This is a genomic window from Achromobacter sp. 46006 (assembly GCF_059761975.1).
In genome coordinates this window covers 1-44,402 of sequence record NZ_JCBANN010000046.1, presented here as the reverse complement: position 1 = coordinate 44,402, position 44,402 = coordinate 1, and the positions used below count along the sequence as shown (strand labels likewise).

At 67.7% G+C, this 44,402-nt stretch carries 38 protein-coding genes; 15 read left to right on the top strand and 23 right to left on the bottom strand.

What is annotated here, in order from left to right:
* From AC6LKG_RS19535 to AC6LKG_RS19520, 4 genes are all read right to left on the bottom strand, one after another.
* On the bottom strand, nt 1–662 hold a 662-nt coding region (locus tag AC6LKG_RS19535), incomplete at its 3' end, for a DNA polymerase ligase N-terminal domain-containing protein (protein WP_498167087.1).
* Nucleotides 663–664: 2 nt separating this feature from the next.
* A complete protein-coding gene (gene ku, locus AC6LKG_RS19530; protein WP_498167085.1) occupies nt 665–1,657 on the bottom strand; it encodes a non-homologous end joining protein Ku in 993 nt (330 codons plus the stop codon).
* Nucleotides 1,658–1,813: 156 nt separating this feature from the next.
* A complete protein-coding gene (locus tag AC6LKG_RS19525) occupies nt 1,814–3,133 on the bottom strand; it encodes a sigma-54-dependent transcriptional regulator (protein ID WP_498167083.1) in 1,320 nt (439 codons plus the stop codon).
* Nucleotides 3,130–4,515: a sensor histidine kinase gene (locus tag AC6LKG_RS19520; RefSeq protein ID WP_498167080.1), complete on the bottom strand. Its 1,386-nt coding sequence runs from the start codon at nt 4,513–4,515 to the stop codon at nt 3,130–3,132. The genes AC6LKG_RS19525 and AC6LKG_RS19520 overlap by 4 nt, the downstream gene beginning before the upstream one ends.
* Nucleotides 4,516–4,859: 344 nt before the next feature.
* Here AC6LKG_RS19520 and AC6LKG_RS19515 point away from each other — a divergent pair, with 344 nt between their 5' ends.
* From AC6LKG_RS19515 to AC6LKG_RS19500, 4 genes are all read left to right on the top strand, one after another.
* A complete protein-coding gene (locus tag AC6LKG_RS19515; protein WP_498167078.1) occupies nt 4,860–5,345 on the top strand; it encodes a tripartite tricarboxylate transporter TctB family protein in 486 nt (161 codons plus the stop codon).
* 3 nt (nt 5,346–5,348) lie between these two features.
* Nucleotides 5,349–6,866 (top strand): tripartite tricarboxylate transporter permease, encoded by a 1,518-nt coding sequence (locus AC6LKG_RS19510; protein WP_498167075.1) that lies wholly within the window; start codon nt 5,349–5,351, stop codon nt 6,864–6,866.
* 68 nt (nt 6,867–6,934) lie between these two features.
* The gene (locus tag AC6LKG_RS19505) at nt 6,935–7,405 is read left to right on the top strand and encodes a hypothetical protein (protein ID WP_498167072.1); all 471 of its coding nucleotides are present in this window, start codon (nt 6,935–6,937) and stop codon (nt 7,403–7,405) included.
* A 27-nt stretch (nt 7,406–7,432) separates the two neighbouring features.
* Entirely contained in the window at nt 7,433–8,692 is a 1,260-nt protein-coding gene (locus AC6LKG_RS19500; RefSeq protein WP_498167070.1) for a putative Na+/H+ antiporter, read from the top strand.
* 10 nt (nt 8,693–8,702) lie between these two features.
* On the opposite strand, the gene AC6LKG_RS19495 is transcribed toward AC6LKG_RS19500, so the two are convergent.
* From AC6LKG_RS19495 to AC6LKG_RS19465, 7 genes are all read right to left on the bottom strand, one after another.
* Nucleotides 8,703–10,865 (bottom strand): TonB-dependent receptor, encoded by a 2,163-nt coding sequence (locus tag AC6LKG_RS19495; protein ID WP_498167067.1) that lies wholly within the window; start codon nt 10,863–10,865, stop codon nt 8,703–8,705.
* Between the two features lie 100 nt (nt 10,866–10,965).
* The gene (locus AC6LKG_RS19490; RefSeq protein ID WP_498167066.1) at nt 10,966–13,134 is read right to left on the bottom strand and encodes a TonB-dependent receptor; all 2,169 of its coding nucleotides are present in this window, start codon (nt 13,132–13,134) and stop codon (nt 10,966–10,968) included.
* Between the two features lie 42 nt (nt 13,135–13,176).
* The gene (locus AC6LKG_RS19485; protein WP_498167064.1) at nt 13,177–13,827 is read right to left on the bottom strand and encodes a hypothetical protein; all 651 of its coding nucleotides are present in this window, start codon (nt 13,825–13,827) and stop codon (nt 13,177–13,179) included.
* Entirely contained in the window at nt 13,824–14,426 is a 603-nt protein-coding gene (locus AC6LKG_RS19480) for a hypothetical protein (protein ID WP_498167062.1), read from the bottom strand. The genes AC6LKG_RS19485 and AC6LKG_RS19480 overlap by 4 nt, the downstream gene beginning before the upstream one ends.
* 5 nt (nt 14,427–14,431) lie before the next feature.
* A complete protein-coding gene (locus AC6LKG_RS19475) occupies nt 14,432–15,166 on the bottom strand; it encodes an ABC transporter ATP-binding protein (protein WP_498167060.1) in 735 nt (244 codons plus the stop codon).
* A complete protein-coding gene (locus AC6LKG_RS19470; RefSeq protein WP_230846638.1) occupies nt 15,159–16,229 on the bottom strand; it encodes a FecCD family ABC transporter permease in 1,071 nt (356 codons plus the stop codon). The genes AC6LKG_RS19475 and AC6LKG_RS19470 overlap by 8 nt, the downstream gene beginning before the upstream one ends.
* Nucleotides 16,213–17,241: an ABC transporter substrate-binding protein gene (locus AC6LKG_RS19465; protein WP_498167057.1), complete on the bottom strand. Its 1,029-nt coding sequence runs from the start codon at nt 17,239–17,241 to the stop codon at nt 16,213–16,215. The genes AC6LKG_RS19470 and AC6LKG_RS19465 overlap by 17 nt, the downstream gene beginning before the upstream one ends.
* 146 nt (nt 17,242–17,387) lie before the next feature.
* On the opposite strand from AC6LKG_RS19465, the gene AC6LKG_RS19460 reads away from it, so the two are divergent.
* On the top strand, nt 17,388–18,086 hold the full coding sequence (locus AC6LKG_RS19460) for a Crp/Fnr family transcriptional regulator (protein WP_498167055.1): 699 nt from the start codon (nt 17,388–17,390) through the stop codon (nt 18,084–18,086).
* Nucleotides 18,087–18,113: 27 nt separating this feature from the next.
* Here AC6LKG_RS19460 and AC6LKG_RS19455 read toward each other — a convergent pair whose 3' ends face one another.
* The 7 genes from AC6LKG_RS19455 to AC6LKG_RS19425 form a co-directional block, all read right to left on the bottom strand.
* The gene (locus AC6LKG_RS19455) at nt 18,114–18,962 is read right to left on the bottom strand and encodes an IclR family transcriptional regulator (RefSeq protein WP_498167052.1); all 849 of its coding nucleotides are present in this window, start codon (nt 18,960–18,962) and stop codon (nt 18,114–18,116) included.
* A gap of 28 nt (nt 18,963–18,990) precedes the next feature.
* The gene (locus AC6LKG_RS19450; protein ID WP_498167050.1) at nt 18,991–19,845 is read right to left on the bottom strand and encodes a fumarylacetoacetate hydrolase family protein; all 855 of its coding nucleotides are present in this window, start codon (nt 19,843–19,845) and stop codon (nt 18,991–18,993) included.
* 37 nt (nt 19,846–19,882) lie between these two features.
* A complete protein-coding gene (locus AC6LKG_RS19445) occupies nt 19,883–20,653 on the bottom strand; it encodes an SDR family oxidoreductase (protein ID WP_498167048.1) in 771 nt (256 codons plus the stop codon).
* Nucleotides 20,654–20,964: 311 nt separating this feature from the next.
* Complete coding sequence (locus AC6LKG_RS19440; protein ID WP_498167046.1) at nt 20,965–22,563, bottom strand: GMC family oxidoreductase; 1,599 nt, start codon at nt 22,561–22,563, stop codon at nt 20,965–20,967.
* Between the two features lie 18 nt (nt 22,564–22,581).
* Nucleotides 22,582–23,391 carry a shikimate dehydrogenase family protein gene (locus AC6LKG_RS19435; protein WP_498167043.1) on the bottom strand — a complete coding sequence of 270 codons (810 nt, stop codon included), beginning with the start codon at nt 23,389–23,391 and terminating at the stop codon, nt 22,582–22,584.
* Between the two features lie 56 nt (nt 23,392–23,447).
* The gene (locus AC6LKG_RS19430) at nt 23,448–24,434 is read right to left on the bottom strand and encodes a transketolase family protein (RefSeq protein WP_498167042.1); all 987 of its coding nucleotides are present in this window, start codon (nt 24,432–24,434) and stop codon (nt 23,448–23,450) included.
* Complete coding sequence (locus tag AC6LKG_RS19425; protein WP_498167040.1) at nt 24,435–25,292, bottom strand: transketolase; 858 nt, start codon at nt 25,290–25,292, stop codon at nt 24,435–24,437.
* Nucleotides 25,293–25,428: 136 nt separating this feature from the next.
* Here AC6LKG_RS19425 and AC6LKG_RS19420 point away from each other — a divergent pair, with 136 nt between their 5' ends.
* Nucleotides 25,429–26,133, top strand: a complete 705-nt coding sequence (locus tag AC6LKG_RS19420; RefSeq protein WP_498167038.1) for a GntR family transcriptional regulator — start codon at nt 25,429–25,431, stop codon at nt 26,131–26,133.
* Nucleotides 26,134–26,142: 9 nt separating this feature from the next.
* Complete coding sequence (locus AC6LKG_RS19415; RefSeq protein WP_498167036.1) at nt 26,143–27,210, top strand: iron-containing alcohol dehydrogenase; 1,068 nt, start codon at nt 26,143–26,145, stop codon at nt 27,208–27,210.
* A gap of 108 nt (nt 27,211–27,318) precedes the next feature.
* Here the strand turns inward: AC6LKG_RS19415 and kce are convergent, their stop codons facing one another.
* From kce to AC6LKG_RS19400, 3 genes are read right to left on the bottom strand one after another with little or no spacing between them, the layout of a single operon-like run.
* A complete protein-coding gene (gene kce, locus AC6LKG_RS19410) occupies nt 27,319–28,254 on the bottom strand; it encodes a 3,5-dioxohexanoate:acetyl-CoA acetone transferase (protein WP_498167034.1) in 936 nt (311 codons plus the stop codon).
* Nucleotides 28,247–29,209 (bottom strand): 3-hydroxyacyl-CoA dehydrogenase, encoded by a 963-nt coding sequence (locus AC6LKG_RS19405; RefSeq protein WP_498167032.1) that lies wholly within the window; start codon nt 29,207–29,209, stop codon nt 28,247–28,249. Before AC6LKG_RS19405 ends, kce begins: the two co-directional genes overlap by 8 nt.
* Entirely contained in the window at nt 29,209–29,991 is a 783-nt protein-coding gene (locus AC6LKG_RS19400; protein ID WP_498167030.1) for an SDR family oxidoreductase, read from the bottom strand. The genes AC6LKG_RS19405 and AC6LKG_RS19400 overlap by 1 nt, the downstream gene beginning before the upstream one ends.
* A gap of 331 nt (nt 29,992–30,322) precedes the next feature.
* Between AC6LKG_RS19400 and AC6LKG_RS19395 the strand changes: the two genes are divergently transcribed.
* From AC6LKG_RS19395 to AC6LKG_RS19370, 6 genes are all read left to right on the top strand, one after another.
* Entirely contained in the window at nt 30,323–31,522 is a 1,200-nt protein-coding gene (locus AC6LKG_RS19395; protein WP_498167028.1) for an ABC transporter substrate-binding protein, read from the top strand.
* 158 nt (nt 31,523–31,680) lie between these two features.
* On the top strand, nt 31,681–32,547 hold the full coding sequence (locus AC6LKG_RS19390; protein ID WP_006390231.1) for a branched-chain amino acid ABC transporter permease: 867 nt from the start codon (nt 31,681–31,683) through the stop codon (nt 32,545–32,547).
* Nucleotides 32,548–32,569: 22 nt separating this feature from the next.
* Nucleotides 32,570–34,351, top strand: coding sequence for a branched-chain amino acid ABC transporter ATP-binding protein/permease (locus AC6LKG_RS19385; protein WP_498167026.1), 1,782 nt, complete (start codon nt 32,570–32,572; stop codon nt 34,349–34,351).
* Nucleotides 34,344–35,048: an ABC transporter ATP-binding protein gene (locus AC6LKG_RS19380; protein ID WP_020928777.1), complete on the top strand. Its 705-nt coding sequence runs from the start codon at nt 34,344–34,346 to the stop codon at nt 35,046–35,048. Before AC6LKG_RS19385 ends, AC6LKG_RS19380 begins: the two co-directional genes overlap by 8 nt.
* 19 nt (nt 35,049–35,067) lie before the next feature.
* Nucleotides 35,068–36,063 carry an NAD(P)H-quinone oxidoreductase gene (locus AC6LKG_RS19375; protein WP_498167022.1) on the top strand — a complete coding sequence of 332 codons (996 nt, stop codon included), beginning with the start codon at nt 35,068–35,070 and terminating at the stop codon, nt 36,061–36,063.
* Nucleotides 36,060–36,827, top strand: coding sequence for an SDR family oxidoreductase (locus AC6LKG_RS19370; protein ID WP_498167019.1), 768 nt, complete (start codon nt 36,060–36,062; stop codon nt 36,825–36,827). The genes AC6LKG_RS19375 and AC6LKG_RS19370 overlap by 4 nt, the downstream gene beginning before the upstream one ends.
* 61 nt (nt 36,828–36,888) lie before the next feature.
* Here AC6LKG_RS19370 and AC6LKG_RS19365 read toward each other — a convergent pair whose 3' ends face one another.
* Nucleotides 36,889–39,084, bottom strand: coding sequence for a TonB-dependent receptor (locus AC6LKG_RS19365; protein WP_498167016.1), 2,196 nt, complete (start codon nt 39,082–39,084; stop codon nt 36,889–36,891).
* Between the two features lie 265 nt (nt 39,085–39,349).
* Entirely contained in the window at nt 39,350–40,321 is a 972-nt protein-coding gene (locus AC6LKG_RS19360; RefSeq protein ID WP_498167013.1) for a pirin family protein, read from the bottom strand.
* Between the two features lie 119 nt (nt 40,322–40,440).
* On the opposite strand from AC6LKG_RS19360, the gene AC6LKG_RS19355 reads away from it, so the two are divergent.
* Both AC6LKG_RS19355 and acnA read left to right on the top strand, forming a co-directional pair.
* The gene (locus AC6LKG_RS19355; RefSeq protein WP_498167012.1) at nt 40,441–41,349 is read left to right on the top strand and encodes a LysR substrate-binding domain-containing protein; all 909 of its coding nucleotides are present in this window, start codon (nt 40,441–40,443) and stop codon (nt 41,347–41,349) included.
* Between the two features lie 268 nt (nt 41,350–41,617).
* On the top strand, nt 41,618–44,323 hold the full coding sequence (acnA, locus tag AC6LKG_RS19350; protein WP_498167011.1) for an aconitate hydratase AcnA: 2,706 nt from the start codon (nt 41,618–41,620) through the stop codon (nt 44,321–44,323).
* Nucleotides 44,324–44,402: the final 79 nt, after the last annotated feature.

Here is a 44,402-nt window from a genome sequence, read left to right as displayed (position 1 = left end):
CAAGCACACGTGTGGCGATCCACAGAGCTGTCGGACGTATAGACGCGGCGGGGGGGGGAGCCGGCGCCCGGCCCTGCGCCGGGGGGGGCGGGGGGCGCCGCACCCCCGCCCGCCGGCGGCGAAACCACGCTGTCGGGTTGCTCGTCCACCACGCTGAATTCGCTTTCGGCGCGGGCGAAATCGTCGCGGTCCTTCACCAGCAGCCAGGGCGGTTGCTTTTCGGATTCGCGGCCCTTCATCCGGATCAACGCCCAGCGGCCCCGCAGCTTCTCGCCCTGCAGGTCGAACTTCAGGTGCCCGCGCCGGTAACCGTCGGCCGGATCGCCCACCGGCGTCCAGGTGCCGCGATCCCAGACGATCACCTTGCCGGCGCCATACTGCCCTTGCGGGATCTCGCCCTCGAAGCGGTTGTAGGCGATGGGATGATCCTCCACCTGCACCGCCATGCGCTTGACCGAGGGGTCGTAGCTGGGCCCCTTGGGCACGGCCCAGCTCTTCATCGCCCCATCCAGCTCCAGCCGGAAGTCATAGTGCAGCCGGCTGGCCCAGTGCTTCTGGATCACGAAGGCGCGCGCGGCCTCGTTGGGCTGGCCGCCGCCGGCCGGCTCCGGCGTGGCCTTGAAATCGCGCTTGGCTCGGTACTTCGCCAGGGCATCGGTCATGGTCACGCCGCCTTGCGGGTCTTGGCCGAGGCGCCGGCCTTGCCCGCCGCCCTGCCCGCCGCTTTCCCGGCGGCCTTGCCGCCAGCCGTCTTCGAGGTGGTCTTTGCCGCCGTCCTGGTCGCCGTCTTCCTGACCGCCTGCGGCCGGCCCTTCTTCGCAGCGGTGCGGCGCGCGGCCCCGTTCGGCGCCTTGCCCTGCGCCCGCCCCGTCAGGCTGCGTTGCAGCAATTCGGTCAGGTCGATGACGTTATCCGCATAAGCCGGCGATTCCTCCCGCGGTTCGATCACCGTCTCGGTCTTGCCGGCCTTGACCTTGCGCGCCACCAGGTCCATGACGGCGGCCTTGAACTCGTCCTTGTACTGTTCCGGGTCCCAGTGGCCGGACATGTCATCGACCAGCATGCGCGCCATCTTCAATTCGCTGGCGCTGGGGGCCGAGGCCTTGGCGCCAGACTTGGGCAGGTCCAGGTCGTCGACGGCCTTGACCTCGTCGCCCCAGCGCATCAGGTTCAGCACCAGCGCATCGCCCGCCGGGATCAGCGCCGCCAGGTGCTGCTTGGTCTGGATCACCACCCGGGCAATGCCGATCTTGCCGGCCTTGGCCAGCGTATCGCGCAGCAAGGCGTAGACCTTCTGGCCCTTGTCGATCGGCGCCAGGTAGTAGGGCCGCTCCAGGTACAGGAACGGCACCTCGCCGGCCTCGACGAATTGCTGGATCTCGATGGTCTGGGTGGTGCGCGGATAGGCGTCGGCGATCTCTTCGGGCGAAATGACGACGTAGCGGCCGTCTTCGTACTCCACGCCCTTGACGATATCGTCCTTGTCGATCTCCTTGCCGGTGCGCTTGTTGATGCGCTTGTAGCCGACCGGATCCATCGAGCGCCTGTCGAGCCAGTCGAAGTCGATGCCCGATTCGGTGGTGGCCGTGTGCAGGCCCACCGGGATATGCACCAGCCCGAACGAAATCGCGCCTTTCCAGATGGTTCGCGTCGCCATGATGCCGCTCTCCTTCGGGGCGCCGCTGCCGCCCCGTCCGCTGTTTGGGTTGACCGCCTGCCTGCATTGTCGCAGCGCTGGGCGTGCGCGCCAACGCCGGCATGATCTTGCCCCCCAGCAAGCGGCGTGCCCGCGTGCCGACGGCCCCCCGGGCCGCTACGACTGGCCGGCGTCGTCCTCGCGCGTGGCGCGCAGCTTCTTCCACAGGGTCGTGCGCGAAATGCCGAGCCGCTTCGCGGCGCTGCCCAGGTGTCCCCCGGACTCGGCGATGGCCTGCTGGATCGCGCGCTGTTCGGCATGGCTGCGGCGGGTCGCCAGGTCGGCCGCGCCACCCAGCTTGAGTTCGGGAAACAGGTCACTGGCGGTCAACTCGGGACCGTCGGCCATGACCGCGGCCCGTGCGATCCGGTTCCGCATCTCGCGAATGTTGCCCGGCCAGTCATGGTCGCCCAACGCCCGCAGCGCCGCGGCCGAGAATCGCTTGCCCACGGCCTGGGGCGACTCTTGCAGCAGGGCCAGCGCCAACGGTTCCAGGGCCACCGGCCGTTCTCGCAGCGGCGGCAACACCAGGCGCGCCACCGCCAGGCGGTAATACAGGTCCGCCCGCAAACGCCCTTCGGCCACCTCGGCGTCCAGCGGGCCGCAGGTGCTGGCAATGATGCGGCAGCGGGTCTGGCGGCTCTGGATTTCACCCAGCGGCCGGTACTCACCGTTTTCCAGCACCCGCAACAGCGCGGACTGGGTCTTGGGGGCCAGTTCGGCCACCTCGTCGAGATAGAGCGTCCCGGCCTGCGCCTCGGAAAAAAAACCTTCTCGCGAGGCGTTGGCGCCGCTGAATGCGCCCTTCGCGTGGCCGAACAACAGACTCTCGGCCAGCTCGGGCGTGATCGAGGCGCAATTGACGGCCACGAACGGCCCCGCCGTAAACGGCGAGCGGGCATGCGCATAGCGGGCCGCCCGGTCCTTGCCTGTCCCGGTTTCGCCTTCCAGCAGCAGCGGCAGCGAACTGGCCGCCAGGCGTTCGAGTTCGCGCGCCAGCGGGCTCGCCGGATCATCGAAGCGGAAGGGATTGTCGCGCACTTCGCCCGGCGCGCCGGCAGGCTGCGCCGCGATCACCGCGCGCATGCGCGCCACCAGCGCGTCCGTATCGTAGGGCTTGGTCAGGTAATCGTTGGCGCCCGCGGCCACCAGCCGGACCGCCTGCGCGATCTCGCCATAGGCGGTGGCGAACACCACGGTCGCCTGCGCCAGATAGGGAATCAGGCGCCGGTACAGGTCCTCGCCGGAACCATCCGGCAGACGGATGTCCGCCAACACGAAGGCGGGGCGCTGGCGCGAGCGGCGAAACCACTCCACTGCCTGTGCGCAGCTCTGCACCCACTGCGTGGAAAACCCTTCCAGCCGCAATCGCTGCAGCAGGGCGCCGCCCAGCACCTGGTCGTCTTCGATCAGCAATATCTGAATATTGTCGTTCACGCCGGCTTTCCTTCCTGATACAGCGGAATGCGCACCGAGATGCGCGTTCCTGGTCCCGGGTGGCAGACCCGCACGCGGCCCTGCAGGGTCCGCACCAACTCGGCGACGATCCCCAGGCCCATGCCATCGCCTCCGGCGGGCCCGCCTGCCAGCGCGGCATGCGCATGCGGCGGCAGGCCGGCGCCATGGTCGGTCACGTGCAGGCTCAGGCAGCGCGGGCCGGCACGGGCCACCGCAAGGACACGCCCCCCCGGCGGCGATGCCTGCACCGCGTTCAATACCAGGTTGAGCAGCACCTGGCGCACCGGTCCTGCCGGCAGCGGCAAAGCCGCGTCGTCCATGCCGGCGCAGGTCAGCACGACCTGCACCGCGCCCCGCGTCGCCTGCGCCCTGACCATCAGGCGGATATCCTCGATGTCCGCCCGGCACAACTGGGCAGCCCCGGGCCGGAACGTGCGCAGGCTGGCATCGACCACCGCCTGCAACGCCTCGACCCCGCGCTCGATGAAGCCCAGCGACTCCTGCCGCACCTCGGCGCGATCGCCGAACTGCCGCAAGGTCTGCACGGCGGTGCGCAGCCCGCCCAGCGGATTGCGCACCTCGTGCGCCAGCGCCGCCGACATGCGGCCGAGCATCGCCTCGCGCTCGATGTGCGCGTGGCGCTGGGCGAAGGCCTCGCGCTCGCGCACGCTCGCCACCATCCAGTTATAGGCGGCAAGCAGTTCCTGCAACTCCGGATCGCCGGTGCGCACCGCCATCTCGCGCGGCTGGTCCTCGCGGCCGGCGCGCAGCGCCTGCGTCAGCGAGATGATGGGGCGCTGCAACCGCCGCGCCATGCCATAGCACAGCGCGGCGCCCAACAGGCTGACGGCCAATCCCACCAGTCCCAGCTCGAGCGCCAGTTCGCGCCGCTGCTGCAGGAATTCGCTGACGTCCAGGTTGGCCACCAGCGTCCCCAGCCGCGGCTGCGCGCTGTCGAGCAGCCGCCAGGTCCAGACGCCTTCGGAACGCAGGCTGACCAGGCTGCCGGATGCGCCCTGCAATGCCGCCAGGGGCACGGGCTCCACTTCCGGATAGCGCGCCACGTGCGCCAGCAGGCGGTGATCGGCCGTGACCACCGCCAGGGTGCGGTCCACCACCCCCAGGTGCGTGTCGAGCGCGCGATTGAGCACGTCGGTCATCTGGCCGCCGTCGTTGGCGCGCACCGCCGGCAGGATCGCCGCCGATAGCCCGTCCAGGTAGACCTGGCCGAGATTGGCGACCTGCCTGTCGAACTGGCGCGACAGGCCGTGCAGCGCCAGCGATATCAGCGCGGCGGAGATCACCAGGAACAACAGGGAAACCGCGAGCGGAATCCGCGCGGTGAGCGGCAAGCGAAGCATGATCGGCGCGCATGACAGCAAAAACGTGATTATGCCGTGGTCGCTTGCACCGTCCAATTTGCAAGATTTCGCAAATGCGTCCACGGCAGGCAAGAATCGTGCCGACACTGGTTTACCGCGTATTTCATCGGGAAATGTTCACTTTCGTGAACATCTAGATATAGCGCTGTTCACCCTGCGTTACGCACCCGCGCGCCAACACCCTCGGCCTCATGGTTATCCCGCAAACAGGGGGGTGCCGAACGAAAGCAAAATGCAAGCCGCCCTCCTTAAAGTCCCGGCTCCCCGGGTCATGCGCCGCACGGCCCGCGGTCTTGTCATCCACAAAAAACGGGGAGCACGCCATGGGCAGCACCATATTCTCAAGAAAGCGCGATCTATGGGGAGGCGCATTCATCGCCCTCTGCGGCGCGTTGACCCTCTTCGAGGCCACCTCATACAACATCGGCGAACTCGCCCGCATGGGCCCGGGATACTTCCCGATGCTGGTGGGATGCTTCCTGGTCGCCCTGGGCGTGCTGATCCCCCTCAGCCCCGACCCCGATGAAATGCGGGAAGAGCAGCTCGAAGAGCAACTGCCGCAGCCGACCCGGCGCGAACGCCTGCGCGGCATGGCCTGCATCGCCGCCGGCATCGCGCTGTTCATCGTGCTCGGCCAGCACCTCGGATTCCTGCCGGCGACCTTCGCCCTGGTGTTCGTTTCCGCGCTGGGGGATACGTCCAACACGTACAAATCCGCCGCCATCCTGGCCGCCGCCATGACGCTGTTCGGCGCGATCGTCTTCTCGTGGGCGCTGCAACTGCAGTTCCCGATGCTGCGCTGGGGGTAAGCAATGGAATTGCTCGATAACGTTCTGCACGGCTTCTCCGTCGCCTTCCAGTGGGAAAACCTGCTCTGGTCGCTCTTCGGCGTCTTCATGGGCAACATGATCGGGGTGCTGCCCGGCATGGGCGTGCTGGCCGCGATCTCCATCCTGCTGCCGCTCACCTACGCCATGACGCCGGTGGCGGCGCTGATGATGCTGGCCGGCATCTACTACGGCGCGCAGTACGGCGGAGGCATCACCTGCATCCTGCTGAATCTGCCCGGCACGCCGTCGCACGCCGTCACCTGCCTGGACGGCAACCCGCTGGCCCGGCGCGGCAAGTCCGGCTCTGCGCTGTTCATGCTGGTGCTGGCCTCGTTCATCGGCGCCAGCGTCGGCATCATCATCATGATCCTGTTCTCGCCGCTGCTGGTGGAAGTCGCCTTCCAGTTCGGTCCGGCCGAGTATTTCTCGATGATGATGCTGGGGCTGTTCGCCGGCGCGACCCTGGCCAAGGGCTCGGCTATCAAGGGCGTGGCCATGGTGTTCCTGGGCCTGCTGATCGGCGTGGTCGGCACCGACGTCAATACCGGCACCATCCGCTACGCCTTCGGCGTGATCGAACTGAGCGATGGCGTGCAACTGGTGGCGCTGGCGATGGGTCTGTTCGGCCTGGCCGACTTCTTCGCCAACGTCAACCGCATCGGCCGGGCCACCACGGTCGGCGGCGCCGTCAAGATGTCCGTACGGCCCGAGCCGGGCGACATCAAGCAATCGGCGATGCCGATCGCGCGCGGCAGCGCCATCGGGGCGATCCTGGGCATCCTGCCGGGCACCGGCGCGACCATCGCCTCGTTCATGTCCTACGCCGTTGAAAAGCGCGTATCCAAGACTCCGAGCCGCTTCGGCAACGGCGCCATCGAGGGCATCGCCGGCCCCGAGGCGGCCAACAACTCGGCCGCGCAGACCAGCTTCATCCCCACCATGAGCCTCGGCATCCCGGGCGACTCGGTGATGGCCCTGATGCTGGGCGCGCTGATCATCCACGGCATCCAGCCCGGCCCGCAGATGGTGACCGAGCACGCCGACCTGTTCTGGGGCCTGATCGCCAGCTTCTGGATCGGCAACGTCATGCTGGTCGTCATGAACCTGCCCCTGATCGGCGTGTGGGCCAAGCTGCTCAAGGTGCCGTACAAGTATCTGTTCCCGTCGGCGCTGTTCTTCGTCTGCGTCGGTGTCTACAGCACCAACAACAGCCTGTTCGATGTCGGCATGGTGCTGGTGCTGGGCATGGTCGGCTACCTGTTCCTGAAGCTGCATTTCTCGCCCGCCCCGCTGCTGCTCGGCTTCGTGCTGGGGCCGATGGTCGAAGAGAACTTCCGCCGCGCCCTGCTGCTGTCGCGCGGCCAGTTGAGCATCTTCATCGACCGCCCGATCAGCGCCGCCTTCGTCTATGCGATCTTCGCGCTGGCACTGTGGCTGGCCTACTCCACCGTCCGCAACCGCTATAAGGTGCGCGCGATGGAGCAGCAGGCCCAATCCTGATCGTCAACACAACGCAAGACCCCGGGGCCGCCGCCAGGCGGCCCCCGGCGCAACACCGGGAGTACGCCATGAGATCGCACGATGCTTACGGCCATGCCGCCACGGCCATGCCGATCGCGCGCGGGCTGTCGTTCGTGGAGCTGATGGAATTGCTGGAATTCAGCCAGCTGCGCTTCGAGGCCCCCGCCACGGACGCCTGCGCCACGCTCATCGGCACCCAGGAGTGGCGCTGCGGCCTCGATGGCGCTGCCCTGGCGCCATCCGCCATCTACATCTGCTCGACGCTGGAAGCCCTGCGCGACGCCGTACTGCCTCCCGCCGACGCCCGCCTCGAAATCGACATGCCGTCGCTCGACCTGGTCCGCCTGATGGCCACGATGCCCCGGCAGGCCACGCCGCTGCCGCAACCGTGCCTGCGCGTCGACCTGCAAGCGCTGGTGCGCCGCGTGCTGGTGCCGGCCGATGCGCCCCCGCACCTGTATGATCTGGTACGACATGTGGTGATGGCGCGGCTGTGGATCGAGGTCGCGCGCATATGAAAAAATGTCTATGAAGGAATCTCGCGCGTGACCGACAAGCCGATTGAGATCATTGCCGCGGTCGTCTTCGCGATCGCCCTGCTGCACACCTTCTCCGCGCCTCTTTTCCTGCGCCTGGCGCACCGGAGCAAACGCCATGCCGGGCTGCTGCACCTGCTTGGCGAAGTCGAGGTGGTGTTCGGCTTCTGGGCCGCCATCCTGCTGGTGCTCATGGCCCTGGCCGCCTCTGGTGACGCCGCGCTGGCCTACGCGGAATCGCGCAACTACACCGAGCCGGCCTTCGTCTTCGTGGTGATGGTGATCGCGGCGTCGCTGCCGGTGCTCACCGCGGTCATGCGGCTGGTGAATCGCCTGGCCAGGCTGATCCCGGTCGCCGACCGGACCGCCAAGGCCTGGCTCTGCCTGGCCCTGGTGCCGCTGGCCGGCTCCTTGATCACCGAACCCGCCGCCATGACCATCGCCGCGATGATGCTGGCCCCGCAGGTGTTCCATCGCGACATGCCGGAACGCCTCAAGTACCTGGCGCTGGGCGTGCTGTTCGTGAACATCTCGATCGGCGGCACCCTGACCTCGTACGCCGCTCCGCCCGTGCTGATGGTGGCGGCCACCTGGGGCTGGGACAGCGCCTTCATGCTCAAGATGTTCGGCTGGAAGGCGGCGCTGGCGGTGCTGATCAACGCCACCGCCATCACCTGGATGCTGCGGCCGCACCTGCAATCGGGCGACGTCATGGCGCGCGGCGAGCAATCCGCGCCGATATCGTCCACGGTCATCGTGGTGCACCTGCTGTTCCTGGCGGCCATCGTCCTGTTCGCCCACCATCCGATCATCTTTCTGGGGCTGTTCCTGTTCTTCCTGGGCTACACCCAGGCCTACAAGGCGCACCAGAGCCGCCTCATCATCAAGGAGGCGCTGCTGGTCGGCTTCTTCCTGGCCGGGCTGGTGGTGCTGGGCGGCCTGCAGCAATGGTGGCTGCAGCCGATCGTCAGCGCGCTCGAACCCCGTGTCCTGTTCTTTGGCGCGCTGGCCCTGACCGCGGTCACCGACAATGCCGCCCTGACCTATCTGGGGTCGCTGATCGACGGCATCTCCGCCCAGGCGCAGTACATGCTGGTCGCCGGCGCGGTCGCCGGCGGCGGCCTGACGGTGATCGCCAACGCGCCCAACCCCGCCGGCGTGGCCCTGCTGCGCGGCGGCTTCAGCAACGGCGGAGTCAGCATGGCGGGGTTGCTGGGCGGCGCGCTGGCCCCCACCGCCGTCGCCGCCGCCATCCTGTTCCTGCTGTGACCGGCGGCGCTCAGAAGCGGGTGCGCAGCGTCAGGTTGAAGCTGCGCCCCGGCTGCAGCAACGGATTCTGGTCCGTCATGGCGTAGTTCACATTCGAGGCCGTGGCGGCGCTGCGGTAGGCGCGGTCGAACAGGTTGCTGATGCCCAGCACCGCCTGGGTGTTGCCCGCTTGCGGCAATCCGAGTTTGTCCAACTGAAGCTGCGCGTACAGGTTGACCACGCCGAAACCCGCGGCCGGATACTCCCTGCGCTCGTCGTAGCGGCTCTGCCCCTTGGCCCATTGCAGCTCGCCGCTCACCGCGTAGGCTTCGTTCGGCCCCACATACTGCACCCCCATCAGGCCGCTGAGCGTCGCAATCGAAGGCAGCGGCCGGTTCGTGACCCGGTCGGTCGCATGCAGGTAGCTGGCGCTGCCATAGACATTGAGCGAACGCGTCGCCTGCCAGCGCCAGTCGCTCTCCACGCCCTGCACCCGCGCCTTGCCGACGTTGCGGCGCTGGGTGGCGGGCAGGCCCAGATACATCGTATCCACGCTCTCGATGAAATCACGGAAATCGCTGCGGAATGCCGTTATCCCGACCGTGGCGTCATCGAAATGCAGGCGCGTCCCCGCATCCACGTTGACCGCCCGCTCGGGCTTGAGCTGGGGATTGGGAAAGGTGTAGCTGGTTCCCGTGAAGCCAGCATCGAACATGTCGAAAATCCACGGCATGCGGAACGAATTGCCGACGCTGCCAAGCAGTTCGACCACCTCGGTGGCGCGGTACGACAACCCCAGGCTGCCGGTGGTGGCGGTCTGCTGATTGTTCTGCGCGGCCCGGAAGGCCGGCAGCAGATCGGGCGACGGCAACGGGCTCAGGCCCACGTCGGAACGGTACCAGTCGAAACGTCCGCCCGCGCTCACCGTCCATTGTGGCGCGGGGTTCCATTCGTTGCTCAGGAACAGGCCGATGTTGGTCTGGTAACGGGTCGGTCCGCTGCGGATCCAGTCGCCACGGTTCAGGGTGCTGGTGCCGTCGGGCTGGCGCACCGTCGTCCAGGTGCGCAGCTTCTGGCCCGGCCAGGTTTCGTGCATGAAGTCCATGCCGATCGTGGTGGCGACGCTTGCCCAGGGTATGGTTGCCGCGAGATTGCCGCCATAGACGAGCGGCCCGATCACATGGCGGCGCACGTCGACCACGCGCGCCGCGTTGACCTCGTTGTGGGCGGCCAGGGTGGTATCGAATTCGTTGACGTACAGGCTGGCCCGCAACTCGCTGACCAGGCCGTCGAATTCACCGGCATAGCCGAGCTTGCCCTGCTTGACCGCCAGCGGATCGCGGTGGCTGCTGGCCAGCGGATACGGCGGCACCGCGCCGGCGATGTCGTCATTCACATGCGCCATGCGGCCACTGATCTCGATGCGCTGGCGCGCGTCGGGCATGTAGCCCAGCACGATGCCGCCGCCCGCGCCGCGAAAGCCGCTGTTGGGCACCTCTTCGGTGGCGCTGCGGAAATTGCTGGCGCGCCGGCCGGTGGCGTATACGCGCAGGTCGAAGCCATCGCCGGCCGCCTCCAGCGCGGCGTTGGCCTGCAGCGCGTTGGCGTTACTGCGCCACGAGGCCGACACCTCGCCGCCACTGAGCTGGAATGCATGATCCAGATTGCCGTGGGCGCGCCGGGTGACGAAGTTGATCAGGCCGCCCAGCCCATCACTGCCGAAGCGCGCCGAATCCGGCCCCCGCACCACCTCGACCTGCTCCAGCTCGGTCGGGCTGATCAGCATGAATTGCAGGGTATTGCGGCCGCGGAAGCGATTGCCGTCGATGAACACGGGAACCCGCATGTCATTGGTGTTCATGCCGCGCAGGAATACCGTGCCGGCAATGCCGCCACCGTGGTTGATGGTGGCGTTGGGAATCCGGCTCAATAGCTCCAGGGTGCTGATGGGGCTGAGCCGGTCGATGTCCTGCCGGTCCACCACCGACACCGATTGCGTCGCCGCATGGTCCAGGGTTGCCGGCGGCGGTACGGCGCCGATGGCATGCAGGCGGCCGTCGTCCGCGCCATCACCGCCCGTGACGCGGATGGCCGGCAGTTGCGCGGGTTCGGCGGCCACGGCAGGCACGCCAAGGGTGGTGGCCGCCAGCAGGAACGCGCGCACCAGGGGAGAAAGCGGAAAGGAATGAGTCATACCGGAACGCAGAGGCAAAGCCCGAGGGTGGAAGGGGCGCCGCCTTGCGCGGCGACGCCGGGATTTTTCAATCGATGCGCAATCGCCGCGCGCGGCGGCCTTAGAACCGCGTCCGCAACGTCACGTTGAAGCTGCGCCCGGGCTGCAACAGCGGATTCAGGCCCGTCATGGGGTAATTGACATTCGACGCCGTGGCGGCGGTGCGATACGCACGGTCGAACAGGTTGTTGATGCTGAATACCGCCTGGGTATTGCCCACCCTCGGCAAGCCCAGCCGGTCCAGCTGCAATTGCGCGGACAGGTTGACCACGCCAAAGCCGGCCGCCGGGTATTCCTTGCCGTCGTCATAACGGCCCTGCCCCTTGGCCCACTGCAATTCGCCGCCGAAGGCATAGGCATCGTTCGGCCCGACGTACTGCACCCCCATCAGGCCGCTGAGCGTGGCGATGGAAGGCAGCGGCCGGTGGGTGATGCGGTTGGTGGCATGCAGGTAGCCGGCGCTGCCATACAGGTTGAGCGCGCGCGTCACCTGCCAGCGCCAGTCGCTTTCCAGGCCCTGCACCCGGACCTTGCCCACATTCGCCTTTTGCGTGGCGGGCAGGCCGTTGTACTGGGTGTTGACGTTCTCGATGAAGTCGCGGAAATCGCTGCGGAACGCGGTCAGGCCAACGCTGGCATCCTCGAAATGCAGGCGGGTGCCCACATCGACGTTGGTGCCGCGCTCGGGCTTGAGCTGGGGGTTGGGGAAGGAATAGCTGGCGCCCGTGAAGCCGGCGTCGAACATGTCGAAGATCCACGGCATGCGGAACGAATTGCCGACGCTGCCCAGCAGTTCGATCACCTGGGTGGCGCGGTACGACAGTCCCAGGCTGCCCGTGGTGGCGGTCTGCTGGTTGTTCTGCGCGGCGCGGAAGGCCGGCAGCAGATCGGGCGACGGCAAGGGGTCAAGGTCGACGTCTGAACGGTACCAATCCAGGCGGCCGCCAGCGGTCAGCGTCCACTTGGGCGAAATCGTCCACTCATTGCTCACGAAGGCGCCGATATTGGTCTGGTAGCGGGACGGTCCGCTGGGCTCCCAGGCGCCGCGATTGACGCGCGCGCCGCCATCCGGTTGGCGCAGCGTCACCTGCGTGCGCCGTTCCTGGCCGGGCCAGTTTTCATGCATGAAATCCATGCCGACCGTGGTGGCGACGCTGGCCCATGGAAGGGTTGCCGCCAGGCTGCCCCCATACGCCAGCGGCCCCGGCACGTGGCGCTGCACGTCCAGCACGCGATCCGGGTTGACCTGGTTGTGCACCACCAGCGTGGTGTCGAATTCGTTGACGTAGACGCTGGCGCGCAATTCGCTGATCGCGCCGTCGAACTCGCCCCGATAGGCCAGCCTTCCCTGCTTGACGTTCAGGGGATTGCTGCGGGTGGTGGCCAGCGGATAGGGCGGCACCGTGCCGGCCCAGCCTTCGTTCACGTGCGCCATGCGGCCGCTGATCTCGACGCGCTGGCGCGCGTCGGGCATGTAGCCCAGCACAATGCCGCCGCCCGCGCTGCGGAAATCACTGTTCGGCACTTCGCCCTCGGCGCTGCGGAAGTTGCCGGCGCGCCGCCCGGTGGCATAGACGCGCAGGTCGAAGCCATCGCCGGCCGCCTCCAGCGCCGCGTTGGCCTGCCTGCCGTTGCCGTTGCTCTGCCAGGTGGTCGACACCTCGCCGCCATCCACGGTGAACCCGTGTTCCAGGTTGCCATGGGCGCGCTTGGTGACGAAGTTGATCAGGCCCCCCAGCCCATCGCTGCCAAAGCGCGCCGAATCGGGCCCCCGCACCACCTCGACCGCTTCCAGCTCGGTGGGGCTGATGAGCATGAACTGCAATTTATTGCGGCCGCGAAAGCGATCGCCGTCGATGAACACGGGCACCCGCATGTCGAACGTGTCCATGCCGCGCAGGAACAGGGTACCGCCAATGCCGCCGCTCAGATTGATGGTGGCGTTCGGAATCCTGCCCAACAGTTCGAGCGTGCTGATGGCGCTGAGCCGGTCGAGGTCCTGCCGATCCACCACCGACACCGATTGCGTGACCGTATGGTCGAGCGTCGCAGGCGGCGGCGTGGCGCCGATGGCATGCAGGCGGCCGTCGTCGACGGCTGCGTCTTCGGCCGTGACGCGGATGGCGGGAAGTTGCGCGGCGGTCTCGGCGGCCGTGGCGGGCGCGCCGAGGCTGGCGGCGGCCAGCAGGATGGCGCGGACGAAGGGCGAGGACGGGAAGGAATGAGTCATACGAAAAAAACGCAATAGCCCGGAGGCCGGAAGGAAGCCGCCTCAGGCGGCGGGCGTGGAATCTTTCAGCCACGGCAGGAAACCGCGCAGGAAGCGGCTGGTGGCCGGCATGAAATAACTGCCGTGGTGGTACATCGGATCGAGCGAGGTGACGATCAGCCGGCCCGCCGTGCTGCACCGATCCTCGTACAGCACCGATCCGGCGCCGACCTTGTCGACCAGCGAGACCGCGCCGGGCGGCGGCGCATAGGTGCCATGCTGGTGCCAGGTGACGTCGGCCAGCGTCAGGTAGCGGAACAGCGAATGGTCGGGCGCCGCCAGCCGCAGGCCCGGATCGGCCCCCGGCGTCTTCCACCACCAGAAATTCACTTCGCAATCGGTCCAGCGCACGCCATCCAGCCAGCGGTGCGAGCCGGTCTCGCCCATCGCCACCAGCGTCTTGCCGGCGGCCAGGAAGCGGGCCAAGCGCGCCCGCTGCGCCACCAGCAACTCGGGATTGATGCGGCACGACACGATCAAGGCGTCGCAGCCCTCCAGGGCGGCGTCATCCAGTTCCGGCAGGTAGATCACCCGGTCGATGTACGCCGCCAGTTCCGGCGTGCGGAAGGTGCGATGGTGGTAGTAGGTGCCGGCGTCCAGCGCGGCGATCACCGGTACTCGCCGGTTCGAAGCGGAATGGGCGTCGTGGATCATGCCGCCTCCCCGCGCAGCCAGTCGACCAGTTGCGGCACGATGCGGCGGGTGCTGTCCGCGCTGCCCGCATACATCCACATGTCGTTGCCGGAATGCGTGAACAGGCGGCCGCCGCCGGGCAGGGACAGCACCCAGTCCACCGGCACCGCGTCCGGCCCCAGCGTATGCAGCACGCTGGCGCCGGCCGGCGGCGGGTTGCCGCCGCGCGCGTAGAAGCCGGCCACGCCGCGGCGGAAGGTCAGGTGTTCCGGATCGACGCCGTCGAAAACGGGATGCGCCTGGGCCCGGTGCAGCCGCAGTCCCTCGATGCCGCGCGCCGGGCCGGGCACGAACGGCGCCAGCCAGCGCAGGAAGGGATAGGCCACGTGGCCGTTGAACACCATCGTGCCGCCCGCCAGCAGCCACGCCTCCAGCCGCGCCTGCTGCGACAGCAGGTAGCGCTGGTCGGTATTGGCCGGCACCAGCAGGGCCCGTACCGCCACCAGTTCCAAACGATGCAGGGCGTACAGGGGTTCGGCGATGGCCGGCGGCGCATCGCCGCCGGTCAACGCGGCGGGACCGTCGCCGGTCCAGTGATTCAAATAGACGATGGTGTTCATCGGATTCAATGGAAAAGGGGAATCACGCCCGGCACCTCGCGGCGGTCGGCGGTGATGGTTGTCACCCGCACCGGCAAGCCATACAGCCGGCTCAGGCGTTCGTCGGTGCACATCTGCCCGGTGGGCCCGGCCTCGCAGGCGTCGGGATGCATCAACAGGGTCTGGTCGGCGATGTGCTGCGCGTGCTGCGGCTGGTGGGTCGAGAACACCACCGTCATGCCCTCGCCCGCCAGCCGCCGCAGCAGCGACAGGATCACGTCCTGGTTGCGCAGGTCGAGCGCCGCGCTGGGCTCGTCCAGCACGATGATGGGGCTGGCGCTGGCCATGGCCCGCGCGATGCAGGCCAACTGCTGTTCGCCGCCGCTGAGCGCGTGAAAGGGCCGCGCCGCCAGATGCTCCAGCCGCACGGCGCGCAGGCACTCGCGGGCGATCTCGCGGTCGCCCGGGCCGGGCGAGGCCCACCAGCGCAGGTGCCGCACGCGGCCCATGGTCACCATGGCCAGCACGTCGTAGGCGAACAGCGAATCGGTGCGCTGCGGCACATAGGCGGCGTGGCCGCGCAGGCGCACCGCGCCAGCGGCCGGCGGCTGCACCCCCAGCAGTGTCTTGAGCAAGGTGGTCTTGCCCCGGCCGTTCGGCCCCAGCACGGCCAGCACGCCGCCGGCCGGCACGCGCAGCGTCAGGTCGGACAGCAGCAGGCGGCCGCCGGCCTGCACGGCAAGGCGATCCAGTTCAAGCATGGCCCGCCTCCCTGCCCTGCGTGCGGCGCAACAGCCACGCGAACAGGGGCGCGCCGACCAGCGCGGTGATCACGCCCAGCGGAATCTCGGCGCTGGTGGCGCTGCGGGCCACGGTATCGACCCACACCATGTAGGTGCCGCCAAGCAAGGCGCTGGCGGGCAGCAGCACGCGGTGATCGGGGCCGACCAGCATGCGCGCGATGTGCGGCACCACCAGCCCGACCCAGCCCACCGTGCCCGACACCGCCACGCTGGCCGACACCACCAGCGTGGCGCAGCCCAGCAGCATCCAGCGCAGCGGCTCGACCGCGAGCCCCATGGCGCTGGCCTGCTCGTCCCCCAGCGACAGCACGTTGATGCGGAACCGCAGCGCGAACAACAGCCCCATGCCCGCCGCGATGGGCGCCACCGCCGCCCCCAGCTTGACGTAGGACGCCGTGGCGAAGCTGCCCATCAGCCAGAACACGATCGCCGGCAGGCTGTCGTAGGGATCGGCGAAATAGGTGGCCAGCGAGATCAGCGCGGAAAAGAACGCGCTGGTGACCACGCCCGCCAGCACCAGCATCAGGATGGTGGTGCGCCCCCGCGAGCGGCCCAGCAGGTAGACGATGGCCACCGCCAGCAGGCCGCCCGCGAAAGCGAACCCCAACGTCGCCCACAGCGACGAGAACAGCAGGATCGCGGCGCACCCGCCAAACGCGGCGCCGGACGAAATGCCCAGGATCTGCGGCCCGACCAGGGGGTTGCGGAAGGCGCCCTGCAAGGCCGCGCCGCACAGCGCCAGGCTGGAGCCGGCCAACAGCGCCAGCAGCACCCGCGGCAGGCGCACCAGCAATACCACCCGGCGCTCGGCGTCGGCGACGGCCGGCAGCCAGGATGCCAGGCCGTCGGGCAGCGCCCATCCGGCCAGCGCGGCGCCCACGTGAGAGGCCGGCAAGGCATAACGCCCCACGCACAACGCGGCCAGGGCCGACAGCGGCGCCGCGGCGATCATCAGCCACCAGGGCCAGGCGCGCCGCCGATCGTCCCCCCGCGCGGGATTCCGTTCAGCGCAGGCGGTCATAGCCGGCGGCTCCGTGGTTCAAGCGCATGCGCAGCACCTTGTCGATATCGGCCGCGTCGATGTCATAGCCGTACAGCCAGGCGTAGGCCTGCGCGATGCGCTCGCGCAGCGGCCAGTCGAATCGCTTCGGATGCAGCAACTGGCTCAGCCACTGCCAGTACAACGGCGATTCCTGGCTGGGGGGGTCCCAGATGTAGCCGCCGGCCGGAATCATGTAGACGCGATGGCTGCGCACGGCCGGAATATCCGCGAACAGCGGATCGGCATAGATCATGGCGGGCGTCAGGCCCGACTCGAAGTTGTTCAGCAGGATCACATCGGGCGCCCAGGCCATGATCTGTTCGATGCCGACCGATTGGCCGGTGCCGACCACCGCCGCGGCCACGTTGCGCCCGCCGGTCAATTGAATATCGTCATCGAAACTGCTGCCCGCACCCGAGGTGCGCAATTGCGGCCGGTAGCGCGACAGGTACAGCACGCCCGGCCGCTCGTCGGCGCGCAGGCCGCCGGTGACGCGAAGAATTTGCGCGCGCACCTCGTCGCGCCACGCCAGCAGCCGGGCGGCTTGCGCGTCCTGCCCGAGCGAATGCCCCATCAGCCGGATCCATTCGCGGGTGCGCACGTCGGTGCCGTAGAGCAGCGCGGCCACCGGCAGGCCGGCGTTGCGCAGCGGCGCGATCAGGTCGTCGCCCATGTGACCCCACTGCCACACCATGTCGGGACGGATCTGCAGCAGGGTTTCCACGTTCGGCACGAAGCCCGACCGCGTGATGTCCGAGCGCACGCTTTCCATGTGCGGAAACAGGCGCGACGGCACCGGGTCGGCCATGCGCGCATAGGAGTCGGGATGCATGCCCGCCAGGTGGCGCGAGGAGCCGCCATCCAATGACATCAACAGCGTGCCGCCCGGCATCGGCAGCGAGACCGCGCGCGTCGAAGGCGCGGCCTGCGTGACCGGGTTGCCGAGCATGTCGGTAAAGCTGACCGGCGCCGCGCCGGACGGGGACGCCACCGCCAGCAAAGCGGTCAGGACAATAGGAGAATTTATGAGGCGGCGCGATTTCGGCGCCGTCCTGGCCTTGCATTTTTCCACGGTGATAGCATCTGAACAAGAATCATTTTCGATTCGAATTCTAGGTAGCCATCCCCGCCACTCAAATGACTATTGTCAATTCGTCCCGGTCGCTTGTGCTCGCCGCGTTGCGGCGCCATCCCTGGTTCGAAGGCATCCCCGAGGCGGCGCTCGGGGCACTGGCCGGGCGCAGCCGCTGGCTGCGCTTCACCGCCGGCGACACCCTGTTTTCCGAAGGCCAGGCGGCAACCTCATGCCTGCTGGTGTGCGAAGGACGTGTGCAAGGCCTGCGCTATACCGCCAATGGCGGTGAAAAGGTGTTCGGCGAAGTCGGTCCGGGCGGCTGGTTGTCGGTGCTGGCGCTGTTCGAACCGGCGCCGCGCCATCTGCACCACCTGCGCGCCAACCTCGACGGCAACGGTTGCCTGGTGCCTCACGGCGCCTTCCTGCAATTGTGCCGCGACGATGGCCGCCTGGCCTGCCGCGTGGCCTCGCACAGCGCCTGGCTGGTGCGGCATCACACCGACCGCATCGACTGGCTGACCTCCAGCTCGGCGCCGCAGCGGCTGGCCGAATATGTCTTGCGCGCCGGCAAGGCGCAGGCAGGACAACCGCTGGCCCTGCCCTTGAGCCATTCGCAGATCGCGGTCAAGCTCGGCATGCGCGCCGAGACACTCAGCCGCATCTTCGCGCGCTGGCGCCGCGAAGACATCCTCGCGCATCGCCAGGGCAGGCTCTACGTGCTGCGCCTGGGCCCGCTCGAACAACTGGCGGCGGGCGGCTGACGCGCCAAGCCAGCAGCGCGCCCGCGGCTACGCCTGCTCGGGCAGATAACCGCTATATCCCATCAGCGTCGACAGCCGCTGGGCGACGTTGGCGACGATCTCCTGCACCTGGGCGATGCTGGGCGATTCCTTGCGGTCGATGCGCTCGATGTGCGGCACGTTGATGGCGGCGATGGCCTGGTTGCCCACGCCCATCACCGGATAGGCGACGTTGGTGATGCCGCGAATCTGGCGGCTGGGCATGCAGGCGCAACCGTTCTTGCGCACGTCCGCCAGAATCGGGAACAGTTCGCCTGGGTCGGACTCCAGTTCGCCTTCCACCTTGATGTGGGCGGCCAGCATGCGGGTGCGCTCGACCTCGTCGCGGAATGCCAGCAACACGTGGCCCGAGGACGTGTCGGTCAGGCCCATCATCACGCCCACCTTCAAGCCGAACGACCAGCGCTCGGGGCTGTCGACCTGCGCGATCACCACCACCCGGCCGGCCTGGTAGACCGCCAGGTGGCACGACTGGCGCGCGCGGTTGGCCAGTTCGCGCAGCAGCGGCAGCGCCACGCTCACCAGCGACTTGAGCGGCTGCTGGCGGTGCGCCAGCTCGAACATCTTCAGTGTCAGCGTGTAGCGGTCGTTGTCGTCGACCTGCACGAAGCCGCGCCGCTGCAGCGTCACGGCCATGCGGAAGATCTCGCTGACGCTGCGGCCAATCTTCTGCGCCAGCTCTGCCAGCGTGTAGCCGGCCGGGCTGGCGGCCAGCGCCTCCAGGATGTCCAGCCCCTTTTCCAGGGCGGGCGCGGCGTAGCGTTGCGCGCCCGGCGCGTCGGCGGCGTCGGCCTCGGTCGGCGTGGAATCGGCGGGGGAAATCCTGGAAGCGGTCATGGCGTCGGCGTTGAAGTGAAGCCCGATTCTATTCGGACCGGGTCCAGGCCTGCAGGGCCTGGCGTTGTTCGCCCAGTCCGGCGATGCCCAGGCGCATCTCGTCGCCCGCCTTCAGGTACACCGGCGGCTTCTGGCCCAGGCCCACGCCCGGCGGCGTGCCGGTGCTGATGATATCGCCCGGCATCAGCGACATGAAGCGGCTGATGTAGCTGACCAGCGTCTTGACGCCGAACACCATGGTGCGGGTGCTGCCGTTCTGGAAGCGGTGGCCATTCACTTCCAGCCACATGTCCAGGTCCTGCGGGTCGGCGATCTCGTCGCGCGTCACCAGCCACGGGCCGACCGGCGCGAAGGTGTCGCAGCCCTTGCCCTTGTCCCATTGGCCGCCGCGCTCGATCTGGTATTCGCGCTCGGACACGTCGTTGACCACGGTATAGCCGGCCACGTAGTCCATGGCCTCGCTTTCCTCCACGTACGAGGCCTTCTTGCCAATGACCACGCCCAGCTCCACTTCCCAGTCGGTCTTGACCGAGCCGCGCGGGATGATCACCGGATCGTTGGGGCCGCTCAGCGACGAGCTGGGCTTGAGAAAAAGGACCGGTTCGGCCGGCACCGGCAGGCCGGACTCGGCGGCGTGGTCGGCGTAGTTCAGGCCGACGCAGACGATCTTGCCGACGCCGTTTACCGGGCAGCCGTAGCGCACCGCGCCGTCCACGCGCGGCAGGCTGGCGGGGTCGAGCTTGGCCAATCTGGCCAGCATCGCCGGGGCGATGGCGGCGGTGTCAATGTCGGCGACCACGCCCGACAGGTCGCGCAGCGCGCCCTGGGCGTCGATCAGGCCGGGTTTTTCCTGGCCGGGCTGGCCGTAGCGTACGAGTTTCATGCGGAATCCTTGAAAGAGAACAAAGCGGGACGGCGGCTCAGTTGGACCAGCCGCCGTCGATAACCTGGATGGTACCGGTGGTGAAGGCCGACTCATCGCTGGCCAGGTAGACCGCCAGCGCCGCCACCTCCTCGACCCGGCCGACGCGGCCGATGGGCTGGCGCGCCACGAAGGCCGCGCGCACGGCGGCTTCGTCGCTGCCCTGCTGGCGCGCCTGCGCGGCGATGCGCTCGCGCAGCGAGGGCGACTCGACCGTGCCGGGGCAGATCGCGTTGCAGCGGATGCCGCGCGTCACGAAGTCCGCCGCCACCGCCTTGCTCAGCCCGATCACGGCGGCCTTGGAGGCGCCATAGACGAAACGGTTAGGCACGCCCTTCACGCTGGACGCGGCCGAGGCCATGTTGATGATCGAGCCGCCGCGTTCCAGCATCAGCGGCAGGTAGGCGCGGATGGTGCGGTACATGGCCTTGACGTTCAGGTCCATGCTGAAGTCCCAGTCGGCCTCGTCGCAGTCCAGCACGGTGCCGGCGTGGACGAAGCCGGCGCAATTGAACAGCACGTCGACCGCGCCGGTCTCGCGCGCGCAGTCGGCCACGGCGGCGCCGTCGCGCACGTTCAGCACGCGCGTGCGCAGGCCGGCCAGCCCGGCCTCGCGCGCCTCCCGCGCCAGATCGGCCAGCGCCGCCTCGTTGATGTCGGTGGCCCAGACCTGCGCGCCCTCGCGCGCCATGGCCAGGGCGCTGGCGCGGCCGATGCCGTTGCCGGCCGCCGTGACCAGCGCCCGCTTGTCCTGCAAACGTAGGGTCATGTCTCTTCTCGTCGGTGGGGGATGGGATGTGCGGCGCCGCAGCGCCTCGCCTTTATTTGAAAATAAGTTTCACCAATAAAACAGCACCAACAATTTCAACACACGAACAAGGCATTATTTTTAGGTAATTACCCTTAAGTTTTTGAATTTCCGCGGAATCCATCAAGCCATAACAGAGACCTCTCGAGGAAATTAGTTTTTACCCATGAAATTTACCTGTCGCTCAAAAAAAAGCGTGCCAAATCCCGGCACGCCGCCTCCCGATCCCGCAGAGCGTCCCCCTTGGCGGGCGCGTGCGTCCCGTCCCCAGGTCACGCCGCGGCGACATCCTCCAGGATCATCTCGGCGCCGCGCTCGGCCACCATCATCACCGCCGCCTGGGTGTTGCCCGACACCATCTTCGGCATCACCGAGGCGTCCACCACCCGCAGGCCGTCGATGCCATTGACCCGCAAGCGCGGATCGGTGACGGCGCCCGCGTCCGAGCCCATGCGGCAGGTGCCGATCGGGTGATAGATGGTCTGGCCGTTGCGGCGCGCGAAATCCAGCCACTGCTCGTCGCTGTCCACGTCCGCCCCCGGACTCAGCTCGCGCTCGATATAGCGCTGCATGGCCGGGCGCTGCACGATGCGCCGCGCCACCCGCATGCCGCCCACCAGGCTGTCGCGATCGATCTGCGCGGACAGGAAATTGGGACGGATCGACGGCGCGGCGAAGGGATCGGGCGACTTGATATGAATGGAACCCACCGACTCCGGCCGCAGTTGCGCCACGCCGATGGTCATGCCCGGCTCGCGGTCGAGAATGCGCTCGGCCGCGTTGGCATAGCTGGCGTGCACGAAGAAATACTGCACGTCGGCCGCCGGCAGGTCCGGCGCGCTCTTGACGAAGCCGTGCACCAGGCCCGTGCCCAGCGTCAGGATGCCCTTGCGGCGGGTGTAGTAGCGCGCTACCTGCCGCGCCAGCCGCCAGCCGCGCGACATCTCGTTGAGCGTCACGGTGTTTTTGACCCGCCAGTTCATGCGCGTGGCGAAGTGGTCGATGTAGTTCTCGCCCACCTGGGGCTGCGCAAGCACCAACGGAATGCCGAAGGATTGCAGCAGCGCGGGGCTGCCCACGCCCGACAGTTCCAGCAGTTGCGGCGACTGCACCGCGCCCAGGCACAGCAGCGTCTCGCGCCGCGCCCGCACGGTGAATTCCTGGCCGTTCTTGCGATAGGCCACGCCGACGCAGCGCTTGCCCTCGAACAACAGCCGGGTCACGTGCGCGCCGCATTCCACTGTCAGGTTCCTGCGGCCGGCGGCAGGCTTCAGGTAGCCGTCCACCACGCTCCAGCGACGGCCATGGCGCTGCGCCACCTGGTAATAGCCAACCCCGTCCTGGCAGCCGGCGTTGTAGTCGGGATTGAGCGGCAGCCCGTCCTCCTGCGCCGCGCGCAGAAAGGCGTCGGACAGCGGAAAGCGCTCGGCCACTTCCTCCACGTGCATCGGGCCGTCCTTGCCGCGGGTCTCGCCGCCGGGCGGATAGCACTCGATCTTGCGGAACACGCGTTGCGCCGTGGCCGCGCCCCAGCCGCTGGCGCCGGCGGCCTCCCAGCCGTCATAGTCCTGTGGCCGGCCGCGCACGTAGATCATCCCGTTGATCAGCGTCGAACCGCCCAGGCCCTTGCCGCGCGGCACGGCGATGGTGCGGCCATGGACGTTGTCCTCCGGCTCGGTGGCGAAGCGCCAGTTGTAGTCCGGGTTCACCAACAGCTTGGAAAAGCCCGCCGGGATCTTGATCCACATGCTGCGCGCCTCGTGCCCGGCTTCCAGCATCAGCACCCGGTGGCGGCCGTCGGCCGTCAGGCGGTTGGCCAGGATGCAGCCGGCGGTGCCGCCGCCCGCGATAATGAAGTCGTAGTCGCCCATCGTCTCGTCCGTCGCGCCTCAGCGTTGCGCGGCCGGCGCCACGCCCATCATTTCCGCCATCAGCTCGATCTGTCCGGCCAGCATCGGCGCGCCGTAGTGCACCTTGCAGCCGCGCGCGCGCGCCGCCACCAGCAGCGGCGTGTCGGCCGGCTGCATGATGACCTCGCACACCAGTTGATCGGGCGTCAGCCGCGCCGCGTCCAGCGGCAGCGCGTCGTCCGGCTTCATGCCGAGCGAGGTGCCGTTGACCACCAGCTCATGGCCCGACGGATCGGCCGTGCCGACCGTGATGTCGGCCTCGGGATACAGCGACAGGATGCGCGCCTTCAGGTCCTCGGCCTTGGCCGGCGTGCGGTTGGCGATGGTCAGCCGCGACACGCCCGCCTGCGCCAGCGCGAAGCCGATGGCGTTGGCCGCGCCGCCGGCGCCGGCCAGATAGGCGCTCTTGCCCTCGGGCGCCACGCCGTGCGTGCGCAGGCCGCGCACGAAGCCCTCGCCGTCCAGCATGTGCGCCACCAGGCGGCCGTCGGCCTCGCGCCGCACCACGTTGGCCGCGCCGATCTTGCGCGCCACCGGCGTGGCCTCGTCGGCCAGGGCCAGGATCGCCGCCTTGTGCGGCATGGTGACGATCAGCCCGCCCAGGTTCTCCAGCCGGCGCAGTCCGGCCACCACCTCGGCCAGGTTGTCGGGCCGCGCATGGAACGGCACGCAGACGCCGTCAAAGCCGATGCGGGCGAAATGCTCGTTCATGCGCTGCGGGGTTTTGACGTGGTAGATCGGGTCGGCCAGGATGCCGAACAGGCGGGTGTTGCCGCTGATTTCCTTCATTGCTCTGTCTCCTTGTCGGGGCGCCGGCACCCGGCCCCCTTGAATGCTGGCACGCTCTATCGCGCGATGAGTTCGCGCGCCACCGCCTCGATGCCGGCGCCGTCGAGCTGGTAATGCGCGTACAGCGTGGTGGGCGGGGCGATCAGGCTGTATTCGTCATAGATGCCATGGCGCCGCAGCCGCGTGCCGCTGCCGGCATCGGCCAGCACCTCGGCCACCGCCGAGCCCAGGCCGCCCATCACATTGTGTTCTTCCACCGTCAGCAGGACGCGCGCCTGCCCCGCCGCCGCCAGCACCGCCTCGCGATCCAGCGGCTTGATGGTGGGCATGTCGATCACGCCCACCGACAGGCCGTCCTCGCGCAACCGCGCGGCGGCTTCCAGCGCCGCGTGCAACGTGATGCCGCAAGCGATGATATTCAGGTCGCTGCCGGTCGAATGGACGATGGCGCGGCCGAACGCGAACGGCGCGCCGTCCTCGTACACCTGCGGGTCGCGACCGCGCCCAATGCGGAAGTAGATTGGCTCGGGCCAGTCCACCGAGGCCTTGATGGCGGCGGCCAGCTGCGGCCCGTCGGCCGGCGACACCACGGTCAGGCCGGCGATGGCGCGCATGGTGGAGATGTCCTCGGTGGCGTGGTGCGAGGTGCCATAGAAACCCAGGCTGATGCCGGTGTGATGGCCGATCAGCCGCACCGGCAATTTGGTGTAGGCCACGTCCATGCGGATCTGCTCGCAACACAGCAGGCCCAGGAACGAGGCAAAGGTCGCCACGAACGGCATCGCGCCGGCGGTGGCCAGGCCGGCCGCGGCCGACACCATGTTCTGCTCGGAGATGCCGAACTGCACGTAGCGCTCGGGATAGGCCGTGGCAAAGCGGTTCAGGCCATTGGAATACTGCAGATCGGCCGAGCCGGCCACCACCGGATGCCCGGCCCGCGCCAGGTCGATCAGCGCGTCGGAAAGATACGACAGCCCGGGGTTCACCGCGTTCAGCGCGCGGTACTGCCAGGAATCGGGGGAAAGCGTCTGTGCCTGTGCCATTCAGATCTCGCGGGTCATGATTTCGTCGATGGCGGCCTGCGCGTCCTGCGGCGCCAGGTAGCCCAGATGCCAGCCGGGTTCGGTTTCCATGTAGGAAACGCCCTTGCCCTTGATGGTTCTGGCGATGACGCAGGCCGGCCGTTCGCGCGCCTCGTCCGCGCGCAGGCGCCGCAGCAACGCGGTCAGCGCCGCCAGGTCATGGCCGTCGACCTCGTGCACCTCCCAGCCAAAGGCCTGCCACTTGTCGCGCAGCGATTCCACGCCGATCACGTCGTCAACCTTGCCGTCGAGCTGGTAGCCGTTGCGGTCGATGATGGCCACCAGGCGCGACAGCCGGTGATGCGCCGCGAACAGCGCCGCCTCCCACACCTGCCCTTCCTGCATCTCGCCATCGCCCAGCATCACGAACACATTGAAATCGCGCCGGCTCATGCGGCCGCCCAGCGCCATGCCGGCGCCGTTGGACAGCGCGTGGCCGATGGAGCCGGAACTGAAATCGACGCCCGGCACCTTGGTCATGTCGGGATGATCGCCTAGAGGGCTGCCCAGGCGGGTATAGCCGTCCAGCAATTCATGCGGAATGAAGCCGTGGTCGGCCAGCACCGGAAACAGGCCCACGGCCGCATGGCCCTTGCCCATCAGGAAGCGGTCGCGGTCCGGCCAGGCCGGTTCGCCGGGCCGCAGCCGCATCACGTCGTAATACAGCGCGGCAAAGATCTCGGCGCACGAAAACACCGAACTGTAATGCCCGACCTTGGCAATCTCGATCAGCCGGATGGTCTCCAGGCGGATGTGGCGGGCCTTCTCCCGCAACCTCCGCAACTCGTCTTCAGTGGGATCTTCCCGGTCCTGGCGCATGGCGTCTCCTCCGCGCATTAGAATATATGATATATAATATACCCATCGCGCTTGAATTGGCCAGGGCGGGATAGAATTCAGCCGGGCGCCGTTTCACGGCTTCCGCCCATTCCATCGAACCCAAGCCTCGACCGTCATGCCCAGCCTTAAACCGGTAAAAAAAGAGAACCTCTCCGTCAAGGTCTACAACGAGATCCGCAATGCCCTGATCAACGGGCAGTACGAACCCGGAGAGCGCCTCATCATTGGCGAGCTGGCCCAGGAAATGGGCGTCTCGATCACGCCTGTGCGCGAGGCCATCTTCCGCCTCATCAGCGAGCAGGGCCTGGAAATGCAAGCCGCCACCGCGGTCTACGTGCCGTACGTGAATTCGGAAAAGCTGCGCGAAATCCAGCAGATCCGCTTCCACCTGGAAGGCATGGGCGCGGCCGAGGCCGCCAGAAACATCACGCGCAAGCAGCTGGACAACCTGATCGCGCTGCAGAAGGACTTCATCTCCTGCACCTCGACCGACCCCAAGCGCGCCAGCTACCTGAACCGCAAGTTCCACTTCGGCATCCTGGAAGCCAGCAACAAGCCCATCCTGCGCAACACCGTGGAATCGTTCTGGGTCATCACCGGCCCGATCCTCAAGGTGTTCCACGTCAAGACTGCCGGGCTGGACTATTCCGAGAACGAACACCGCCACGAAGCGGTGCTGGCGGCACTGGAAGCGCGCGACGCCGAAGCCGCAACCAAGGCGATCCAGGCCGACCTGGTGTGGGGCGGCAAGATCATGATCGACTGGCTGGTGGAACGCGAAAAAGAACTCGACTACCGCCCGCCCGGGCCTCGCAAATAGGAAGACTCGATGCTGAAGATTTTCGGCGCTCCCGGCCGCTACATCCAGGGAGCCGGCGCGCTCGACGCGCTGGGCGGATACGCCGCCCTGTTCGGCCGCCGCGCCGCCCTGGTCATCGACCGCTACGTGCAGGGCGTGCTGGGCCCGAGAATCGAGGCATTGTGCGAAGCGCACGGCGTGGCGCTGACGGCCCTGCCGGTCGAAGGCGACATCACGCCGGAATCGATCGCGGCGCTGCGCGCGCAGGCCGCGGCCGCCGCCATCGATATGGTGATCGCGGTGGGCGGCGGCAAGGCGCTGGACGCCGGCAAGGCGGTGGCCAAGGCCGAGCACTGCCACCTGGTCACGGTGCCCACGGTGGCCTCCAACGACGCCCCCACCAGCAAGAACTACGTGCTGTACGACGCCCATCACAACCTCCTGGCGGTCGAGCACATGCTGTTCAACCCCACCATCGTGCTGGTCGACACCGCCGTTATCGCCACCGCGCCGGCGGCATTCTTCCGCGCCGGCCTGGGTGACGCCATCTCCAAGAAATTCGAGGCCGAACAATGCGCCCGCAACGGCGGACGCAACATGTACGACGGCGCCCCGCCGCTGACCGCGCAGTTGATCGCCGACGGCTGCCTGCGCACGCTGCTGGCCGACGGCGCCGACGCGCTGGCCGCGGCCGGCAGCGGCCAGCCCACGCCCGCCTTCGAACGGGTGGTGGAAGCCATGATCCTGATGAGCGGCCTGGGCTTCGAAAGCGGCGGGCTGTCCATCGCCCACGCCCTGACGCGCGGCCTGCCGAAGATCGCCGGCCTGGCCAGCGCGCCCCACGGCCTGCAGGTGGCCGTCGGCCTGCTGGTGCAGCTCGACCTGGAGGCGCGCCAGGACGGCATGCTGGCCACCCTGACGCAGTGGTACCAACAGGTGGGGCTGCCGACCACGCTGGCGGCGCTGGGCGCGGCCGCGCCGTCCGACGCCGAACTGGCGCAGGCGGCCGAACTGACGCTGGCCGCGCGCCATGCCGCCAATTTCGATCGTCCGCTGGACATCAAGACCCTCGTCGCCGCCTTGCGCCGCCACGCCTGATCACCCGCGCGCCGCCCGGATTCGCCCCGGACCCAGCGCGCTTCAGACCGTGCGATGCGTTGCCGGGGTACCCCCTTGGGAACGCATCGCCAGCGCAATTGGCGAATGCTAGAACGCCACGTTGTCGCCGCCCTTCAGGCCCAGCTTGGCGCGGGCCTCGGCCGGCGTGGCCACTTCCAGATTCAGCGCCTCCAGAATGGTGCGGATGCGCTCGACCTGCGACCGGTTCGACTCGGCCAATTGGCCCGGCCCGATCCACAGCGAATCCTCCAGCCCCACCCGCACGTTCGAGCCCATGGCCGCGCCGATGGTGGCCAGCGGCATCTGGTTGCGGCCGGCGCCTAGGATCGACCATTCGTAGTCATTGCCGAACAGGCGGTCGGCGGTGCGCTTCATGTGCATCAGGTCTTCAGGGTGCGGGCCGATGCCGCCCAGGATGCCGAACACCGACTGGATGAACGGCGGCGACTTCACCAGCCCCCGGTCGACGAAGTGCGCCAGGTTGTACAGGTGGCTGATGTCGTAGCACTCGAACTCGAAGCGGGTGCCGTTGGCATTGCCCAGCTCCAGGATCGATTCGATGTCCTGGTAGGTGTTGCGGAAGATCAGCGAACGGCTGTTCTCCAGGTGCTCGCGCTCCCACTCGTGCTTGAAGTCCTGGAAGCGGCCCAGCATCGGAAACAGGCCGAAGTTCATCGAGCCCATGTTCAGCGACGCCAGCTCCGGCTTGAAGGTGGTGGCCGGCCGCATGCGCTCCTGCACCGTCATGTGCGGGCTGCCGCCGGTGGTGATGTTGATGATGGCGTCGGTCTCGGCCTTGATGCGCTTGAGGAACGGCTCGAACAGCGCCGGGTCCTGCGACGGCTTGCCGGTCTCGGGGTCGCGCGCGTGCAGGTGCAGCACGGCGGCGCCGGCACGGGCCGCGCCGATGGCGGCCTCGGCGATCTCGTCGGCCGTCACCGGCAGATGCGGCGACATGCTGGGGGTGTGGATGGCGCCCGTCACGGCGCAGGTGATCACGACTTTCTGTTTCGGCTTAGCCATTTTCGTCTCCGTTGTCTTGGTGTTGCTTGTGGCGCATCAGGCGCATCAGTTGTTCGTCGCGCCAGTAGCGGCGCGCCGTCAGGTCTTCGGCCGGCAGCAGGCCGCGCCGCTCGGCCGCCAGGGCCTCGACCAGCGCGCCGTCCCAGGGCACGGGTTCGCGCTGGCTGGCGCCGATGGATTGGTACAGCCCGCCGTAGCGCGCGCAGTAGTCGGCAAGGCCGCCGGGCGCGTTCAGGTCGATGGTCTCGAACGGCCCCATGAACGACCAGCGCAGGCCCAGGCCGTCCTTGACGGTGGTGTCGATGTCCTCGGCGCTGGCGATGCCGGCGGCGGCCAGGCGGAACGCCTCGTGCAGCAGCGCGCCCTGCAGGCGGTTGAGGATGAAACCCTCGATCTCGCGCCGCATCGTCACCGGCTTCTGGCCGATATCCAGCATGATGTCGCGCGCCGCCTGCATGGCGGCCTCGCTGGTCCAGGGCGCCGGGCACAGCTCCACCACCGGAATCAGGTAAGGCGGATTGACCGGATGCGCCACCAGGCAGCGCGCCCGGCCGGGCAGGTCTTCGGTGAATTCGCTGGCGGGCATGCTGGACGTGGAACTGCCGATGATGGCGTCGGGGTCGGCCGCCGCGTCCAATTGCGCGAACAGCTCGCGCTTCAGGTCGAGCCGCTCGGGCGAGTTCTCCTGGATGTAGCGGGCGCCGGCCAGCGCCTCGGGCAGGCTGGCGGCCACTTCGATGCGGGCGGCGGCCGCCGCCGCGTCGCGCAGCAGGCCGTGCGCCTGCAATGCATCCAGCTGGCGCCGGATCAGCGCGCCGGCCTCGGCCAACATGGCGGCGTTGACGTCGTACAGCCGCACCTGCCAGCCCTGGCGCGCGAACACGATGGCCCAGGCCTGGCCGATCAGGCCGGTGCCGATGATGGCGGCGCGGCGCCGCCGCGGATCGGCCGCCATCAGTAGAGCTTCTGCGTGAAGCCGTCCACCACGATGGCCTGCCCGGTGACGCTGCGGGCGGCCTCGCTGGCATTGAACAGCACCATGTTGGCGATGTCGCGCGCCGTGACCATGCGACCCAGCGCCGCCTGGTTCTCGTAGAGCGCGGCGATTTCCTCGACCGGCTTGTCCAGGGTCCTGGCCTTGGCCTCGATCACGGCACGGATGCGCGGCCCTTCGACCGCGCCTGGCAGGATGGCGTTGACGCGGATGCCGTGGCCGCCCAACTCGATCGCCAGCGACTTGGTAAAGCCAATCACCGCCCACTTGGACGCCGAATAGACCGAGCGCCCGGCAAAGCCCAGGTGGCCCGCGGCCGACGACAGGTTGATCATGACGCCGGCGCGCGACTGCTTGAGCAGGGGAATGGCCTGGCGCGCGCACAGGAACTGGCCGGTGATGTTGACCGCCAGGGTGCGGTCCCAGTCGGCCTTGGAAAGCGTCTCGACGAAACCGGTGGGGCCGGCCACGCCTGCGTTGTTGACCAGGATGTCGAGTCCGCCGAGCTGCTGACGCACGGCCTCGAACAGGGCCGCTACGCTGTCTTCATCCGACACATCCGCGTGCACCGCCCGCACGCCGGGCAACTCGGCCGGCAGGGCCGCCAGGCGGTCGCGATTGACGTCGCACACCAGCACCGCGGCCCCGGCCCGGTGGAACACCTGCGCCATTTCCAGGCCCAGCCCATCGGCGCCGGCGGTGACGAGCACCCTTTTGCCGGCGAAATCCACTTCCTCGAACATGCTCCTGTCTCCTGGTTTCTTCTGCTGAAACGTCTTTTGATCATATAGGATATATGATCTTACGGGGAGTTTTCTTGCCCGTTCGCAAGCCTGGAAAACATCTGAAAAACAGCATCCGCAGAGCGGAATTCAAGCTTTCCCGCAGCCCCAAACCGCCCCGAAACGCTTTATCCATGCGGTTTGAGGGAAATCCCCGATTCAGCCGGACGAGTCCGGCACTAGAATCCACAACGAGGTTTCCGTACCCCGCCGGCGCATATATCATATATTTTAAAAAAGACGGACGAGACAAAAGAAAGTCCGCCCCCATATCCACAAAGGAGCGTAGACAGTGTTCAAGATCAACAAATTCGCCATCGCGCTGGGCCTGTGCGGCGCCATGGCCAGCGGCACCGCGGCGGCCGACATGAAAGTGGGCGCCCTGTTCCCGTTCAGCGGCGCGCTCGCGCTGCTGGGACAAGAGAGCTACCGCGGTCTGGAACTGGCCGTCAACGAAATCAACGCGGCCGGCGGCATCAACGGCGAGAAGATCCAGATCATCAAGGCCGACGCGGTCGACCCGACCCAGGCCGTGTCCGAAACGAAACGCCTGATCTCGTCCGATGTGGTTGGCGTGTTCGGCAGCTACGCCTCCGGCATCTCGTACGCGGCTTCGCCCGTGACCGAACTGGCCGGCGTGCCCTACTTCGAACTGGGCGCCACCGCCCACAAGATCACCACGCGCGGCTACAAGTACCTGTTCCGCAGCAACCCCAATACCGGGCTGTACGGCGTGGCGGTGGTCAATGCGCTGCACGACATCATCGCGCCGGGCATGGGGCTGAACCCCAAGAACATCCGCATCGGCATCATCCACGAAGACGGCCCCTACGGCACCGACGTGGCCGCCACCGAGAAAAAGCGCGCCCAGGAACTCGGCTACACCGTGGCCGAAGTGCTGCCCTACTCGGCCAAGACGGTCGACCTGTCCTCGCTGATCCTGCGCCTGAAGGGCGCCAAGGTCGACGTGGTGCTGCAGACCGCGTACCAGAACGACGCCATCCTGTACTTCAGCCAGGCGCGCGCCGCCGGCTTCAAGCCCAAGGTGGTGATCGGCGCTGGCGGCGGCTACTCGCTGGCCGATACCGCCAAGGCCGTGGGCGCCGACATGAACGGCGTGTTCGACCTGGACTTCCCGCAGGCGTCCATCAACCCGGCCGGCGCGCCCGGCCTGGACAAGTTCCTGCAAGCCTACAAAGCCACCTACAAGAGCGACCCGCAATCGGGCCACAGCCTGACCAACTACGTCGGCGCCAAGGCCTTCTTCGAAGCCATCGCCAATGCCAAGTCGACCGACAAGGACAAGATCCGCGCGGCCGTGCTGGCCTACAAGAAACCCGCCGGCCAGACGGCCAATGGCTGGGGCTTCGACTTCGGCGAGGACGGCCAGAACAATGCCTCCTCCTTCTACGTGATGCAGTGGCAGGACGGCAAGCTGGTCACCATCGCCCCGGACAACCTCGCGCTCGGCAAGCCCGTCTTCAAGAAATAAAACGCCAGGGCCGGCGCGATGACGCCATCGCGCCGGCCGCGACGACTTGCCGGCAACCGGACGCTCGGGGGCGTCCGGCGTTTCACTGGGGCCCGCGGCTCCGGCCCCGCCCATGACGGCGCGGCGCCGGCGCCGGTCCCGCTCTAAGAGGTTGCACCATGGATATCTTCATACAACTGGTCATCAACGGCCTGTTGCTGGGCGGCGCCTACACCATCATCAGTCTGGGGCTGACACTGATCTTCGGCGTGGTCCGCGTCGTCAACTTCGCGCACGGCGAATTCCTGATGATCGGCATGTACCTGGTCTATCTGATCGCGGCGCAGTTCGGCGTGCATCCGTACATCGGCCTGGTGCCGGTGGCGGTCATCCTGTTCGCGCTGGGCGCGCTGACGCAGAAGGGCATCATCCAGCCGCTGCTCAACGCCGACCAGCACATCCAGATCTTCGCCACGGTGGGCGTGTCCACCATCCTGCTGAACCTGGCGCTGGTGATCTTCGGCGCCAACGTGTTCCGCGCCCCGGTGCAACTGGGCACCAGCGCCATCGACGTCGGCAACTACTCCATGGTCACCGGCCAGTTGGTCACCTTCGTGGTCGGCCTGAGCCTGGCCGTGCTGCTGCACCTGTTCATGCACCGCACCTACCTGGGCCGCGCGCTGCGGGCGGTGGCGCAGCACCGCTACGCCGCCACGCTGATGGGCGTGAACGTCAACAACGTCTACGCCATCGCCTTCGGCCTGGGAACCGCCTTCGTCGGCATCGCCGCGGGCCTGCTGGCGCCGCAGTATCCGGTGTTCCCGACGGTGGGCACGTATTTCGTGCTGACCGCCTTCGTGATCGTGGTGCTGGGCGGCCTGGGCAGCCTGTACGGCGCGGTGGCCGGGTCCATGATCATCGGCATCGTCGATACGCTGGCCGGCTACTACATCGCCCCCGACCTGAAAGAGGTCGTCTATTTCGGGATCTTCCTCTTGATCCTTGTCCTGCGTCCGACCGGCCTGTTCGGCGTCGGCACAGAGTGATCAGAGCCCCAAGGAGCGAGACGTGTTTCCCGACTTTCGAAGCCCCAAAGCCTACGTCAGCCTGATCCTGCTGATCGTCATGTTCATCGTGCCCGTCGTCGCCGGCACGCCATTCTGGACCAACCTGTTCGTCCTGCTGTTCGTCTTTTCCGCGCTGTCGGTGGCCTGGAACATCGTCGGCGGCTACGCCGGCCAGTTGTCGCTGGGCCATGCGGTGTTCTACGGCATCGGCGGCTACACCGCCACCCTGCTGACGCAGAACTTCGGCATCTCGCCGTGGTTCGGCATGCTGGCGGGCGCGGCCATTTCCGGGGCCGTGGCGATCCTGATCAGCTATCCCACGCTGCGCCTGCGCGGCCCGTTCTTCGCGCTGGCCACCATCGCCATCCTGGAAGTGGTGCGGCTGCTGGTGATCCACGAGGAAAGCTGGACCGGCGGCTCCAGCGGCATCAGCCTGCCGCTGAACATCGGCTGGACCTGGATCGTGTTCCGCGAAAAGATCAACTACGTGATCATCGCCTTCGGCCTGTTCCTGCTGGTGACCTGGGTCTCGTGGTACATCCGCAAGTCGCGCATCGGCCATTACCTGATCGCCATCCGCGAACGCGAGGACGCGGCGCTGGCGGTGGGCATCCACACGGTGCGCGTCAAGATCATCGCCGCGGTGGTGTCGGCCATGCTGACCAGCATCATCGGCACCTTCCACATCACCTACCTGACCTTCGTCGATCCCAGCTCGGCCTTCTCGCTGGAACTGTCGATCCAGGTGGCGATGTTCGCGCTGATCGGCGGCCTGGGCACGGTGGCCGGCCCCATCGCCGGCACCTTCCTGGTGCTGCCGATCGCCGAGCTGGCGCGCGGCTGGCTGTCGAGTGTCGGCAACGGCATGCACGGGCTGATCTACGGCCTGATCCTGGTGGCGGTGGTGCTGACCATCCCGCGCGGCCTGGCCGGCGCCTTCGGCCCGGCGATCGAGCGCGCGCTGGCGCGCCTGCCCTACCTGGGCACGCCGCGCGCCCGGCGCCAACTGGTGGAGGCGGCCCGCCCGACCGACGCGGCACGGCGCGAGCAGCCGGTGCTCAAGGCCGAGAACCTGTTCAAGAGCTTCGGCGGCCTGCGCGCCACCAATGACGTATCGCTCACGCTGAACCAGCACGAAATCCTGGGCATGATCGGCCCCAACGGCGCCGGCAAGACCACGGTGTTCAATCTGCTGTCCGGCTTCCTCTCGCCCGACAAAGGCGCGGTGTCGATGGTCGACGCCAAGGGCAACTGGGTCTCGTGCAGCACGCCGGACGAGTTCGCGCACCAGGGCCTGGGCCGCACCTTCCAGATCGCCAAGCCGTTCACCGGCCTGACGGTATTGGAGAACATCATGCTGGGCGCCTTCATCCACACCGCCGACCGCGAGGAGGCCGAGCAGATCGCGCTCAAGGTGGCCGAGGAAACCGACCTGCTCAAGTACCTTAACACCGAGGCCCGCAGCCTGACGGTGGGCGGCATGAAGCGGCTGGAGATCGCCCGCGCCCTGGCGATCCGGCCGCGCATCCTGCTGCTGGACGAGGTCATGGCGGGCCTGAACCCGACCGACATCGAGAAGTCGATCAAGATGATCCGCCGCATCCGCGATTCGGGCGTGTCGGTGCTGCTGATCGAGCACATGATGCAGGCCACCATGGCGCTGTCGGACCGCATCATCGTGCTGAACGAAGGCGCGGTGCTGGTGAGCGGCGCCCCCCAGGAGGTGGTCGAGAACCCCGCCGTCATCGAAGCCTATTTGGGCAAGGAGTACCAGGATGCTTAAGGTTTCGGATCTGTCGTCGGGCTACGGCAAGAGCCAGGTGCTCAACGGCCTGAACTTCGAGGTCAATGCGGGCGAGATCGTGACGCTGATCGGCGCCAACGGCGCCGGCAAGACCACCACCCTGAAGACGCTGTGCGGCGTGGTCGCCGCCACCGCCGGCCGGGTCGAGTTCGAGGGCCGCGACCTGACCAACCGCACGCCCTACGACATCGTCGACGCCGGGATCACCATGATTCCCGAGGGCCGCCAGTTGTTCCCCCACTTCACGGTGCGCGACAACCTGCTGATGGGCTCGTACAAGCGCGCCGCCCGCCCCATCGTGCAGCGCAAGCTGGAGGAAGTGCTGCAGATCTTCCCGCGGGTGCGCGAGCGCCTGGGGCAGTACGCCGGCTCGCTGTCCGGCGGCGAGCAGCAGATGGTGGCGATCGCGCGCGGCATGATGGCCGATCCCAAGCTGCTGGTGTTCGACGAGCCCTCGCTGGGCCTGTCGCCGCTGCTGGTGCAGCAGATGTTCGACATCATCCGCGACGTCACCTCGCACGGCGTCACGGTGCTGCTGGTGGAGCAGAACGTGTTCCGCACCCTGCGCCTGGCCGACCGCGGCTACGTGCTGGAAAACGGCGCCATCGTGCGCACCGGCACCGGCGCCGAGCTGCTGGCCGATCCCCATGTCAAGAAGGCCTATCTGGGCCATTGAAATCCGAAGGACCGCATTCATGTCTCTACGCTGCACATTCATCGACCACGGCACCGGCGGCGCGCCCGACTGCCTGCGCCTGGCCGAACGCGAGATGGCCGCGCCCGCCAGCCGCCAGGTGCTGATCGAGGTGGCCTACGCCGGCGTCAACCGCCCCGACGTGCTGCAACGCTCGGGCTCGTATCCGCCGCCGCCCGGCGCCTCGCCCTATCTTGGGCTGGAGGTCGCGGGCACCATCGTCGCCGTCGGTCCGGACGCCACCCGCTGGCAGGTCGGCGACCGGATCTGCGCATTGACGCCCGGCGGCGGCTATGCGCAGTACTGCCTGGCCGACGAGCGCCACTGCCTGCCGGTGCCGCGCGGCCTGGACCTGCTGTCGGCCGCCGCCATTCCGGAGAACTACTTCACCGTCTGGACCAACGTGTTCGAACGCGCCCGCCTCGCGGCCGGCGAGAAGTTCCTGGTGCACGGCGGCTCCAGCGGCATCGGCCTGACCGCGATCCAACTGGCGCGTGCCTTCGGCGCCGAGGTCTGGACCACCGTCGGCAACCAGGAAAAGGCCGAGGCCTGCCTGAAGGCCGGCGCGCACCACGCCGTGATCTACCGCGACACCGACTACGAGGCCGAGATCCGCCAGGCCACCGGCGGCCAGGGCGTGGACGTGATCCTGGACATGGTCGGCGGCGCCTACATCAACAAGAACATTCGCCTGCTGGCGGTCAATGGCCGGCTGGTGCAGATCGCCTTCCTGGAAGGCAGCAAGGCCGAGATCGACGCCCTGCCCATCATGACAAAGCGGCTGTCGTTCACCGGTTCCACCCTGCGTCCGCGTTCCGACGAAGACAAGGGCGCCATCGCCCAGGCGCTGGCCGACAAGGTGCTGCCGCTGATGGAACAGGGGCGCTGCCTGCCGCTGATCCACCAGGTGTTCCCGCTGGAACAAGCGGCCCAGGCCCACGCACTGATGGAAAGCAGCCGGCACATCGGCAAGATCATGCTGCAGGTAAAGCCATGAGCGCGCGCTTCCAGGGCCAGGTGGCCATCGTCACCGGCGCGGTCGGCGGCATCGGTTCGGCCATCGTCGAGGGCTTCCTGGCCGAAGGCGGCAAGGTCGGGCTGATCGACTTCAATTCGCAGGGCGGCCAGGCCTATGAGCAGGAACTGAAAAAACGCGGCCATGCCGTGACCTTCGTGCACGCGGACGTCTCGCATTTCGACCAATGCCAGGCCGCCTACGACCGCGTCACGCGCGACCTGGGCCCGGCCACCATCCTGGTCAACAATGTCGGCATCTCGCCCAAGACCGATGGCCGCGCGCTGAAGGTGTGGGAGATGACGCCGGGCGAATGGGACAAGGTGGTGGCGGTCAACCTGAACAGCGTGTTCTACATGACCCACCTGGCCACGCCGCACATGGTGCGCCAGCGCCAGGGGCGCGTGATCAACATGTCGTCGGTGGCCGGCAAGGCCTATTGCGACATCGTCGCCGCGCACTACGCCGCCACCAAGGCGGCGCTGCTGGGCCTGACGCGCCACTGGGCCGCGGAGCTGGGCGAGCACGACGTCACCGTCAACGGCCTGGCGCCGGGGCGCATCAGCACGCCGCTGCTGAAAAGCGTGCCCAGGGAGATCAACGACGCGGTGGCCGAGGTCACCGCGCTGCGCCGGCTCGGCACGCCCGAGGAAGTGGCCGACGCCTGCCTGTTCTTCGCTTCGGACCAGGCGCGGTTCGTGACCGGGCAGGTGCTGGACGTGGCCGGCGGCTGGCTGATGACCTAGACCGCCGGGGCGTTGCCTTTCCTGGCCTGCGCGGCGCCCGCCTGGCGGCGGGCATCCGCGCTCAGAAGTCCATGCTGGCGCTCAACGAGAAGGTGCGCGGGCCGCCCAGCACCAGGTAACCGTTGCCCGGGTAGCCGCCCACCGACGACCAGTAGTTGCGGTTGGCGATGTTCTCGACGCGGGCGCGCAGCGTCACCACGTGGCCGTCGACGTCCATCATGTAGCGCAGGCCGGCGTCGAAGCGGGTCCAGCCGGGCACCTTGAGGGTGTTGGCGTCGTCCGCATAGGAGGCGCCGGTGTAGACCACGCGCCCATCCACCGTCAGGCCCTGCACGCCGGGAATGTCCCATTCCGCGCCCAGGTTGGCCTGGAAGCGCGGCACACCGATGACCCGGTTGCCGTCGATGGCGCTGTTGCCGGTGGAACGCTGCTTGGCGTCCAGGAAGGTCATGCCGCCCAGCACGCGCACGCGGTTGACGGGTTCCCCGAACACGGTCAATTCGACGCCCTGGTGGCGGTCCTTGCCGGAGGCGGTGAATTCGTTGCTGGCGTTGTAGGCCGAACGCGGTTTGTCGGTGGAGAACAGCGCCAGGCCCGCGCCCAGGCCGCCGCCGTCGTACTTGACGCCGATTTCCTTCTGCTTGGACACGTACGGCTGCAGGCTCTGGCCGGCGTTGGGCACGGGTTTGCCGTTGGCGGTCTGCGGCGCCGTATCGCCTGCGACCAGGGCTTCGATGTAATTGGCGTACAACGACACGCTCGGCGTCATCTTGAAGACGATGCCGGCAGCGGGCGAATTGCGGCTGGCGTCATAGGCGCCGTTTTCCGTGCCGGTGTTGTAGGCGTAGCTGCGCGAGGACAGGCGCTGGTGGCGGATGCCCAGGGTCAATAGCACCTTGTCATCCAGGAACGACAGCGTGTCGCCGAACGCATAGCTGCTCAGGCGCGTGCGGCCCTGCAACGCAGGATCGTCCAGGTCGTTGCCGAACAGCGCCTTGGAACTGTAGGCCGGACGGTCGTAGCTGAGCGGGTCATAGATGTTGGTCGGGGAGGTGTTCAGGTAGTCCATGACGTACGCGTTCTTCTTCTTGAGATCAAAGAAAGACGCGGATACCACAAATTCATGGCCGACCGGACCGGTGCGCATCTTGGCGCGCAGACCCAGTTCGCCGGTGTTGACGCTGTCCTTGCGCGTATTGTCGAAGCGGTAGAAATTGCCGTCGCCGGTGCTGCCATTTGTCACGGTCACGTTGGCCAGCGAGTTGGCCTCGTCGCTGCGACGCATGCCGAAGGCGGCCCAGCCGGTCAGCTTGTCGCTGAAGTCGTGCTCGGCGCGCACCGTGCCGAACACATCACGCTCGTTCGAGTACGACCAGGGCTGGGCATAGTTGGCGCTGGCATCCGGCGCATCCGGCACGCTGGTCGCGCCGCGCAGCGTCACGTTCGGCCGCGCGCGCTTGAGCTTGTTCTCCTGCCAGCCGATATCGGCCGACAGGCGCGTGTCGGCCGAACGCCAGTCCAGGCCGAGCGACACCAGGCTGGTACGGGAATGTTCGTCGTCGATGCCGGTGCCGCCGCTGCGGTTGGCCACGTTCAGGCGGATGCCGGTGCTGTCGTCCGGGCCGAAGCGGCGCGCGATGTCGGACGACACCGAGAACTGGCCGCCGCTGGAGATGCCGGTGGTAAAGCGGGTGAGCGGCTCGTTGGGCGCGCGCTTGGGCACCAGGTTGATGGCGCCGCCGATGCCATCGCCCCCCGGCGAGGCGCCCGTCAGGAAAGCCGATGCCCCACGCAGCACCTCGACCCGCTCGAACAGCTCGGTGGCGATGTACTGGCGCGGCAGCAGGCTGTACAGACCGTTGTAGGCCACGTCGTCGGAACTGAGGATGAAGCCGCGGATGAAGTACGACTCCTGGAAATTGCCGAAGCCGCGCGCCACGCGCACACCCGAGTCGTTCTGCAGCACGTCGCCGACGCTGCGCGCCTGCTTGTCCTGGATCAGCTCGTTGGTATAGCTGGTGATGCTGAACGGCGTGCTCATGATGTCCTGCGTGCCCAGCACGCCCACCCGGCCGCCGCGCGCCACCTGGCCGCCCGCGTAGGGCTGGGCCAGGCCGCCGGCCGAGGCGTCGGCGCTGGCCTCGACCTTGATCGCATCCATCGAGACGACACCCGCGTCGTCGGCGGGCGCGGCGGATTGGGCATGGACGGCGTACGGCAGGGCCGCAACCACATAGGCGAGCATTCGGATTTTCATATCGGGATGTCAGTAGGCGGGCGCTTCGCGAGAAGCAGGGAATCGCAAAAATCCCGATGGGGTCACGCGCGGATAACGGCTTGCCACTCGAACTGCGGCGGAGCCGGACGGGGCCGGCCTTGTCGAGTCCGTTCACCAAAGGGTCTTGAGATCGTGCGGACTCGATTCTAGATAAAAGGAAATCATTATCATTGCGTCCCTGATATAGAAATCTATTATGTTGTCATCAGACAACATCCCTGCCCTCGCTTCTGACGCGTTGCAGTCAGCCCGGTGGCCCGGCTTCGCCGCGCAAGCGGCCGAATTGCCCCGCTTCGTAGGCCGCCACGGCCTGGGCGAGCGCACGCGTATCCGTCATGATGAAGGGACCGCGCTGGATCACCGGTTCGTCGATGGCGGGCCCGGCGACCAGGATGAAATGCACCGGCGCACAGGCCGCGAGCAACTGCAGCAGCCCTTCCCGATCCGCCATGGCCGTCAGCGCCGCGCCAGGCGGCAGGATGGCGAAATCGGGATCGATGGCGCGCCTGGCGGCGACCGGCCCGCGCGCTCGCGCGCGCAGGCGCGCCGCCGGCATCGGCAATGGCGTCGGCGGCGGACCCGGCGGCGGCGTGGCGTCGTGCCGGGCCCGCACGCCCATTTCCCCCCGCACGGCATACAGCCAGGCGTTCCACCCCGCCGGCAATGGCACCAGGCGCGACGCCCCCGGGCGCAGCCAGCCGTCAAGGATCAACAGCGGCTCAGGCGTTTCCAAAGGCGCGGCCCAGCCCTCGTAACAGCCGGCGGCCACCCGCACACGGCCGGCATCGCTCTGCAGCACCGGCATTTCCCAAGCCTTCACCAGCATGGCCGACGGCGGCAGCGATTTCAGCCGCTCGGGCAGATTGACGTACAACCGCAGGCCGTTGAGCCGCGCCGTGTCCACCAGTTCGTGGCCGTGCACCACCCCGCGGCCCGCCACCGTCCAATGCAGGTCGCCCGCCCGGGCCTCGTGCTCGTTGTCCAGGCTGTCGCGGATGCGCAGGCCGCCCAGCGTGTCCTCCAGCAAGAGCGTAACCGTCGACATGCCTGCGTGGGGATGCGGCGCGACGGCCGGCCCGGTCATGACGAAGTGGTCCACCAGGACCAGCGGCGACATGCCCTGGGGAAAATCGGTATATCGGAAATGCCGGTACGAACAGATGTCGCCCTCGGGTTCGAAGAATCGGGCCACGGGAGGGCTGAGGCGGATGGTCAAGGGTGTGCAGCCTGGTTTTGGGGTGGCGCAGAGCTTATGAGTTCCGCGCGCGGGACAGTAGAGGCCAATTTCAGGAATAATTGTCCTGAATTACAGGACAATCCCCAAAAGCTGGCCGCATGCACTCCTACATTCATCATCTCGACGACCTGCTGCTTTTCACCGAGGTGGTGGAAAAAGGCGGCTTTTCCGCCGCCGCCCGCGTGCTCAATATGCAACGTTCCAAGCTCAGCCGGCGCGTGGCCGAGCTGGAAGCGCGCCTGGGCCTGCGGTTGCTGCAACGCAACACCCGCCGGGTCTCGCTCACGCCCATGGGCGAACAGATTTACGTCCATGCCCTGGCGATGGCGCGCGAGGCCCGCAGCGCCTTCGACCTGGCGGCGGCGATGGGCGACACGCCCAGCGGCCTGCTGCGCATGACCGCGCCCTCCGCGCTGGCCGTGACCCTGCTTGGCGAACTGGTGGCGCGCTTCTGCCTGAAGCATCCCGGCGTGCGGGTACTGCTGGACACCCGCGACCAGATCATCGACCTGGTGGGCGAAGGCTACGACCTGGCCTTCCGCGCCCAGGGCGCCTCACTCACCGATTCGCGACTGGTGGCGCGCGAACTGGCGCCGATCCCGCAGACCCTGGTGGCGGCCCCGGAGATCGCCCGGGCCGCGCCGCGCCATCCGCGCGAACTGAGCGCGTTGCCGCTGCTGGCCCATGCCACCCAGGACAGCCCGCAAAGCTGGCATTTCACCGGCCCCGCGGGTGAAGCCGAGTCGCTCGAATTCCGCCCCCGCTGCCTCAGCAGCAACCTGGCGGCGCTGCGCGAGATGGCGCGCGCCGGCCTGGGCGTGGCGCTGCTGCCCCACTATCTGTGCGCCGGCGCTTTGGCCGAAGGCGGCCTGGTCCAGTTGCTGCCGGCCTGGCAGACCGCCCGGGCCCGCATCTATGCGGTCATCCCGGCGCGCCGCGGCGCGCCGCTGGCCTTGCGGCGCTTTCTGGATTTCGCCGCGGCGGAAATGCCGGCATTGCTGGCCTGATCCGGCGTCCTGCCCGGCCATGCGCCTGTAGGACTTCTTTGTTAAAACCCGGGGGGCTTGCAGGGACGACGCGCGTGCGCCAAAGTAAGGCGTTGCGCGCTTACCGTGCAACCGCCGCCGGGCGCGGGGCGGAACTTTGACGCGCCCCTTGAGTCTTATATAAGATATAAGACACGAATCGCGCCCGCGCCGCCGTCACCCGGAATGACAAACGCGCCGAAACGCCTGAAAATGCCGGCTTTACGCGGGCAAAACCACGGAGTCCATCATGCCGCACAACACCCTCGATACACTCAAGAATTTCAAGATCGGCAACAAGTCCTGTCAGTACTATTCGCTGCCGGCGCTGGGCAAGTCCCTGGGCATCGACGTGCAGCGGCTGCCGGTCTCCATCCGCATCGTGCTGGAATCCGTGCTGCGCAACTGCGACGGCAAGAAGGTCACCGAGGAACACGTGCGCCAACTCGCCAACTGGCAGGCCAACGCCAAGCGCGAAGATGAAATCCCGTTCGTGGTGGCGCGCGTGGTGCTGCAGGACTTCACCGGCGTGCCGCTGCTGGCGGACATCGCCGCCATGCGCTCGGTGGCCGACAAGATGGGCAAGAGCCCCAAGAGCATCGAGCCGCTGGTGCCGGTCGACCTGGTGGTGGACCACTCGGTCATGATCGACTACTTCGGCACCAAGAATGCGCTGGACCTGAACATGAAGCTGGAATTCAAGCGCAACCAGGAGCGCTACCAGTTCATGAAGTGGGGCATGCAGGCCTTCGACACCTTCGGCGTGGTGCCCCCGGGCTTCGGCATCGTCCACCAGGTCAACCTGGAATACCTGGCGCGCGGCGTGCACCAGGACAAGAAGAACAACGTCTACTACCCGGATTCGCTGGTGGGCACCGACAGCCACACCACCATGATCAACGGCATCGGCGTGGTCGGCTGGGGCGTGGGCGGCATCGAGGCCGAGGCCGGCATGCTGGGCCAGCCGGTGTACTTCCTGACCCCCGACGTGGTGGGCGTGGAACTCAAGGGCAAACTGCGCGGCGGCGTCACCGCCACCGACCTGGTGCTGACCATCACCGAAATGCTGCGCCGTGAAAAAGTGGTCGGCAAGTTCGTCGAGTTCTGTGGCGAAGGCACGGCCAGCCTGTCCGTGGCCGAACGCGCCACCATCGGCAACATGGCGCCCGAGTACGGCGCCACCATGGGCTTCTTCCCGGTCGACGGCCGCACCATCGACTACTTCCGCGGCACCGGCCGCACCGAAGCCGAAATCGCCGCCTTCGAGGCCTACTTCAAGGCCCAGGGCATGTTCGGCGTGCCCGCCGCCCAGGACATCAACTACACCAAGCTGCTGACGCTGGACCTGTCCACCGTGGCGCCGTCGCTGGCCGGCCCCAAGCGCCCCCAGGACCGCATCGAGATCGGCAACGTCAAGAGCACCTTCATCGACCTGTTCTCCAAGCCGGTCGCCGAGAACGGCTTCAACCAGCCGGCCGAGAAGCTGCAGCAGACCTTCACCACCAGCGCCGGCACCCAGGTCAAGAACGGCGACATCCTGATCGCCGCCATCACCTCCTGCACCAACACCTCCAACCCCAGCGTGCTGCTGGCGGCGGGCCTGCTGGCCAAGAAGGCCGTGGAAGCCGGCCTGAAGGTGCCCAAGCACATCAAGACCTCGCTGGCCCCCGGATCGCGCGTGGTCACCGAATACCTGACCAAGACCGGCCTGCTGCCCTACCTGGAAAAGCTGGGCTTCGACGTGGCCGCCTACGGTTGCACCACCTGCATCGGCAACGCCGGCGACCTGACGCCCGACCTGAACGAGGTCATCACCAGCAATGACCTGGTGTGCTCGGCGGTGCTGTCCGGCAACCGCAACTTCGAGGCGCGCATCCACCCGAACATCAAGGCCAACTTCCTGGCCTCGCCGCCGCTGGTGGTGGCCTACGCCCTGGCCGGCACCGTGACGCGCGACCTGATGACCGAACCGGTCGGCCGCGGCAAGAACGGCGACATCTGGCTGGGCGACATCTGGCCGACCACCGAGGAAGTGGAGGCGCTGCTCAAGTACGCGCTGGACCCCAAGGCCTTCGAGGCCAACTACGGCCAGGTCAAGAGCAACCCCGGCAAGCTGTGGGAGAACATCAAGGGCGTCAAGGGCGACACCTACAACTGGCCCGATTCCACCTACATCGCCGAGCCGCCGTTCTTCGAAGGCTTCGGCATGACGCCGGGCGCCATGCCGACCGTCAAGAACGCGCGCGCGCTGGGCGTGTTCGGCGACTCGGTCACCACCGACCACATCTCGCCGGCCGGCTCCATCAAGGAAACCTCGCCCGCGGGCAAATGGCTCAAGGAACACGGCGTCATGAAGGCCGATTTCAACAGCTACGGCTCGCGCCGCGGCAACCATGAAATCATGATGCGCGGCACCTTCGCCAACGTGCGCATCAAGAACCTGATGATCCCGGCGCTTCCTGACGGCAGCCGCTTCGAGGGCGGCGAGACCCTGTTCCAGCCCACCGGCGAACAGATGTCGATCTACGACGCGGCCATGAAGTACGTGGCGGCCGGTACCCCCACCGTGGTGTTCGGCGGCGAAGAATACGGCACCGGCTCGTCGCGCGACTGGGCCGCCAAGGGCACCCAACTGCTGGGCGTCAAGGCCGTCATCGCGCGCAGCTTCGAGCGCATCCACCGCAGCAACCTGGTGGGCATGGGCGTGCTGCCACTGCAGTTCAAGGGCAGCGACAGCGTGCAGTCGCTGGGCATCACCGGCGAGGAAACCTACGACATCTCGGGCCTGGAAAGCGGCATCAAGCCGATGCAGGACGTGACGCTGACGATCACCCGCAAGGATGGCTCCAAGCAGGACGTGACGCTGCTGCTGCGCATCGACACCCCGATCGAGGTCGACTACTACCAGCACGGCGGCATCCTGCCCTTCGTGCTGCGCCAATTGCTGGCCGCGTAACGCGCCGGCCGCCAAGGCAAAGCCCCTGGAACCGCGAGGTTCCAGGGGCTTTTTCATCGCCGAGCCGCCTCAAGATGAA

Coding starts and splice junctions, on each gene's coding strand:
- ku (WP_498167085.1), bottom strand. CDS start 1,657: ATGGCGACGCGAACCATCTGGAAAGGCGCGATTTCGTTCGGGCTGGTG.
- AC6LKG_RS19520 (WP_498167080.1), bottom strand. CDS start 4,515: ATGCTTCGCTTGCCGCTCACCGCGCGGATTCCGCTCGCGGTTTCCCTG.
- AC6LKG_RS19515 (WP_498167078.1), top strand. CDS start 4,860: ATGGGCAGCACCATATTCTCAAGAAAGCGCGATCTATGGGGAGGCGCA.
- AC6LKG_RS19510 (WP_498167075.1), top strand. CDS start 5,349: ATGGAATTGCTCGATAACGTTCTGCACGGCTTCTCCGTCGCCTTCCAG.
- AC6LKG_RS19505 (WP_498167072.1), top strand. CDS start 6,935: ATGAGATCGCACGATGCTTACGGCCATGCCGCCACGGCCATGCCGATC.
- AC6LKG_RS19495 (WP_498167067.1), bottom strand. CDS start 10,865: ATGACTCATTCCTTTCCGCTTTCTCCCCTGGTGCGCGCGTTCCTGCTG.
- AC6LKG_RS19490 (WP_498167066.1), bottom strand. CDS start 13,134: ATGACTCATTCCTTCCCGTCCTCGCCCTTCGTCCGCGCCATCCTGCTG.
- AC6LKG_RS19485 (WP_498167064.1), bottom strand. CDS start 13,827: ATGATCCACGACGCCCATTCCGCTTCGAACCGGCGAGTACCGGTGATC.
- AC6LKG_RS19480 (WP_498167062.1), bottom strand. CDS start 14,426: ATGAACACCATCGTCTATTTGAATCACTGGACCGGCGACGGTCCCGCC.
- AC6LKG_RS19475 (WP_498167060.1), bottom strand. CDS start 15,166: ATGCTTGAACTGGATCGCCTTGCCGTGCAGGCCGGCGGCCGCCTGCTG.
- AC6LKG_RS19470 (WP_230846638.1), bottom strand. CDS start 16,229: ATGACCGCCTGCGCTGAACGGAATCCCGCGCGGGGGGACGATCGGCGG.
- AC6LKG_RS19460 (WP_498167055.1), top strand. CDS start 17,388: ATGACTATTGTCAATTCGTCCCGGTCGCTTGTGCTCGCCGCGTTGCGG.
- AC6LKG_RS19455 (WP_498167052.1), bottom strand. CDS start 18,962: ATGACCGCTTCCAGGATTTCCCCCGCCGATTCCACGCCGACCGAGGCC.
- AC6LKG_RS19450 (WP_498167050.1), bottom strand. CDS start 19,845: ATGAAACTCGTACGCTACGGCCAGCCCGGCCAGGAAAAACCCGGCCTG.
- AC6LKG_RS19445 (WP_498167048.1), bottom strand. CDS start 20,653: ATGACCCTACGTTTGCAGGACAAGCGGGCGCTGGTCACGGCGGCCGGC.
- AC6LKG_RS19440 (WP_498167046.1), bottom strand. CDS start 22,563: ATGGGCGACTACGACTTCATTATCGCGGGCGGCGGCACCGCCGGCTGC.
- AC6LKG_RS19435 (WP_498167043.1), bottom strand. CDS start 23,391: ATGAAGGAAATCAGCGGCAACACCCGCCTGTTCGGCATCCTGGCCGAC.
- AC6LKG_RS19430 (WP_498167042.1), bottom strand. CDS start 24,434: ATGGCACAGGCACAGACGCTTTCCCCCGATTCCTGGCAGTACCGCGCG.
- AC6LKG_RS19425 (WP_498167040.1), bottom strand. CDS start 25,292: ATGCGCCAGGACCGGGAAGATCCCACTGAAGACGAGTTGCGGAGGTTG.
- AC6LKG_RS19420 (WP_498167038.1), top strand. CDS start 25,429: ATGCCCAGCCTTAAACCGGTAAAAAAAGAGAACCTCTCCGTCAAGGTC.
- AC6LKG_RS19415 (WP_498167036.1), top strand. CDS start 26,143: ATGCTGAAGATTTTCGGCGCTCCCGGCCGCTACATCCAGGGAGCCGGC.
- kce (WP_498167034.1), bottom strand. CDS start 28,254: ATGGCTAAGCCGAAACAGAAAGTCGTGATCACCTGCGCCGTGACGGGC.
- AC6LKG_RS19405 (WP_498167032.1), bottom strand. CDS start 29,209: ATGGCGGCCGATCCGCGGCGGCGCCGCGCCGCCATCATCGGCACCGGC.
- AC6LKG_RS19400 (WP_498167030.1), bottom strand. CDS start 29,991: ATGTTCGAGGAAGTGGATTTCGCCGGCAAAAGGGTGCTCGTCACCGCC.
- AC6LKG_RS19390 (WP_006390231.1), top strand. CDS start 31,681: ATGGATATCTTCATACAACTGGTCATCAACGGCCTGTTGCTGGGCGGC.
- AC6LKG_RS19380 (WP_020928777.1), top strand. CDS start 34,344: ATGCTTAAGGTTTCGGATCTGTCGTCGGGCTACGGCAAGAGCCAGGTG.
- AC6LKG_RS19375 (WP_498167022.1), top strand. CDS start 35,068: ATGTCTCTACGCTGCACATTCATCGACCACGGCACCGGCGGCGCGCCC.
- AC6LKG_RS19370 (WP_498167019.1), top strand. CDS start 36,060: ATGAGCGCGCGCTTCCAGGGCCAGGTGGCCATCGTCACCGGCGCGGTC.
- AC6LKG_RS19365 (WP_498167016.1), bottom strand. CDS start 39,084: ATGAAAATCCGAATGCTCGCCTATGTGGTTGCGGCCCTGCCGTACGCC.
- AC6LKG_RS19355 (WP_498167012.1), top strand. CDS start 40,441: ATGCACTCCTACATTCATCATCTCGACGACCTGCTGCTTTTCACCGAG.
- acnA (WP_498167011.1), top strand. CDS start 41,618: ATGCCGCACAACACCCTCGATACACTCAAGAATTTCAAGATCGGCAAC.